This window comes from Streptomyces shaanxiensis (genome assembly GCF_039537145.1).
Classification (GTDB): Bacteria; Actinomycetota; Actinomycetes; order Streptomycetales; family Streptomycetaceae; genus Streptomyces; species Streptomyces shaanxiensis.
The window spans coordinates 35,738-92,642 of the sequence record NZ_BAAAZY010000006.1 but is presented as its reverse complement, the minus strand read 5'-3'; the positions used below and the strand labels follow the sequence as shown (position 1 = coordinate 92,642).

The 56,905-nt window shown below is 71.6% G+C and carries 50 protein-coding genes and 1 pseudogene (1 of these 51 only partly in view); 31 read left to right on the top strand and 20 right to left on the bottom strand.

Translation table 11 applies throughout. From position 1 onward, the window contains the following. The 3 genes in view from ABD932_RS07215 to ABD932_RS07205 are tightly spaced (at most 48 nt apart) and all read left to right on the top strand, a layout consistent with a single transcriptional unit that may run on beyond the window. A protein-coding gene (locus ABD932_RS07215) for an aminotransferase class V-fold PLP-dependent enzyme (protein ID WP_345009788.1) crosses the window boundary here: on the top strand, positions 1–917 show its 3' portion. It extends 136 nt beyond the left edge of the window; the window shows 917 of its 1,053 coding nt (coding positions 137–1,053); its start codon lies off the left edge, out of view; the stop codon is at positions 915–917. 45 nt (positions 918–962) lie between these two features. Then, entirely contained in the window at positions 963–1,580 is a 618-nt protein-coding gene (locus ABD932_RS07210; RefSeq protein WP_345009786.1) for an RNA polymerase sigma factor, read from the top strand. 48 nt (positions 1,581–1,628) lie between these two features. Next, entirely contained in the window at positions 1,629–2,630 is a 1,002-nt protein-coding gene (locus ABD932_RS07205; protein WP_345009785.1) for a maleylpyruvate isomerase family mycothiol-dependent enzyme, read from the top strand. 12 nt (positions 2,631–2,642) lie between these two features. Here the strand turns inward: ABD932_RS07205 and ABD932_RS07200 are convergent, their stop codons facing one another. Both ABD932_RS07200 and ABD932_RS07195 read right to left on the bottom strand, forming a co-directional pair. Beyond that, positions 2,643–3,347 (bottom strand): response regulator, encoded by a 705-nt coding sequence (locus ABD932_RS07200; RefSeq protein WP_345009783.1) that lies wholly within the window; start codon positions 3,345–3,347, stop codon positions 2,643–2,645. Then, complete coding sequence (locus tag ABD932_RS07195; protein ID WP_345009781.1) at positions 3,344–4,687, bottom strand: sensor histidine kinase; 1,344 nt, start codon at positions 4,685–4,687, stop codon at positions 3,344–3,346. The genes ABD932_RS07200 and ABD932_RS07195 overlap by 4 nt, the downstream gene beginning before the upstream one ends. A gap of 164 nt (positions 4,688–4,851) precedes the next feature. Here ABD932_RS07195 and ABD932_RS07190 point away from each other — a divergent pair, with 164 nt between their 5' ends. Genes ABD932_RS07190 through ABD932_RS07180 form a run of 3 tightly spaced genes read left to right on the top strand, consistent with a single transcriptional unit; the run spans position 4,852 to position 8,209 of the window. Further along, positions 4,852–6,198, top strand: coding sequence for a hypothetical protein (locus ABD932_RS07190; RefSeq protein ID WP_345009779.1), 1,347 nt, complete (start codon positions 4,852–4,854; stop codon positions 6,196–6,198). A 59-nt stretch (positions 6,199–6,257) separates the two neighbouring features. After that, positions 6,258–7,070, top strand: coding sequence for an FkbM family methyltransferase (locus ABD932_RS07185; RefSeq protein WP_345009777.1), 813 nt, complete (start codon positions 6,258–6,260; stop codon positions 7,068–7,070). A gap of 5 nt (positions 7,071–7,075) precedes the next feature. After that, entirely contained in the window at positions 7,076–8,209 is a 1,134-nt protein-coding gene (locus tag ABD932_RS07180; protein WP_345009776.1) for a glycosyltransferase family 4 protein, read from the top strand. A 4-nt stretch (positions 8,210–8,213) separates the two neighbouring features. Here the strand turns inward: ABD932_RS07180 and ABD932_RS07175 are convergent, their stop codons facing one another. Then, positions 8,214–8,417 (bottom strand): response regulator transcription factor, encoded by a 204-nt coding sequence (locus tag ABD932_RS07175; protein ID WP_250090040.1) that lies wholly within the window; start codon positions 8,415–8,417, stop codon positions 8,214–8,216. 368 nt (positions 8,418–8,785) lie between these two features. On the opposite strand from ABD932_RS07175, the gene ABD932_RS07170 reads away from it, so the two are divergent. After that, a complete protein-coding gene (locus ABD932_RS07170; protein ID WP_345009772.1) occupies positions 8,786–11,710 on the top strand; it encodes a helix-turn-helix transcriptional regulator in 2,925 nt (974 codons plus the stop codon). 115 nt (positions 11,711–11,825) lie between these two features. On the opposite strand, the gene ABD932_RS07165 is transcribed toward ABD932_RS07170, so the two are convergent. Genes ABD932_RS07165 through ABD932_RS07155 form a run of 3 tightly spaced genes read right to left on the bottom strand, consistent with a single transcriptional unit; the run spans position 11,826 to position 14,567 of the window. Then, the gene (locus ABD932_RS07165; RefSeq protein WP_345009770.1) at positions 11,826–12,677 is read right to left on the bottom strand and encodes an ABC transporter permease; all 852 of its coding nucleotides are present in this window, start codon (positions 12,675–12,677) and stop codon (positions 11,826–11,828) included. After that, complete coding sequence (locus ABD932_RS07160; RefSeq protein WP_345009768.1) at positions 12,674–13,690, bottom strand: ATP-binding cassette domain-containing protein; 1,017 nt, start codon at positions 13,688–13,690, stop codon at positions 12,674–12,676. The genes ABD932_RS07165 and ABD932_RS07160 overlap by 4 nt, the downstream gene beginning before the upstream one ends. Beyond that, positions 13,677–14,567 (bottom strand): phytanoyl-CoA dioxygenase family protein, encoded by an 891-nt coding sequence (locus tag ABD932_RS07155; RefSeq protein WP_345010460.1) that lies wholly within the window; start codon positions 14,565–14,567, stop codon positions 13,677–13,679. The genes ABD932_RS07160 and ABD932_RS07155 overlap by 14 nt, the downstream gene beginning before the upstream one ends. Before the next feature lie 286 nt (positions 14,568–14,853). On the opposite strand from ABD932_RS07155, the gene ABD932_RS07150 reads away from it, so the two are divergent. The 6 genes from ABD932_RS07150 (at position 14,854) to ABD932_RS07125 (ending at position 20,318) form a co-directional block, all read left to right on the top strand. Next, positions 14,854–14,976, top strand: coding sequence for a hypothetical protein (locus ABD932_RS07150; RefSeq protein WP_284059813.1), 123 nt, complete (start codon positions 14,854–14,856; stop codon positions 14,974–14,976). Between the two features lie 131 nt (positions 14,977–15,107). Continuing rightward, positions 15,108–15,719 (top strand): lasso peptide biosynthesis protein, encoded by a 612-nt coding sequence (locus ABD932_RS07145; protein ID WP_345009765.1) that lies wholly within the window; start codon positions 15,108–15,110, stop codon positions 15,717–15,719. Beyond that, the gene (locus ABD932_RS07140) at positions 15,710–17,605 is read left to right on the top strand and encodes an asparagine synthase-related protein (protein ID WP_345009763.1); all 1,896 of its coding nucleotides are present in this window, start codon (positions 15,710–15,712) and stop codon (positions 17,603–17,605) included. Before ABD932_RS07145 ends, ABD932_RS07140 begins: the two co-directional genes overlap by 10 nt. Beyond that, positions 17,599–17,925, top strand: coding sequence for an actinodefensin-associated protein B (gene adfB, locus ABD932_RS07135; RefSeq protein ID WP_345009761.1), 327 nt, complete (start codon positions 17,599–17,601; stop codon positions 17,923–17,925). Before ABD932_RS07140 ends, adfB begins: the two co-directional genes overlap by 7 nt. Then, a complete protein-coding gene (locus ABD932_RS07130; RefSeq protein ID WP_345009759.1) occupies positions 17,915–18,841 on the top strand; it encodes a DUF6895 family protein in 927 nt (308 codons plus the stop codon). The genes adfB and ABD932_RS07130 overlap by 11 nt, the downstream gene beginning before the upstream one ends. After that, positions 18,831–20,318 (top strand): FAD-dependent monooxygenase, encoded by a 1,488-nt coding sequence (locus tag ABD932_RS07125; protein WP_345009758.1) that lies wholly within the window; start codon positions 18,831–18,833, stop codon positions 20,316–20,318. Before ABD932_RS07130 ends, ABD932_RS07125 begins: the two co-directional genes overlap by 11 nt. A gap of 116 nt (positions 20,319–20,434) precedes the next feature. Here ABD932_RS07125 and thpD read toward each other — a convergent pair whose 3' ends face one another. The 4 genes from thpD to ectA are packed head-to-tail and all read right to left on the bottom strand — an operon-like array spanning position 20,435 to position 23,587. Next, positions 20,435–21,337 (bottom strand): ectoine hydroxylase, encoded by a 903-nt coding sequence (thpD, locus tag ABD932_RS07120; protein WP_126390950.1) that lies wholly within the window; start codon positions 21,335–21,337, stop codon positions 20,435–20,437. A gap of 7 nt (positions 21,338–21,344) precedes the next feature. Further along, positions 21,345–21,749, bottom strand: coding sequence for an ectoine synthase (locus tag ABD932_RS07115; RefSeq protein WP_126390948.1), 405 nt, complete (start codon positions 21,747–21,749; stop codon positions 21,345–21,347). A 28-nt stretch (positions 21,750–21,777) separates the two neighbouring features. Next, complete coding sequence (gene ectB, locus ABD932_RS07110) at positions 21,778–23,049, bottom strand: diaminobutyrate--2-oxoglutarate transaminase (protein ID WP_345009755.1); 1,272 nt, start codon at positions 23,047–23,049, stop codon at positions 21,778–21,780. A gap of 31 nt (positions 23,050–23,080) precedes the next feature. Further along, positions 23,081–23,587: a diaminobutyrate acetyltransferase gene (gene ectA, locus ABD932_RS07105; RefSeq protein WP_345009753.1), complete on the bottom strand. Its 507-nt coding sequence runs from the start codon at positions 23,585–23,587 to the stop codon at positions 23,081–23,083. A gap of 355 nt (positions 23,588–23,942) precedes the next feature. On the opposite strand from ectA, the gene ABD932_RS07100 reads away from it, so the two are divergent. The 3 genes from ABD932_RS07100 to ABD932_RS07090 are packed head-to-tail and all read left to right on the top strand — an operon-like array spanning position 23,943 to position 28,804. Next, complete coding sequence (locus ABD932_RS07100; protein ID WP_425587417.1) at positions 23,943–25,430, top strand: tetratricopeptide repeat protein; 1,488 nt, start codon at positions 23,943–23,945, stop codon at positions 25,428–25,430. After that, positions 25,427–27,136: a HoxN/HupN/NixA family nickel/cobalt transporter gene (locus tag ABD932_RS07095; RefSeq protein ID WP_345009751.1), complete on the top strand. Its 1,710-nt coding sequence runs from the start codon at positions 25,427–25,429 to the stop codon at positions 27,134–27,136. The genes ABD932_RS07100 and ABD932_RS07095 overlap by 4 nt, the downstream gene beginning before the upstream one ends. A gap of 45 nt (positions 27,137–27,181) precedes the next feature. Then, positions 27,182–28,804 (top strand): serine/threonine-protein kinase, encoded by a 1,623-nt coding sequence (locus ABD932_RS07090; RefSeq protein WP_345009749.1) that lies wholly within the window; start codon positions 27,182–27,184, stop codon positions 28,802–28,804. Between the two features lie 4 nt (positions 28,805–28,808). On the opposite strand, the gene ABD932_RS07085 is transcribed toward ABD932_RS07090, so the two are convergent. Beyond that, positions 28,809–29,618, bottom strand: coding sequence for an SGNH/GDSL hydrolase family protein (locus ABD932_RS07085; protein ID WP_345009747.1), 810 nt, complete (start codon positions 29,616–29,618; stop codon positions 28,809–28,811). Positions 29,619–29,936: 318 nt separating this feature from the next. Between ABD932_RS07085 and ABD932_RS07080 the strand changes: the two genes are divergently transcribed. From ABD932_RS07080 to ABD932_RS07050, 7 genes are all read left to right on the top strand, one after another. Further along, the gene (locus ABD932_RS07080; protein WP_345009745.1) at positions 29,937–31,142 is read left to right on the top strand and encodes a S8 family peptidase; all 1,206 of its coding nucleotides are present in this window, start codon (positions 29,937–29,939) and stop codon (positions 31,140–31,142) included. Between the two features lie 294 nt (positions 31,143–31,436). Continuing rightward, positions 31,437–31,757 (top strand): hypothetical protein, encoded by a 321-nt coding sequence (locus tag ABD932_RS07075; protein ID WP_345009743.1) that lies wholly within the window; start codon positions 31,437–31,439, stop codon positions 31,755–31,757. Position 31,758: 1 nt separating this feature from the next. After that, a complete protein-coding gene (locus ABD932_RS07070; RefSeq protein WP_345009741.1) occupies positions 31,759–32,856 on the top strand; it encodes a GNAT family N-acetyltransferase in 1,098 nt (365 codons plus the stop codon). Positions 32,857–33,275: 419 nt separating this feature from the next. Beyond that, on the top strand, positions 33,276–34,139 hold the full coding sequence (locus ABD932_RS07065) for a glycosyltransferase family 2 protein (RefSeq protein ID WP_345009739.1): 864 nt from the start codon (positions 33,276–33,278) through the stop codon (positions 34,137–34,139). Next, positions 34,136–35,158 carry a glycosyltransferase family 2 protein gene (locus ABD932_RS07060; protein WP_345009737.1) on the top strand — a complete coding sequence of 341 codons (1,023 nt, stop codon included), beginning with the start codon at positions 34,136–34,138 and terminating at the stop codon, positions 35,156–35,158. Before ABD932_RS07065 ends, ABD932_RS07060 begins: the two co-directional genes overlap by 4 nt. Next, complete coding sequence (locus tag ABD932_RS07055) at positions 35,155–35,955, top strand: polysaccharide deacetylase family protein (protein ID WP_345009735.1); 801 nt, start codon at positions 35,155–35,157, stop codon at positions 35,953–35,955. The genes ABD932_RS07060 and ABD932_RS07055 overlap by 4 nt, the downstream gene beginning before the upstream one ends. Next, positions 35,948–39,838, top strand: a complete 3,891-nt coding sequence (locus tag ABD932_RS07050; RefSeq protein WP_345009734.1) for a lipopolysaccharide biosynthesis protein — start codon at positions 35,948–35,950, stop codon at positions 39,836–39,838. The genes ABD932_RS07055 and ABD932_RS07050 overlap by 8 nt, the downstream gene beginning before the upstream one ends. A 22-nt stretch (positions 39,839–39,860) precedes the next feature. On the opposite strand, the gene ABD932_RS07045 is transcribed toward ABD932_RS07050, so the two are convergent. Further along, on the bottom strand, positions 39,861–41,273 hold the full coding sequence (locus ABD932_RS07045) for a GH39 family glycosyl hydrolase (protein WP_345009732.1): 1,413 nt from the start codon (positions 41,271–41,273) through the stop codon (positions 39,861–39,863). Between the two features lie 210 nt (positions 41,274–41,483). Between ABD932_RS07045 and ABD932_RS07040 the strand changes: the two genes are divergently transcribed. Both ABD932_RS07040 and ABD932_RS07035 read left to right on the top strand, forming a co-directional pair. Then, entirely contained in the window at positions 41,484–42,578 is a 1,095-nt protein-coding gene (locus tag ABD932_RS07040; RefSeq protein WP_345009731.1) for a DUF5925 domain-containing protein, read from the top strand. Between the two features lie 23 nt (positions 42,579–42,601). Further along, positions 42,602–43,372 (top strand): DUF72 domain-containing protein, encoded by a 771-nt coding sequence (locus ABD932_RS07035; RefSeq protein ID WP_345009730.1) that lies wholly within the window; start codon positions 42,602–42,604, stop codon positions 43,370–43,372. Here the strand turns inward: ABD932_RS07035 and ABD932_RS07030 are convergent, their stop codons facing one another. Next, a complete protein-coding gene (locus tag ABD932_RS07030; RefSeq protein WP_345009729.1) occupies positions 43,373–43,744 on the bottom strand; it encodes a GntR family transcriptional regulator in 372 nt (123 codons plus the stop codon). Between the two features lie 72 nt (positions 43,745–43,816). Here ABD932_RS07030 and ABD932_RS07025 point away from each other — a divergent pair, with 72 nt between their 5' ends. Both ABD932_RS07025 and ABD932_RS07020 read left to right on the top strand, forming a co-directional pair. After that, a complete protein-coding gene (locus ABD932_RS07025; protein WP_345009728.1) occupies positions 43,817–44,746 on the top strand; it encodes a GNAT family N-acetyltransferase in 930 nt (309 codons plus the stop codon). Beyond that, on the top strand, positions 44,727–45,230 hold the full coding sequence (locus tag ABD932_RS07020) for a ribonuclease FAU-1 family protein (protein ID WP_345009727.1): 504 nt from the start codon (positions 44,727–44,729) through the stop codon (positions 45,228–45,230). Before ABD932_RS07025 ends, ABD932_RS07020 begins: the two co-directional genes overlap by 20 nt. Here ABD932_RS07020 and ABD932_RS07015 read toward each other — a convergent pair. Further along, positions 45,227–45,841 carry a class I SAM-dependent methyltransferase gene (locus ABD932_RS07015; RefSeq protein ID WP_345010456.1) on the bottom strand — a complete coding sequence of 205 codons (615 nt, stop codon included), beginning with the start codon at positions 45,839–45,841 and terminating at the stop codon, positions 45,227–45,229. The genes ABD932_RS07020 and ABD932_RS07015 overlap by 4 nt on opposite strands. A 149-nt stretch (positions 45,842–45,990) precedes the next feature. On the opposite strand from ABD932_RS07015, the gene ABD932_RS07010 reads away from it, so the two are divergent. Then, positions 45,991–46,122: a hypothetical protein gene (locus ABD932_RS07010; protein ID WP_126390660.1), complete on the top strand. Its 132-nt coding sequence runs from the start codon at positions 45,991–45,993 to the stop codon at positions 46,120–46,122. 46 nt (positions 46,123–46,168) lie between these two features. On the opposite strand, the gene ABD932_RS07005 is transcribed toward ABD932_RS07010, so the two are convergent. Further along, complete coding sequence (locus ABD932_RS07005) at positions 46,169–46,630, bottom strand: GNAT family N-acetyltransferase (RefSeq protein ID WP_345009723.1); 462 nt, start codon at positions 46,628–46,630, stop codon at positions 46,169–46,171. Positions 46,631–46,771: 141 nt separating this feature from the next. On the opposite strand from ABD932_RS07005, the gene ABD932_RS07000 reads away from it, so the two are divergent. Next, complete coding sequence (locus ABD932_RS07000) at positions 46,772–47,785, top strand: lytic polysaccharide monooxygenase (RefSeq protein ID WP_345009721.1); 1,014 nt, start codon at positions 46,772–46,774, stop codon at positions 47,783–47,785. An 88-nt stretch (positions 47,786–47,873) separates the two neighbouring features. Here ABD932_RS07000 and ABD932_RS06995 read toward each other — a convergent pair whose 3' ends face one another. Together ABD932_RS06995 and ABD932_RS06990 are read right to left on the bottom strand one after the other, a co-directional pair. Further along, positions 47,874–48,743 (bottom strand): esterase/lipase family protein, encoded by an 870-nt coding sequence (locus ABD932_RS06995; RefSeq protein ID WP_345009719.1) that lies wholly within the window; start codon positions 48,741–48,743, stop codon positions 47,874–47,876. Between the two features lie 183 nt (positions 48,744–48,926). Beyond that, positions 48,927–49,373 (bottom strand): MarR family winged helix-turn-helix transcriptional regulator, encoded by a 447-nt coding sequence (locus tag ABD932_RS06990; protein WP_345009717.1) that lies wholly within the window; start codon positions 49,371–49,373, stop codon positions 48,927–48,929. Between the two features lie 112 nt (positions 49,374–49,485). On the opposite strand from ABD932_RS06990, the gene ABD932_RS06985 reads away from it, so the two are divergent. After that, positions 49,486–49,860, top strand: coding sequence for a cupin domain-containing protein (locus ABD932_RS06985; protein ID WP_425587416.1), 375 nt, complete (start codon positions 49,486–49,488; stop codon positions 49,858–49,860). An 18-nt stretch (positions 49,861–49,878) separates the two neighbouring features. Here the strand turns inward: ABD932_RS06985 and ABD932_RS06980 are convergent. The 3 genes and pseudogenes from ABD932_RS06980 to ABD932_RS06970 form a co-directional block, all read right to left on the bottom strand. Next, a pseudogene (locus ABD932_RS06980) lies at positions 49,879–50,757 on the bottom strand (DNA polymerase Y family protein); the annotation flags it as partial. A 168-nt stretch (positions 50,758–50,925) separates the two neighbouring features. Continuing rightward, positions 50,926–51,906, bottom strand: coding sequence for a DNA polymerase Y family protein (locus ABD932_RS06975; protein ID WP_425587415.1), 981 nt, complete (start codon positions 51,904–51,906; stop codon positions 50,926–50,928). A gap of 59 nt (positions 51,907–51,965) precedes the next feature. Then, on the bottom strand, positions 51,966–55,418 hold the full coding sequence (locus ABD932_RS06970; protein ID WP_345009711.1) for a DNA polymerase III subunit alpha: 3,453 nt from the start codon (positions 55,416–55,418) through the stop codon (positions 51,966–51,968). Between the two features lie 280 nt (positions 55,419–55,698). Between ABD932_RS06970 and ABD932_RS06965 the strand changes: the two genes are divergently transcribed. Then, on the top strand, positions 55,699–56,754 hold the full coding sequence (locus tag ABD932_RS06965; RefSeq protein ID WP_345009709.1) for a DUF3533 domain-containing protein: 1,056 nt from the start codon (positions 55,699–55,701) through the stop codon (positions 56,752–56,754). Positions 56,755–56,905 lie beyond the last annotated feature (151 nt).

The window sequence follows — 56,905 nt, the reverse complement described above, 5'->3', positions numbered from 1 at the left end:
CGCCGCTCGGCCCTCTCTACGAGGACGTGGAGGTCGTGCGCGCCTCCTTCGCCCGGCTGGCCGGCGTGCCCGTCGAGCGGGTCGCGACCGGGGCGTCGGTCGCCGAGTACGGCGGGCTGATCGCCGCCTCGCTGCCCGCCGGAGCCGAAGTCCTCACCGCCGAGGGCGACTTCTCCTCCCTCGTGAACCCCTTCCACGCGCGCGGCGACCTCAAGGTGCGCGCCGTCCCGCTGGAGCGCCTCGCCGAGTCGGTCCGCCCGGACACCGCCCTGGTCGCGGTCAGCGCCGCGCAGTCCGCCGACGGCCGGGTCGCCGACCTGTCCGCGGTGCGCGCCGCCGCCCTGGAGCACGGGGCGCGCACCTACGTCGACGCCTCCCAGTCGGCCGGATGGCTGCCGCTGGAGGCCGACCGGTACGACTTCCTCGCCGCCGTCGGCTTCAAATGGCTCCTGGGCCCGCACGGGGTCGCGTTCTGCGTCGTCCCCGAGGACTTCGGCGGGCTGACGCCGCTGCTGGCCGGCTGGGTCGCCGGCGAGATCCCCTGGGACAGCTGCTACGGCCCCGTCGAGGACCTCGCCCGCTCCGCCCGCCGCTTCGACATCAGCCCCGCCCTCTTCACGTACGCCGGACTGCGCACCTCGCTGGAGCTGGTCGAGGAACTCGGGGTAGCCGCCATCCGGGCCCACGACCTCGCCCTCGCCGACCGCTTCCGCGCGGGACTCGCCACGCTCGGTCACGAACCGGTGCCCTCACCCGGCTCGGCCATCGTCTCCGTGCCCCGCCTCGGCGAGCGCCAGCCCGCCCTGAGCGCCGCCGGAATCGAGGTCTCCAACCGCGCGGGCAACCTGCGCGCGGCCTTCCACCTCTACAACACCGTCGAGGACGTCGACCGGCTGCTGGACGCCCTGTCTGCCTGAACCACTGGCGCGGGCCCGCCGAGGACGCTAGGAAGGGCACCAGGGGTGGTGGTGCCGGTGGAGTCCACGGGCGATACGTCCGTCCAGTCGCCTGCCGACGCGGAGGTGCACCGGCGGCTGGTGTACGGCGACGAGTCCGCGCTGGCCGAGGTGTATGCGGCGTACGGCGGGCTGGTGCGGCGGGTCGCCGTGCGGGTGACCCGCTCGCCGGGCGCCGCCGAGGACGTGGCGCAGGAGGTCTTCGCCCAGCTGTGGAGCAGGCCGTACGCCTTCGACCCGCACCGCGGCTCGCTGCGCACCTGGCTGTCCGTGCTCGCCCACCGGCGGGCCGTGGACTGGGTCCGCAGCGAGGCCCGGCACCGCAAGGACGCCGGAGCCGACGACTCGGCGCTCCAGGCCATCCCCGACGCCGGTCCCGGCCCCGACGAGACGGTCGTGGACCGGGAGCGCTCCCTCCTGCTGCACTCCGCCCTCGCCGAACTCCCGCAGCCGCAACGGGAGGTCGTGCACCTCGCCTACTTCGCCGGCCGCACCTACCGGCAGGCCGCCGTGGAGCTGGGGATACCCGAGGGCACGGCCAAGACCCGGCTGCGCACCGCCCTGCGCTCCTTGGCGGAAACTTTGGCCGACCCACCGGACCCCGCGCTCGAAAGGGGCGCATGATGGCGAGAGGGGTACTCGCGGGAAAGCGGCACTGGGAGGAGGAGCCCGATGACCGACGATCACGAGGCGGTACGTGACTTGCTGGCCGCCTGGGCCTTCGGCGCCCTCGACCCGGCCGAGGAGGAGACGGTCGCGGCACACCTGGCCGCGTGCGAGCGCTGCGCGGCGGAGGCGGCACGGCTGCGGGAGACGGTACGGCTGCTGGACGGGCCGCCGCCGAAGGCTCCCGCGCGGTCGGCCGACGGCGTGCTCTCGCTCGCCCTGCGCACCCGGCCTGCCGTTGCCCGCATCGCCGGGCACGCCGCGCCCTACGCCGCCGCCGTCGCCGGGCTCGAGGCGCTGCTGCCCGAGCTGGCGGGCCGCTGGGCCACGCCGGTCGTGCACGACTGGGACGCGCACGCCACCCTCGCCCACCTCCTCGCCGCCGACGAGCACCTGGCGACCCGCCTCGGCATCGACGCACGCGTGCCGCCCTCGCGGATCGAGGAGGGCATGCCCTGGGAGGACGCCTGGGGCCGCCGTACCGCCGACGTCATCGCCCACGAGCACGGCCGTACGCCCGAGGAGACCGTGGCCGACTGGGCCGCGCAGGCGGAGCAGCTGCTCGGCACGCCCGAGGCCCGGGACGCCGAACTCGCCGCACGGGCCGTGACGTTGATGGGGATGCGGCTGCCCGTCGCCGAGCACTTCCTGGTGCGCGCCTTCGAGACGTGGATCCACACCGACGACATCGGCCGCGCCCTCGGCCTCGCCGTCCCGCCGCCCCCGCCAGAGCACCTGGGGCAACTGGTCCGCCTCGCCGTCCGCGTCCTCGGCCTGGCCCTGGGGACCGGTGCGCCCCCGGTGCTGTTCTCGGTCACCGGGGGCGAGGAGTGGGTGCTGGGCTCCGAGGACGAGCCCGTTCGGGCCGAACTCGTCCTGGAGCCGGTCGACTTCTGCCTCCTGGTCGGCGGCCGGCACACGCCGGAGACGGTGCCGAGGGGAGCCACGGGCGACGCCGCCGCCGTACGGAACGTACTGGAGCGCGCCGCGTCGCTGGCGTGGCTGTGAGGGGTTACCGCTTCACCGCGCGGACCCGCCGTTCCTCGGGGAGACCAGGCCCAGTTCATAGGCGAGGATCACCGCCTGAGCCCGATCACGCAGGTCGAGCTTGGCGAACAGCCGGTTGATATGGGTCTTGACGGTGTGGTCGCTGATCCGCAGCCGGTCCGAGATCTCCGCGTTGGTCAGCCCGCGCGCGATGAGCGTGAGCACCTCGGTCTCCCGGGCGGTGAGGTTCTCGAGTGACGGCGTCGGCCTCCTGGGGGAGCGGAGGTGGGCGAACTCCGCGATGAGGCGCTTGGTCACGGAGGGGGCCAGCAACGCCTCTCCGCGCGCCACCACATGGACGGCGTTCAGCAGCCCGGGAAACGTCGTGTCCTTCAGCAGGAAGCCACTCGCGCCGACGGACAGCGCCTCGTAGATGTACTCGTCGAGGTCGAAGGTCGTCAGCATGAGCACCTTCGGCCGGTGGACCGAGGCCGCGGCCTGCCCGCCCGTGCTCCCGTCCTCCGGGTCGAGCAGGCGGCGGGCGGCCTCTATGCCGTCCATGACCGGCATGCGTACGTCCATGAGCACCACGTCGGGATGGGTCTCGCGCGCCATGCGCACCGCTTCCAGACCGTTCTCGGCCTCTCCCACCACCTCGATGCCGTCCTGTGTGGCCAACAGGTTCGCAAAGCCGGTACGGACCACTGCCTGGTCGTCTGCGACCAGCACCCGGATCATCCGGTGGCTACCCCCTCCCAGGTCCCTGAACGATCTTCAGGGTCCCGAGTCTGCCCCATGGGCAGGACGGCGTCGACAACGAATCCGCCCGAAGGCCGGGGACCGGCCGAAAGCCGGCCGCTGAGCAGTGCCGCCCGTTCGTGCATGCCCGCCAGCCCGTGGCCGGTGCCGTCGACGGCGGACAGACCCCGCGGCGCCGGTCCACCGGGGGCGGACATCCCCGTGCCGTGTGCTCCGTCGTCCTCGACCCGTACGGTGACCCGGTCCGGGTGGCGGCCGATCTCGACGACGGCCCGCGCGCCGGGGGCATGCTTACGCGTATTGGTCAGCGCCTCCTGCACGATGCGGAACGCGGCGAGACCCACGGCGGCCGGCACCGGCATCGGCCGCGGCCCGCCGGTCCGGCGCAGTTCCACCTCGCCCCCGGCGGCCCGGTGCTGCTCGATCAGCTCGTCCAGCCGTTCCAGGGTGGGCTGCGGCGCGGTCAGTGGGCCTTCGCCGGACCGGTCGCGCAACACGTCGAGGATCTGCCGTAGTTCCCACAGCGCGGTGCGCGCCGATTCCGCGATCTGCTGGAAGTTCTCCCGGCCCTCCGGCCCGAGGTCCGCGATCGTGTAGGTCGCGGACTCCGCCTGTACGGCGATCAGCGACACCGAATGGGCGACGACGTCGTGCAACTCCCGGGTGATGCGGGCGCGTTCGGACTCCGCCGCCCGCTGTCGCTCCGTGGCGATCCGCCGGGCCTCCGCCGCCCGGCGCTCCCGGCGCATCTCCTCCCTGCTGCGCATCGCGTCCCCGATGCTGACGGCCGTCACCATCGCCACGGCCACCACGAAGGAGTCGGTCAGGTAGGGCAGCACCCCGCGTGTGTGCTCCGGCGCCAGTCCGGTCAGATCGTAGGCGCCCGCCTTGATCTGACCGATGTTCACCAGTATCGCCCCGATCGTTCCGCAGGCGACCAGCATGACCGGATGGTGCACCCGGTTACGGGAGAGCGCGTAGAACCCCAGGAGCCCCGCCAGGGCCACGGACATGAACATCTGCGGCCAGACGAGGGAGTTGAGCAGCGCGCCCCCTATCGACACCCGGGCGAGCACCGGCCGGGAGTGGCGCCATGCCGAGCACACGGTGGCGATCAGGGCCGTCAGCAGCACCAGGGGGGAGTCCGGACGCATCCGAAGCGCCTCCGCCACCGCCGTGCAGGACAGCACCGCCGCCGTGATCCATGGATAGGCGGGCGCGTCGAGAACCCGCCGGACCATCGCCCTGACACGTCCGCCGCCACCGGAGGGGACCGACCGGTCCTGCGCCGCGGGCAGTCGGGAACGCTCGTTGTCCATACCGCCGATTGTGGGGCAGCACAGGCGCCCGCTGCATCGGTGCACGGGTTGATCCGGCCCGCCGAAATCAACCCACGGGTTGACGTCAGGATTCGGATCACCGTTTGACGTAATGCGATCAACGTCTCCCTACCGTCGTAACTCAGTCCGACGGAAGGAAGACGATGACGCTCCGGCCATGGACAGCCGGCCGCGCCGGGCGCCTGCCCGTCGCCCGGCTTCGGGTCGTCGGCTGGGGCCTCTACGCGGCCTACGCGGTGCTGCTCGCCACTTTGACGACGTTGTCCACGCACCGTGTCTGGGGTGCGGCCGCGGCCGTCGGGTACGGGCTCGCCGCGCTCCTGGCCGCGGGCCGCGCGCGTCTTCCTCGGTGGGTGCCCGGTGCGGTGGCCGCCCTCGGCTCGACGGTGGTTCCGCTCGTGCTGCTCGGCACCGGCCGCGCCCAGTCCGAGGTACGCGTCGTGGAGGACGCGGCCGCGCAGCTGCTGCGCACCGGCAGCCCCTATGTCCCCGAGCCCGGCCAACTGTCCGAGTACAACCCGTACCTGCCCGGGATGACGGTCTTCGGCCTGCCCCGCGCGCTCTTCGGCGACGCGGCGTGGACGGACGCCCGCTGGTGGTTCGCCGCGGGCTTCACCGCCGCGGCGTTCGCCGCGGTCCGCGTGATGCGGACGCCCGTGCCGGGTCACCCGGGAGCGCAGGGCGAGCCTCTCGGCCGCCCGACCGGCTCGTTACCGGTCCTCCTGCACCTGCTCGCCTGTCCGGTGGTCGCCCTGCCGCTGGCCGTCGGAGGCATCGACCTTCCGGTGGTCGGGCTGATCTGCCTGGGGCTGGCCCACGCGGGGCGGGCGCAGGCCGGGCGCGCCGGGGTGTTTCTGGGGCTCGCCGCCGTGCTGAAGTGGACCGCCTGGCCCGCGGTCCCCGTGGCCGTCGCCCTGCTCGCAGCGGGTGCGGTACTCCGGCGGCGCACCGCGCTTCCCGGTGCCGACGCCCCTCCGGGCGGCCCCGGAGAACGCGACGGAACGAGCGCCGTACTGCGCTGCCTGGCGGCAACGACGGCCATCGCGGCCGCGGGGGTACTGCCCGTCGCGGTCGCCGACGGGGCGGCGCTCTTCCGGCACGCGGTGCTCTTCCCGCTCGGTATGACGGATGTCCCCTCACCCGCGACCAGCCCGCTGCCGGGCCGTCTTCTCGCCTCCGCCTCGCCCGTGGGCGCGACCGTCGCTCTGGTGGTCCTCGCGGTGGCCGCGCTCATGATGGCCGCTTCCCTGGTCGTCCGCCCGCCGCTCACCGCCTCGGCCGCGGCCGCACGGCTCGCTCTGGGGCTCTCGCTCGCCTTCTGCCTCGCCCCCGCGACCCGCTTCGGCTACTTCGTCTACCCCTGGGTGCTGCTCATGTGCTGCCGTCCCGGTCGCCGGGAGGACCGGCGCGCCTCCCTCCCCGTTCTCCGGGGACCCCGCGCCGCACGGCCGAGCCACGGCCCCGACCTGCCCGCCACCGTTCGCGTCTGACCACAGGAGATCACGTGTCCGCGGATACCTCACGAAACCTTCGGAGTGCCGGAACGCAGGTGGGCACGGTCCGGGACCGGCCGCACGGCCTTGGTACGGCCGGGAGCCGCCGTACCTCGGGGCGGCGCCCGTTCCGGCTGGCCTGCACCGCCGGGGTGCTGCGTCGTCTCGGGGGCCGGGTGTCCTTCGTGGAGGGGGAACTGGCCGGGCTGGCAGCCGTGGTGCGCGCGGGCGACATCTGTCTCGACGTGGGCGCCGAGTACGGGCTGTACACGTACCCGCTCGCCGACCTGGTCGGGCGGGGCGGCACGGTGCACAGCTTCGAACCGCTGCCAGGAGCGTTCAGGGTGCTGTCCGCGGGCAGCACGCTGCTCGGCTGCCGGGGCACGGTCCGCCGGCACCGGTTCGCTCTCGGCTCGCGTACCGAGCACGCCGAGATGAGCCTGCCCGTGCGCCGCGGTCTCCCGGTCCACGGCCGGGCGTTCGTCACCTCCGGCGCCCAAGGGCTCGGCCCCAACGACGAGTTCGCCCGGGAACGCCGGCTTCCTGTCCGGGTCACCACGGTCGACGCTCTGCGGTCCGGCGGCCGGTTGGGCCGGGTGGACTTCATCAAGGCGGATGTGGAGGGTGCCGAGCCCGCTGTGCTGCTGGGCGCGGCCCGGACGCTGCGCAGGGACCGGCCCGCCGTTCTCCTGGAGATCGAGGAACGCCATCTGGCCAAGTACGGGTGGACCGCGCAAGGCGTCGTCGACCGGATGGAGCGGGAGGGCTATCGCATGTACGCATGGCGGGACGCACGTTGGCGCCCTGCCCTCCGCGTCACCGACGAGGGGCGCAACTACCTGTTCGTCACCGGCCGGTCGGGGGAGTGAGCGCCGTGCCCCGAACTCTGGTCGTCACCAACGACTTCCCGCCCCGGCAAGGCGGCATCGAGACCTTCGTGTACCAGGTCACCCGCCGTTTCCCCGCGGACGAAGTGGTCGTGTACACCTCCGCCACCCCGGGAAGCGCGGAGTTCGACGCCGCGCAGCCCTTCCCCGTGATACGGGACTCCGCCCGCACCCTGCTTCCCACACCACGCGTCTCGGCGCGGGCGGAGGAACTGCTCCGCACCCATGGCTGCACCCGCGTCTGGTTCGGGGCCGCGGCTCCGCTCGGTCTGATGGCGCCGCGACTGCGCCGCGCCGGGGCGGAGCGCATCGTCGCCACCACGCACGGCCACGAACTGTGGTGGGCGAAGGTGCCGATCGCCCGCGGGCTGCTGCGCCGCATCGCCGAAGGCTCCGACACGATGACGTGCCTGGGCGAGTACACCCGGACGAGGATCGCCCGAGCCGTCGGGCCCCGGGGCGCGGGCAGACTGGCCCGGCTGACTCCGGGAGTGGACCACGAGAGGTTCCGGCCCGGCTCCGACGGTGGGGCGGTGCGCCGGGAGTTCGGTCTGGGCGACGACCCCGTCGTGGTGTGCGTAGCACGGCTGAAGCCGAGGAAGGGACAGGACACGCTGATCCGCGCCCTGCCGGCGGTGCGCCGCGCGGTGCCCGGAACGCGCCTGCTCGTCGTCGGTTCCGGATCCGACGCCCGCCGACTGCGGGCCCTGGCCCGCCGGGAAGGTGTCGAGGATGCCGTCGTCTTCACCGGCGGACGGCCTCACGACCTGATTCCGCCGTTGTACGCGGCGGCCGATGTCTTCGCCATGCCCTGCCGTACCCGGCGGCTCGGCCTCGAGGTCGAAGGACTGGGCATCGTCTTCCTCGAGGCGGCTGCCGCCGGGCTCCCCGTGGTCGTCGGGGATTCGGGAGGTGCTCCGGACACGGTCCGGGACGGTGAGACGGGGCATGTGGTCGACGGCACGAGCACCGAGGACGTGGCCGCTCGTCTGACCGGTTTACTCCTCGACCGGGAGGAGGCACGCGCGTTGGGCGAGAAAGGGCGTGCCTGGGTGCACCGGGAATGGAGTTGGGACCGTTCCTACAAGACGCTGGCCGGCCTTCTGTCGCAGGACCGGTGAACGGTCATCTGTCGCGTCTCGCCTGGCTGTCGGAGAGCCATTTCGCCACGATCCCGGCGCGGCTGCGCACACCGTACTTGTCGAACATCCTCTGTATGTGCGCCTCCACCGTCTTCGGCGACATGCGGAGCGTGCGGGCGATCTCTTTCCCTGACAGCCCTTCGGCGACGAGCGAGACTATCTCCGTCTGCCGCGGGCTCAGCCGCATCTGGTCGCTCCGGGCCGGCCGAACGGCGCCCGGGTGTGGATGGTCTTCTGCGCGGTTCGTCTCCTGTCGGCACGTGCTGGTGTGGCTACGAATCACCTAACGGCTCGCTTTCGTGGGGGAAGCTGTCGCTGGTGCCCGAATCGGGCACCAGCGTCGTGCAGTGGTTCGCCATCAAGATCATGCATCAAGCCGGCGGCCCGCCACCCCCGGACTTACCCCCAGTATTACCCCAGTAGCGGGGTGTTTTGTCCGCTTTCCAGAGTGGTCATTGCGGCCCTTGACGGCCCTTAATATCGATTGCGCCATATGTTCGGATATGTTGGGATAGGAGTGGTTAATTTCATTACGCACTGACTGTTATCGGTTCCTTGTCGCCGACAGGTGGCAAGAGGGGGAGGTACGGATTGATTCTGGGCACGGGGGTAACGGGGCGTGCGGACGAGCAGCGACTGGTGCGTACGGCAATCCAGCAGGTTCACGAGGGTCAGGGAAGAGCCCTGGTTTTCGAAGGCCCCATGGGAGTGGGCAGAACCGTCCTGCTCGGTCTGGTGAGGAAGGAGGCCGCCGACGCGGGGATGCGCGTGCTGGACGCCCGGGGCACGGCCATGGAGAGCGACTTCTGCTTCGGCGTCGTCCGTCAGCTCTTCGAACCCTGGTACGCGTCCGTCGACGGCCCCGAGCGCGCCCGGGCGCTGGCCGGCCCCGCGGGGTACGCCTGTTCCCTGTTCGACTTCGCCGGGCCCAGAACCGCCGAGCCGGGCACCGGCCCGGACGCACAGCCGCGGACCATACGCGCGCTGCACTGGCTGTCCGTCCAACTCGCCGCGGACCGCCCCCTCGTCCTGCTGGTCGACGACCTCCACTGGTCCGACGAGCAGTCCCTGCGGTTCTTCTCCTACCTCACCAACCGGATGGACCAGCACCGCATCCTGCTGGTGGCGTCCGCCCGAGCGGGACACGGACCCCACGCTCCCGCCCTTCTGCCGACCCTGTCCGCATCGCCGCTCACCACCACGGTGGTCCTCAACCCCCTCGGCACGGACCAGGTCCGCACCATGGCCACGAACGCCCTGGGGGAGGCCCCGGACGACGACTTCGTCGCGGCGTGTCTGCACCTCACCGGCGGCCTCCCCCTGTTGCTCCGCGAGCTGCTGACCGAGGCCGAGGCCCAGGGCATACGGCCGCGCGCTGCCGACGTTCCCGCCCTCCGCGCCCTCGAACCACCGGGCGTCTCCCGCCTGGTCGGGGCGGAGCTGGCGACACTGCCCCACACGGCGGTCCGATTAGCCCACGCCATGTCGGTGCTCACCGAGGCGGTCCGCGCCGATGCCGGTGCGGTCTGCGGCCTCGACACGGCGGGTACGGATGCCGCGGTCGAGGCGCTGGAGTCGGCCGGCATCCTGGTCTCCCGCACCTCGCTGGCCTTCACCGCACCACTGATCCGCGCGGCCGTCTACCGGCACATGCCGGATTCCGACCGGCGGAGGGCACACGGCAGCGCCGCGCGGATCCTCGCCGAACGCACCGGGGACCTCGGCACCGTCGTCGAGCACCTCCTGCACACACGTCCCGCCGCCGACCCCTGGGTGGCGACGGCACTGTGGGGAGCCGGCCGGGACGCGTTCCGGGCCGGGGACGTGCACGGTGCGGTGCCGCTGCTGCGGCGCGCACTCGCCGAGCCGGTCCCGCAGGAGTCACGAGGACTGCTGCTGGCCGAACTCGGAGCGGCGGAGCTGCGGGCCCGCGAGACCCCGGCACCCGCCACTCTGGCGCGGGCCCTCGCCGTGGCGCCTCCTGAACACCGGTTCCGGGTCGGTCTCGACGCGGCCAACGCGCTGGCACTGTCCGGCCGGCACGCCCATGCGCTGTCCGTGCTGGACGCGCTGCGCAAGGACGGCCGGGCCGCGGGGACACCGCGCGCCTGGGACGCCCCGGGAACCGCCGTCAACGCGGAGGAGGCCCAGGCCGTCGTGGACGCGGCCCTGGTGACGGTCACCGGAGCGGCGTCCTGGACCCGGCCCCTCTCGCACGTCTACGCCGCGGAGTTCTCCCGCGCCGCGTCCGACTCCCGCCCCGGGGCGAGCCGGCAGATCCTGCGCGTGCAGCTGGCGCTGGACGAGCTCGCCCAAGGCGTGCCCGCGAACCGGGTCGCCGAACGGATCCTGCGGGACACCGACCCCCTGGCGCTGGTCGGCGACCACGACAGCGAGGCACAGCCAGGCACCCTGGCGGCATGGGTCCTGGCCCTGTGCGACCGGCTCGTGGAGGCGGACGACCTTCTGGTCGACACCGCCCGTCAAGCCAGAGGAAACACCCTGATCCTCGCCGGGCACGCGACCACCGCACTGCGTTCCCTCGTCCTCTACGGACGGGGCGAGCTGGAGCAGGCCGAGCGCTCGGCGGAGGCCGCGCTGGAGGCCACCGGGCCCGGCCTGCTGGGCGGCGCGACCCGCCCCCTCGCCCTCGCCACCCTGCTGCACTGCCTGCTGGACCGCGGCGACGCCGACGCGGCCGAGGACGCGCTCACCACGTTCGGATACGCCTCGTCGGTCCAGGACACCCCCGTCTTCGACGCGCTGCTCGACGCCCGAGGACGGCTGCACCTCGCCCGCGGCCGGTCCTGGGAAGGGCTGTACGACTTACTGGACGGCCGCCGCGGCACTCGAGAGAACAGCCGACTGGGACGAGCGGCCCTCCCGTGCTGGCCGCTCGGGGCCCTGGAACTCGCCAGACTGGGCAGATCCGAGACCGCCCGCAATCTCGCGGAACGGGAGGTCGAGCGGGCGGAGGCCTTCGGGGCCGACCGGCCCACCGCGGTCGCCCTGCGCACGCTCGGGCTGCTGGAGGAGGGCGACACCGGGCTCGCGCACCTCTTCCGCGCGGCCGAGTTGCTGGAGGACTCGCCGGCGCGGCTGGAGCGGGCGATCACACACGTGGAGTTGGGTGCGGCCCTGTGCCGCACGGGTCAACGCGCCGCAGCCCGGCGGCATCTGTCCCTGGGACGGGAACTCGCCGAGGAGTGCGGTGCCTTGCAGCTGTCCCGGCGGGCGGAGGCCGAGAGCCGTGCCGCCGGCCTGCAGGCCCGGACGACCAGGCGGAGCAAGGGGGACCTGACACCGAGCGAGATCAGGGTGGCGCGGATGGCGGCCGACGGCATGCGCAATCAGGAGATAGCCCAGCACTTCTTCATCACCGTCAAGACGGTCGAATGGCACCTGACCCAGGTCTACCGCAAGCTCGGCATCACCTCGCGCGCCGGTCTGAGCGCGGCCCTGCCCCCGACGGGCACCTGAAGGGTGTCCGCCTCGGGACAGGGCAGTCGGGACGGGCAGTCGGGAAGAGCCGTCGGGACCGGGCAATCGGGGCGGGAACCGGCGGCGTGACCGCGCCGCGGCGCGCAGCCCGGGGTCAGCGCACCGGGGGTCGGCGGAATCCCCGCACCGCCGCGCAGGCCGCCAGCACCGTCACGGCCAGGCTCGTCGCCAGGGCGGCCGCGACCTCCCGGCCCGCCGGCAGTCCCAGCGCCAGCGCGCGCGAGGCGTCCACGGCGTACGTCAACGGGTTGACGGCCGCCACCGCGCGCAGCCACGCGGGCAGACCATCAAGTGGGGCGAAGGCGCTGGAGGCGAACATCAGCGGGAAGGTGACCATGGCGCTGATGCCCTGCACCGCCTCCATGCTGCGCAGCCAGGCGGCAAGCGCGAGGAACACCCAGATCAGGGACCAGGTCACCAGGGCCGCCAGCCCCACGGCGCAGGCCACCCCGAGCGCGCCCCCGGCCGGTGCGAACCCGGAGAAGGCGACGGACGCCCCGACCAGCACGACGAGTTGGGCCGCGGTACGCGCCAGGTCGGCGAGACCGCGTGCCACCAGCAGGCTGGACATGCTGATGGGCAGCGAACGCAGCCGGGTCATCATGCCGTTCTCCATGTCCCGGCTGAACACCGCCCCCGCACCGGCGGCGGAGCTGACACCGCTGGTCACCAGGATCGCCGGCAGCAGGTAGTCCAGGTAGGAGACGCCGGCGGGCAGGATCGAGCGGTCCACCATGCTCCCGAAGACCTGGCTGAGCACCAGCAGGAACACGATGGGCTGCAGCATGCGGATCACCACCACGCGCCGGTCCGACAACTCGGCCCGGATCGCACGTGACGTCAGCACCCGGACCTGCGTGGGAAAGCGGCTGCCCAGCCAGCCGGCGGGGGCCAGCCTGCCGGTGTCGGCGACGTCGCGGTGCGTGGACGTACTGGCTAGGGTCACTTCGCCGCCCTCCCGTCGGCCCGCTCCCGCGGAACCTCGCGGGCGAACGCCAGATAGACATCGTCGAGCGTCGGCTCGTTCACGGTCAGACGGGCACAGGACACCCCCGCGGTGTCCAGCGTCCGTACCACCAGGGCGACCTCGGCCGGGGACGCGATCGGAGTGCTCAGCAGGGCGTCTCCGGGTTCCCAGTGAGGGGACAGCCCGCTCTCCCGCAGGGCACGCAGCGCCTGTGCGTGCCGTGTCGGATCGGTCAGAGCGACCTGGACGGCATGGGTGCCGATCTGCGCCTTCAGGGCGGCCGCGGTACCCGAGGCCACGATGCGCCCGCCGGAGAGCACGGTGATCCGGTCGGCGAGACGGTCGGCCTCCTCCAGGTACTGCGTGGTGAGCAGGAAGGCGGTTCCCTCCCGGGCCAGCCTGCGGACGATCTCCCACAGCATCAGCCGGCTCGACGGGTCGAGCCCCGTGGTCGGCTCGTCCAGGAAGACCACCTGCGGGTGGCCGATGAGACAGGCGGCCAGGTCGAGACGCCGGCGCATACCGCCGGAGTACGTGCGGGCCGGCCGCCCGGCCGCTTCGGACAGGCCGAACATCTCCAGCAGCTCCCGGGCCCGGTCCCGGGCCGCCCGGCGTCCCGCGCCGAGCAACCGGGCGATCAGCACCAGGTTCGCCGTCCCGGACAGCCGGCCGTCCAGCGCGGTGAACTGGCCGGTGACCCCGATCCTGCGCCGCACCTCGGCACCCTGTCGGCCCACGTCGTAGCCCGCCACCGTCGCCGCGCCCTGCGAGGCGGGGAGAACCGTGGTCAGGATGTCCACCAGCGTCGTCTTGCCCGCGCCGTTGTGCCCGAGCAGCGCCATGATCTCGCCCCGGTCGACCCGCAGGCTCACTTCCCGCAGGGCGTCGACGCGGCCGAACGAGCGGCTGATGGACCGGGCCGTGATCGCTGCCGTGTCCGGGACATCACCACGGACCCTGCCGCGCTCGCGGGTCGCTTCACGCCCCGGCATACGGCGCGAGATCCATTCCCGGGTACAGCTCGGCGGTGCGACCGAGGATGTCCTCGGTCCAGTACGGATCGCCGGGGGCGGGAAAGCCGAGCAGGGAGCGCTGCCGGGGCGTCGCCGACTCCATGAACTCCCGCACCGCCGGCCCGTTGGGAGAGGCGGGCGAACCGGACCAGGTCTGCGTGTCGAGCCAGCCCGAGGCGGTGCTGTGGTAGTTCACGAAGTGCGCGAAACGGTGGGCCCCGGGAGCATGAAGGGCGCTGCCGCGGTGGACCGTCCGCCCGGTGAAGAGCAGCAGCGATCCGGCTGCCGCGGTGACCGGCTCCTGCGCGGCGTAGAGCTGCGGGAACTCGGCGGGGTCGTAGGCGGAGTAGCCGGTCGTCGACAGCAGAGGGACGTCCTCGCTGTGCTTGCGGTGCACGACGTGGGTCGGCGCGTGGTCGGCGTGGACGTCGGTGTAGTACACGATTCCCACGACGCGGCCGAACGCCCCGTCGGACCGGGGCGGCACCAGGGTGTTGCGGCCCCAGGCGTCGTTGTGCAGCCGCTGGTCCTTCGACGGGGAGAGATCGGGACCGTACTTCGCCTGGAGAATGGAGTCGCCGAGCCGGATGTCCGGTGTCCCGAGCACGCGCTCCACGAAGTCGATGATGTCGGGATGCGTGGCCACGTGATTCAGCGTCGGCCCGGCGAAGGGGAAGCCCGCGGATTTGCGCAGTGTGGTGAAACGCTCCGGCTGCGCGGACATCTCTTCACCCGTCGGGAAATACCGTAGAACTTCCTGGCGGCAGCGTTCGAGTTCTTCCTTCTGCAGGAAATCCGGCACCAGGACATACCCGTCGGTAAAGAAGCGGTCGAAATACTCGTCGCCGATTCGCATGTTCACCTTCCGAGTGCGCGGCCCGCCGGACGTGAAGGAGCCGCCAGGCTTGGAGTTGACAATTCGCCACGTTAACACCGGGACCACGGCGGATGAGTGTAGGTAATTTTCCTTAGGTGATACCCCGTAGGGCAAATAAACGAATGGTGGCCGGGCTCGACATCCGGCATCGTTCTTCTCGGCACCACGGAGGGCACCGCAACGGGACGAGAGTTACTCGCATTCCGCACCCGGATTTTCTCCGTCATGCCATTTCCGGTAACTCGAAGAGAAGGAGGTGTCAACCATGCAGCAGCACGAGGAGAACCTGACCGACTCGGACATCGAGTTCGTCGGCGCCCTTGAGGACGTCACGGCTGGCTGGTCCGGTCCGACCGACGACTTCATCGACGGTGACTGGAACCCGTGATCGACCCTGTCCGCCGGGTCCGAGGGCCTGAGGGCCTGAGGGTCTGACCGGCGGACAACCAGAACAGATGTGGCCGCCCCTTTCCAGAGGCGGCCACATCTGCTTGACGCCCACGCGGTAGCCCGGGGCTCATGGCACGCCAAGCCCGGTTCCGCCCCACAAGATCCGAGGTGACCATGTCGTCGCTGGCCCCGCCACTCGTCCGACCCGTCAGGCCCGGTCACCGCACCGAGAGCCGCCGGGACCTGAGGGACAGGCTGCGCCGCTCCGTACTCGGCGACGTCCCCGTCCATCCGTCGATCCCCGTTCGGGACGCGGAGCTTCCCGCGGCGACGCTCGCCTGTCTGCGGATGGGCCGTACCTTCCGCACCCGTGGACTCGCCGCCGCCCTGCCTCTGCTGCCCGCGACCGTCAACGGCCCGCAGGAGCGCAACCGGTGCGACGAGATCACCGCGTTCTACGCGCGCGAGGCCGCCTGGCGCGTGCTCGGGCTGGCCCGGACTCTCGGCCGACGAGGGCTGTGCCTGCACGAATCGCTCGGCGTCTGCGCCGCACTGCGCCGGCTCGGCTTCCCCGCCGAGGTGGTCATCGGCTACCCGGTCATCGAAGTGGCCGACGGAACCGACGAACTGCACGCCTGGCCGGTGCTCGGCTCACTGCCCCTCACCGGCCGACCGGGCGGCCGGCCGCTCAACTACGTGGAACTGCAGCGCTACCCCGAGGAGGCCGCACCGTGCTGCTGACCGCCTTCGGTATGGAGGGCGCCATACGATTCCCCCGCTCGCGCGGAGTTCCCGTCGCGAGGACGAGCGGGACCGAGACGGCCGACGACCGGCCGGGAGCCGCCGGCCCCGACCGGCTCCACCAGGGACCCGTCGAGGAGGCCGGGGCCCCGCTGGACGCGGCAGCCCAGGAGGACGCCGCCCGCACCGTGATCACGGGCTGGATCGATCTGACATCGCTGCCGGGGCAGCCTGTCGAGGGGCCCGGCGGCGGGCTCGCCGCGATCCAGCGACTCCTCGACGAGCGAGGTGCGGCCGCGGTCCGCTCCCTGCGCGGGGACTTCGTCATCGCACACGTCTCACCCGATGCCACCACGCTGCGTCTCTACCGTGCCGTCAACGCGCTGATCCCGGTGTTCTGGCAGCACCGGGAGGGCAGCTTCCGCTGGGCCGTGGACCCGCGCCGGCTGCTGGACGGCCCGCCCCGCCTCTCCGACGTGGACACCGATGTGCTGCCCATGGTGATCGCGGAGCGGGGCATGCCCCACGACCGGTCGTGGTTCTCCGGCGTGCACCGGGTGTCCACCGGTCACTGCGTCACCGTGGCGGGCGCGGCGGCACCCCGGGTCGAGCGCTTCGACGAGTTCCGTCCGTCCGCCGACGTCCCCCGCACGGTCGACGAGGCTGCCGAGGGGGTGCGTACGCGGCTGTCCGCCGCCTGTGCCCGCATGCTCTCCGGTGAGCGGTCGGCGGTCGTCATGCTCAGCGGTGGGATCGACTCCGCCGCCGTGGCGTACGAGGCCGGGCTGCTGGCCGACACGGTCGGCCTGCACTACACACTCGAAGGTTTCCCCGGGTTCGCGGACGACCGGGACAGCGCCGAGGCCGTGGCCCGCGCCTGCGGGCTGACCTGGATGCCCCGCGACATGTCCAAGCACACCGCGCCCGGCGGTGACTACATCCGACCCGCACAGGGCGGAGCCCTGCCCCAGACGCACGTACCGCTTCAGGGCGTCACCGCGGCCGTCGAGCAGGCCGAGGCCAACGGCGCCCGGTTCGTGCTCTCGGGTCTGCTGGCCGACCAGACCTTCGCCCACGACCTCAATCGCGGCCTGTTCGAAGTGGGCGGCCTGGCCCTGCTCGACCCGCGCGTCGCCGGGGAACCCATCTGGCAGACCCTCGCGACCGCCGCCGCGTCCACGTTCTCCGGAAACGGCAAGGGGCCGGGCTTTCTGGGCACCGCCCGGCACCTGTACCGGGTCGCGACCGGAGACCCCACGACAGCCCTCCCGGACCGCGACACCATCGTGCATCCCGTCGGCTTCACCGACGCGGCCGGCGACCGGGTGACCCAGGCGATACGGCACGCCGCCGACCGCGCGCGGGACAGCCTGCAGGGCACGATACGGCGCAACGGCTGGTCCCGGCGCTCCCTGCCCCAGGGGATCACCTCGCTGTTCATGCTCTCCGAGTCCTTCAACACCACCAACCTCCAAGCGGCCTGGCTCAACCACTGCCTGCCCAAACGCCGCTTCTTCAGCACCCCCTTCGCCGACCGGGACCTCATCGAGTACGCGCTCAGCCTGCCCGCCCGGCACCGGCTCGGGTTCGGGCACGGCATGACCGTCGACAAGTTCGCCCTGCGGCTGGCCTACGCGGATCGCGGTGCGCCCACGGCCAGGGGCCACCGGATGCAGCAGGCCCGCATCGACTCCATTCCGGCGCTCTACGTGAACCAGAACTTCGAGACGGTGACCTCGCTGCTCAACCGCGACGCGCTCCTCGTCGAACTCGGCGTGCTCAGCCCCGGTTTCGTCGACGCCCTCAGCCGCGGTCGGCTGCATCGCAACGGTGAGGAACTGGCGCGGCTGTGCGTGATCGAACAATGGCTGGAGGGACTGTGCTGACAACCCAGGGATACGTCCGCCTGGCCGATCACGTGGTCTTCCGCGAACTCCCCTTCTGCGGCGTGCTGTTGGACAGGCGCAGATGCGAGGTCTACCGGCTCTCCCAGCGCGCCGCGGCGGCCCTGCGCATGGCTTTGGAGGGCGGGCACGCCCAGAGCCCGTACGCGTCGCTGCTCGGCGCCCCGGAGCCGGAGCACCACGGAGCACTCCAGCGGAAGCTCGTCCAGGGACTCCAGCAGCGCGGCATGCTCACCCGAATCTCTCCCGGGCGGGGAGCCGACGAGCACAGCCCGTCCGAGGAAGATCCGGATGGCGGGTGAACCGGGTGGTGCGGCACCGCAGCGGCTGCATCAGAACCTCGCATGGCTCGGCCACCACCTGCCCCGGTTCACCCCCGACCCCGGGCAGGAGGAGCGCTCCCGCTTCAAGCCGCTCACCGAACTCGCCGTCATCCACGCCTCTCTGACAGCGTGGGGGGCGGCCGCCGGTGACGACACGGTCGGCGCCGCTCTCGACCGCTGGCGCGAGCTGCTCACCGAGGCGTGTACCGACGGGGTGGTGCCCCGCGCGGCCCGCGACAGGCCTGCCGACGGGCTGTACGTGATGCAGCCCTACCTGTGGCTGCGCAGCACCGGATACCGTTCCGACGCCTGTGAGGACGTCCTTCGCTTTCTGCAGCGGGACGGGCACCGGCCGCAGTCGGCGGGTGTGCTCTACTCCCTGCGGAAGGCGGGATACATCCGGCGGGAGATCGACTGGGCCCGACTGTGCCGGGAGGTCCTGGGCCGGTCCTACACCCCGGCCGCACTCGACCACGACGCCTACCGGATCACCCACGCCGTCTTCTACGCCACCGACATGGGCGGCGCGCGGCCGGCCCTCGGCGACGAGGAGACCCACCGTCTTGCCGCACTGCTGCGACGCGTCGCCGAGCGGGCGGACACCGGCGGCCGCTGGGACCTGCTGACCGAAGCCCTGGTGGCGCTGTCCTTCCTGGGCGCCGCGCCGACGACCGGCGACGAGTCCGCCCTCCAGCGGCTGGCGGCCGCCCACAGGCCCGACGGCGCCGTGCCGCTGGACGCGCGGGCGGCGCGGGAGCTGCCGACGGAGCCCGACGAGGACTCACGTCGTGCCGTCTTCGGCCGCTGCTATCACAGCACCCTCGTCCACGTGCTGCTGGGCGCCCATCGCGCCTCGTCGCTCCCCGAAGGAAAGGTGATGCCGAGTGTCCGTTGAAGCGCAGACCGGCGCGGGCCGCCCGGACGCGGACGTCGTCGTGGTGGGCGGCGGCCCGGTGGGCCTGATGCTCGCCTGTGAACTGCTGACGGCCGGGGCCACGGTCGAGGTGCTCGAGCGCGCGCCCGACTTCGACTCCCGGTTACGGGCCCCTGGGATCACGGTCCGCACCATCGAGGCCCTGGACCGGCGCGGACTGCTCGACCCGCTCATGGAGGCCATGGCCGAGGCCGAACCCGCCTTCCGCCCGGCCCGGGGCCCCGACGGCGCAGCGCCCGCGTCCCTGCCGATCCGTCCCGGGGTGCTGGAGGCCGTCCTCCACGACCGGGCGGTCGCTCTCGGGGCGCGGATCCGCCGCCGGCACTCCGTGACCGGCGTCGCACAGGACACGACAGGCGCCGAGGTCACGGTCAGTACCCCCGATGAAGGGACCGTCCGCGTTCGCGGGCGGTACGTCGTCGGCTGCGACGGCGGCCGCAGCACCGTACGCAAGGCGCTGGACATCCCGTTTCCCGGAGAGGGCCCCAGCCTCACCGGTCACCAAGCCGTCGTCACCGTCGGCCCGCCAGGCCTGCTCGAACGCGGCTGGCACCGTACCGAACGAGGCGTCGCCGCCTACGCCATGGCCCCCAGCCGTATCGTCAGCATCGAGTTCGACGCCCCTCCACCCGCCGCGGACGCCCCGGTCACCCTGGCCGAGGTCCAAGCAGGCCTCCGCCGGGTCAGCGGCACCGAGGTCACCCTGTCCGACCCCCGTTCGCTGACCCGGTTCTCCGGGAGTTGCCGCGTGGCGGAGCGGTACCGGGTGGGCCGGGTCCTGCTGGCCGGGGACGCCGCCCACGTCCACCCGCCCTTCGGCGGACAGGGGCTCAACCTGGGGCTCCAGGACGCGGTGAACCTCGGGTGGAAGCTCGCGGCCACCGCGCTGGGCACCGCCCCGCCCGGTCTGCTCGACACGTACCACGACGAACGCCACCCGGTCGGTGTCCGCGTCGTCCGCAACGCCCGGGCCGCCACCGAACTGCTGCGTCCGGGAGAGCGGCAGACCCCGCTGTTCGAGCTGTTCTTCGACGAACTCCTCGTTGACGCGTCCGTCAAACGCCGTCTGCACGAGGTCTATTCGATGGCCGATGTGCGCTATCGCCCCGAGGACGACGAGGACGTGCACCCGCTGGTGGGCACCGCGGCCCCGGACCTTCCGCTGGAGATCGGCGGCCGGCGTGCGCGGCAGGCAGCCCTGCACCGCAGCGGTCGAGCCGTCCTGGTCCTCCTGTCCGACCGGCCGGCCCTGCGCCGCGCCGCCGAGCCGTGGAAGGCCGCCGTGGACGTCGTCACCGCCCACAGCGACGAGTCCCCCGACGGCCTGGACGCCCTCCTGATCCGGCCCGACGGCTACATCGCCTGGGCCTGTGGCCCCGAAGAACCGGACAGCCCCGAGCAGTTCCGCACCGCCCTCGAACGCTGGTTCGGCAGGTGAGGTCTCCCCGGGACAGGGGGAGCGGTGAGATCACGTGAAGCAGCCGGACCCGCACGCCTTCGGGCGGAGGCGGGTCCGGCTGCTTCACGGGCGCCGGAACACCGGGCCGTGTGGTCTCACCGCACGGGAGTGAAGTCCCGTGCCCCGATGAACGGCGGACGCCGTACCGGAGCCGCGAAGGGCTCGACGGCCGCGTTCTCCACGCTGTTGAACACGATGAAGACGTTGCTGCGCGGGAAGGGCGTGATGTTGTCCCCGGACCCGTGCATGCAGTTGCAGTCGAACCAGGTCGCCGAACCGGCCTTGCCCGTGAAGAGCTTGATGCCGTACTCGGATGCCATCTTGGTCAGCGCCTCGTCCGACGGCGTGCCCGCGTCCTGCATCTGCAGGGACTTCTTGTAGTTGTCCTTGGGCGTGGCACCCGCACAGCCGAGGAACGTACGGTGCGAGCCGGGCATGATCATGAGCCCGCCGTTGGTGTCGTAGTTCTCGGTCAGCGCGATCGAGACGGACACCGTCCGCATGTTCGGCAGACCGTCCTCGGCGTGCCAGGTCTCGAAGTCGGAGTGCCAGTAGAAGCCGCTGGCCCCGAAGCCCGGCTTGACGTTGATCCGCGACTGGTGGACGTACACGTCCGAGCCGAGGATCTGCCGCGCCCGCCCGACGACCCGCTCGTCGCGCACCAGGGAGGCGAACACCTCACTGATCTTGTGCACCTCGAAGACGGACCGGATCTCCTTGGACTTCGGCTCGATGATCGACCGCTCGTCCGCACGGATCCCCGGGTCGGTGATCAGCCGCTCCAGCTCCTGGTGGTAGACGGCGACCTCGTCCTCGGTGATGAGCTGGTCGATCGCGAGGAAGCCGTCGCGCTCGAACGACTGGAGGTCGGCGTTCGCGATCGGGCCCGGTGTGTCGGGGGAGCCCCACACGACGGGGTCCTGGCGCGGGGTCGACACCTCGGTGGCGCCGCGGCTGGGGTAGAGATCGGTGACGTTTCCGGTGATGGCGGTGGTCATGGGTTTCTCACACCTCCTCGGGCTCGGTGAGCAGCGGGTACACGCCGTTCTCGTCGTGGTCCTCCCGGCCGGTCACGGGCGGGTTGAAGACACAGATGCAGCGGAAGTCCTCCTTGATCCGCAGCGTGTGCCTCTCGTGCCCGTCCAGGAGGTACATGGTCCCGGGCGTGATGGTGTGCGTCCGCCCGGTCTCGTGGTCGGTCAGCTCGGCCTCGCCCTCGACGCAGACGACGGCCTCGATGTGGTTCGCGTACCACATCGACGTCTCCGTACCCGCGTACAGGATCGTCTCGTGCAGGGAGAAGCCGACCTTCTCCTTGGCGAGGACGATGCGCTTGCTCTCCCAGGTGCCGGACGCCGATTTCACATGGCGGTCGGTTCCTTCGATGTCCTTGAACGAACGGACGATCACGGTGCTGCGATGCCTCCTAGGTGGTGTTTCAGATGGTTTCCCGGACGGAGCGGGCGAGGACGCTGAGCCCCTCGTCCAGTTCCTCCGGGGTGATCGTGAGTGCCGGAAGCAGCTTCACGACCTCGCTCTCGGGGCCCGACGTCTCGATGAGCAGCCCGAGTTCGAACGCTCGGTGGGCGACGCGTCCGGCGCGCTCCTTGTCGTGGAACTCCAGGCCCCACACGAGCCCGCGCCCGCGGTACTCCTTCACGTCGGCGAGGTTCTCCTCGGTGATGGAGATGAGCGCCTGCTCGATCTGCTCGCCGCGCTTGCGGGTCTGCTTCTCCATCGCGGACCCGTCCGCCCAGTACGCCTCCAGGGCGGCGGTCGCGGTGACGAAGGCGGGGTTGTTGCCGCGGAACGTGCCGTTGTGCTCGCCCGGCTCCCAGATGTCCAGCTCGGGCTTGAACAGGCACAGCGACATGGGCAGTCCGTAGCCGCTGATGGACTTGGACACGGTGACGATGTCCGGGGTGATGCCCGCCTCCTCGAACGAGAAGAAGGCCCCGGTCCGCCCGCACCCCATCTGGATGTCGTCGACGATGAGCAGCATGTCCTGCCGCTCGCACAGCTCCGCGAGCGCCCGCAGCCACTCCGGGCGGGCCACGTTGATGCCGCCCTCGCCCTGCACGGTCTCGACGATCACGGCGGCGGGCTTGTTCAGTCCGGAGCCCTGGTCCTCCAGGAGCCGCTCGAACCACAGGAAGTCCGGGACGGTGCCGTCGAAGTAGTTGTCGAACGGCATGGGCGTGCCGTGCACGAGCGGGATCCCGGCGCCGGCCCGCTTGAAGGCGTTGCCGGTCACGGCCAGCGACCCCAGGGACATCCCGTGGAAGGCGTTGGTGAACGACACGATGGCCTCGCGGCCCTTCACCTTCCGGGCCAGCTTCAGCGCCGCCTCGACGGCGTTCGTCCCCGTGGGGCCCGGGAACATGACCTTGTACGGCAGGTCGCGCGGCCGCAGCACCAGGTTCTGGAAGGACTCCAGGAACGCACGCTTGGCGCTGGTGGACATGTCGAGCCCGTGCGTGACGCCGTCGCGCTCCAGGTAGTCGATCAACGCCCGTTTCAGGACCGGGTTGTTGTGCCCGTAGTTCAGCGAGCCGGCCCCGGCGAAGAAGTCCAGATACTCGTGGCCGTCCTCGTCGTACATGCGGCTGCCCCGCGCACGGTCGAAGACGGTGGGCCAGCCGCGGCAGTAGCTGCGCACCTCGGACTCCAGGGTCTCGAAGACGCTGAGGTCGGGCTGGGTGATGGTCACGACGAATCGCTCCTCGTTGCGTGGGGGGAAGTCAGAGGGAGAGGGGACCGATGCGGTACAGGACCTCGGGGTCGTGCGGTCCGTCCGGGAACACGCTCGTGGGGAAGAGCACCTCGCGCTCCAGGGCGGCACCGTGCCGCTCCGCGAAGGAGACGAACAGACGTTCGGAGGCGGTGTTGCCGGGCGTGATGGTGGTCTCGACGCTTGTGATGCCGTACTCGCCGCCGGCCCGTGCGACGAGCCCGTCGAGCAGCGCGGCGGCGATGCCGCGGCCGCGATGGGCGTCGTCCACGGCCACCTGCCAGACGAGCAGGGTGTGCGGGCGCTCCGGCCGTACGTATCCGGTGACGAAGCCGACCGGCTCCCCGCGCTCGTCGCGCGCGACGGCCGACGTGCCGGCGAAGTCCCGACACCACAGCAGATAGCTGTACGACGAGTTGAGGTCGAGGGCCTTGGAGTCTCTGGCAATCCGCCACAGCGCGGCCCCGTCGGCCACCGCCGGACGGTCGATTTGCAGGTCTGCTTGTGCGGCAGTCATGCGAATTGAATTTACCGAGGGAAATTCGAAATTGCATGGCCGTGAGGGGTTACGTGTGCGAGCTGCCTGTGTTATCACGCGGGCGTGAGGACCCCTGCGATACGGCTGTGATATGCACCGTCTGTCCGGTTAATACCCTACAAAAAGGACGCGATGTGTAACGCGTCACAGCCATGTAACCCTCACGAGACCTGCCCGAATTACGTCGGTTGGTGTTCGCGGAATCTTTGCGTTTAGGTCTGGCGGAAGCGGGCAGAAGAGAATGGGAAGCTGCCCTGGAAGGGAATTCCAAAATTACGCCGAATTCAGGCTCCGATAATGCCGTCGATGCGGGCAATGTCAGCCCGTCCGGCGTTTGAGGGCGAGGCCGTTCAGGCCGACGGGGGTCCAGGGGGCGGAGCCCCCTGGCGGGGCCGAAAGGGCAGAGCCCCTGGAGGATGGGACGGGTAGGGGCGGCGGGGGCGAGCAGACCAAGGACCAGCGCATCGCCGCCGTACGCCGCACCGCCGCAGCCGCCCGCCGCCGCCGCGCCCTGCACCTCACCGGCTGCGCGGCCCTGCTGGCCATCGCCTTCACCGCCGGCTCCATCGCTATCGACGCCGTACACGACAACACGGCCACCGGCATCGCCCCCGCCTCCGCCGCCGTCGCACCCGGCCTCCTCGCCACCGGCGACCTGGACACCGGCATCTCCTCCCTCCAGGCCCACCTCCGCGACCAACCGAGGGACTTCAGCGGCTGGTCGACCCTCGGCCTCGCCTACGTCGAACAGGCCCGCACGAAGGGCGACCCCTCCCGCTACCCGCAGGCCGAGCAGGCCTTCAAGCGCTCCCTCGCGCTGAAGTCCGACAACGACCAGGCCCTGGCCGGCCGCGCCGCCCTCGCCGCCGCCCGCCACGACTTCGAGGACGCCCTGAAGTACGCCGACCAGGCCCTGAAGGTGAACCCGTACAGCGAACGCGCCCTGTGCAGCCGCGTCGACGCCCTGGTCGAACTCGGCCGCTACACCGACGCGTCGAAGGCCGCCGACACGGCCGACGACCGCCGCCCGGGCATCCCGGTCTTCACGCGCTACGCATACGTCCACGAGCTGCGCGGCGACGTCCGCACGGCCCGACGCGTGCTGGACCAGGCGCTCTCCTCCGCGGTCACTCCCGGCGACATCGCGTACGTCGCCACCCAGCTCGGCCAGCTCGCCTGGAACCAGGGCGACTACGACAAGGCCCTCACCCACTACGCGCGCGCCCTCGCCGCCGACGAGAACTACGTCCCCGCTCTCGAAGGCCGCGCCCGCGCGCAGGCGGCGAGCGGCGACAGGACCGGCGCGCTCAAGGGCCTGCAGGACGTCGTCTCCCGCTACCCCCTCCCCGGCCCGCTCGTCGAACTCGGCGAGCTGTACGAGGCGGCCGGCGACCAGGTCAGGGCCGACGACCAGTACGCCCTCGTCGACGCCTGGACGGCCCTCGCCCGCGCCAACGGCGTCAACGCCGACCTCGACACCGCCCTCGCGGCCGCCGACCACGGCGACAAGGCGTCCGCCCTGCGCGCCGCCCGCGCCGAGTGGAACCGCCGGCAGACCGTGCACACCGCGGACGCCCTCGCCTGGGCGCTGCACGTCAACGGCAAGGACGAGGAAGCCCTGCCCTACGCCCGCAAGGCCACGGCCACCGGCTACCGCAGCGCCGCGTTCCTCTTCCACCGCGGCGTCATCGAGCGCGCCACGGGCCACGCCGAGGACGCCCGCGAGCACCTGCGAGCCGCGCTGAAGCTGAACCCCGGCTTCTCGCCGCTGGGCGCCCGGGAAGCACGTACGGCACTCAAGGACCTGGAGGCGGGCAAGTGACCCCCCGTCGGCTGTTCGCCTCCGGCGCCGCCGTCCTCACGGCGGCCTGCGCGCTCGCGCTGTTCTCCTCCCCTCCCGCGAGCGCGCACCCCCTCGGCAACTTCACCGTCAACCGCTACGACGGCCTCGTCACCGCCCCCGGCGAACTGCGCGTCCACCATGTCGAGGACCTCGCCGAGATCCCGGCGACGCAGGCGAAGCCGGACATCGAGAAGGCGGGCATGACGGCGTGGGCCCGGCAGCGCTGCGCGAACGCCGCGCAGGGCAGCGAGGTCACCGTGGACGGCCGTACGGTCGAGCTGACGCTGAACAGCAGCCACGCGCGCGTGCGGCCCGGTCAGGCGGGTCTGGACACCCTCCGCGTGGAGTGCCGGCTGACGGCGCCGCTCCCCGAGGACGCCACGGTCGCCCTAGGCTTCCGGGGCGCGGGCGCGGAGGCCGGCCCCGGCTGGCGGGAGATCACGGCACGCGGCGACCGTATGACGCTCACCGCCTCGGACGTGCCGAAGGAGTCGGTCTCCCGCGAACTGACCGAGTACCCCGAGGAGTTGCTCTCCTCCCCGGCCGACACCAAGGCCGCGTCCCTGCGCGTGCGCCCCGGCGGACCGGCCCTCGCCGAGTCCGCACCGGACGCCCCCGCCTCCTCGGTCCTGCCGCGCGGCGCCGACCGCTGGACGCGCGCCCTGGACGGACTGGTCGCCCGCCACGACCTCACCGTCGGCTTCGCCGCCCTCGCCCTGGTGATCGCGGTCTTCCTCGGCGCGATGCACGCGCTCGCCCCCGGCCACGGCAAGACGATCATGGCCGCGGTCGCCACGGCACGGGGCGGCAACGCACGCCTCAAAGACGTGATGCCCCTGGCCGCCTCGGTGACGGTCACCCACACCCTGGGCGTGGTCGCCCTCGGCCTCCTGATCACTGCGGGCTCGGCGGCGGCACCGTCGGTCATCACATGGCTGGGCATGGCGAGCGGTGTCCTGGTCACGCTGGCGGGGGTGACGTTGGTACGCCGGGCCTGGCACATCCGCAAGCACACCCACCCGCACCCGCACGGGCACGACCACTCGCACGACCACGAGCACGAGCACGACCACGAGCACTCACACCAGCACGAGACCGAGCCCGACCAGGCCCGCGAGCGCCAACCGGTCCTGGTCGCCGCCCACACCCACGCCACGGCGGAGACCCACGCACCCACGCAGGGCCACGTCCACGCGCACGAGGACCATCACCACCACGACCACACGCACGATCACCCCCACGAGCACGACCACACGCACGATCACCCCCACCCCCACAGCCACACCCACGGCCTGCTCACCCACACCCACGGCGGCTTCACCCACACCCACCCCACCGCCCCCACCCTGCGCGGCACGATCCTCCTCGGCTTCGCCGGCGGCCTCGTGCCCAGCCCCTCCGCGGTCGTCGTCCTCGTGGGCGCCGCGGCGCTGGGCAAGGCGTGGTTCGGGCTGCTGCTCGTCGTCGCGTACGGGGTCGGGCTGGCCCTCACCCTCACCGCGGCCGGGTTCGCGGTCGTCAAGCTGGGTACCGGGGTCACACGGGTACTGGACAAACGCCCCCGCTGGACCACACACCCGGTCACGACCTTCCTGCGCAGGACCGCTCCGCTGGGCTCGGCGTTCCTCGTCGTGCTGCTCGGGGCCGGATTGGTGTTCCAGGGGGCGGCATCCGCACTCGGCTGAGCTACTTTTGTGGAGAATGCGCACGGATGCGAATGGGGGACGCCCGTGTCCGAAGAACACGGCAGTGAACGTGTCATCGCGGGCCGCTACCGCCTCCTGTCCCCGCTCGGCGAGGGCGGCATGGGCACCGTGTGGCGGGCCCGTGACGAGGTGCTGCACCGCGAGGTCGCCGTCAAGGAGGTGCGTGCGCCGCACGGGCTGCCGGCCCCGGAAGTCGAGCGGATGTACGCCCGGCTGGAGCGCGAGGCGTGGGCGGCGGCGCGGGTCGCCAACCGCAATGTCGTCACGGTGTACGACGTGGCCGCGCAGGACGGCCGGCCCTGGATCGTGATGGAGCTGGTCCGCGGCATCTCGCTGGCCGAGCTGCTGGACGCCGAGGGCCCGCTGAGCCCGCAGCGCGCCGCGCACATCGGCGCCGAGGTGCTGTCCGCGCTGCGGGCCGCGCACGAGGCCGGGGTGCTGCACCGGGACGTGAAACCGGCCAACGTGCTGATGTCGAACGACGGCCGGGTCGTGCTCACGGACTTCGGCATCGCCATGGTCGAGGGCAGTTCCGCGCTGACGATGACCGGCGAGGTCATCGGCTCCCCCGAGTTCCTGGCGCCGGAGCGGGCGCTGGGCCGCAGGCCCGGCCCGGAGTCGGACCTGTGGTCGCTCGGCGTGCTGCTCTACGCGGCCGTGGAGGGCAACTCCCCCTTCCGCCAGAACACCCCGCTCAGCACCCTGCGCGCGATCGTCGACGACGAGCTGCCCCCGCCGCACCGGGCCGGTCCGCTCACCCCCGTCATCGAGGGGCTGCTGCGCAAGGACCCTGCCGAGCGGCTGCCCGCCGACCGGGCCGAGCAGGACCTGCGGATCATCGGCGCGGGCGGCACGCCGCGCGCGGACGCCGTGCAGGCGAGCCCGTACACCCCGACCGTCGCGGCGTTCCCGGCACCGTCGCAGACCGCCCCGACGGCCCCGGTCCCACCGCCCGCGTCGACCCGGCCCGTCACCGGCACCCCCGCCGCCACCACGGCTCCCGTCCGCCCCGACCGCAACCGCCGCGCCGCCGTCGTCCTGATCGCCGGCGTCGCCGCACTCGCCCTTGCCGTGGCAGGGCTGACGTACGCCCTGCTCAACCGCGGGGGTGACGGGGACAAGGCGCGCGGCGAGGAGACCACCAGCCAGACCGGCGGCGGGACTTCACCGACCGAGAGCGAGGACGAGAACGCCTCCGGCGGGGGCCAGAGCCCGACACCGAGCCCGAGCGCCAGTGACACGCCCTCCGCTGCCCCGCAGTCCGTGAAGGTGACGTTGGCGGGCTCGAACCTCGAGTACTCCGGGTCCTGTCCGCCGCCGAACGGCGAGGCGCCCGCCTTCACGGCGACGTTCACGGTGGGGCGGCTGCCGGCAGAGGTCACCTATCGCTGGGTGTCGCAGGACGGCGATGTCATGGACCAGGGCTGGAAGACCCTGTCGTTCCCCGAGGGGGGCGAACGGACCAAGCAGGACAAGGCGTTCGTGACGACGTACGACGACAGCGGGACGTTCGAGAACGAGATCGGCGTCGAGGTGCGCGACCCGGTGGAGACGAAGTCCAACTCGGTGCCGTTCTCGGTGACCTGTGTGACGGAGACCCCGACGGGCGGGGTCTCGCCATCGCCCAGCGAGTCGCCGGGCTCGTAGGGGGTCAGACCGCGCTGTCCAGCACCGGCAGATAACCACCCGACTGGCCCGCGGCCGTCGGGTGGTACGACTCCGGGATGTTGAGCCAGTTCACGGCGTGCATCCACGAGCTGCCGGAGCAGATCTCGTGCCCGGTGAAGGAGGGACGCACGTCGGCGAAGGTGAACCCGTGGTCGAGGGCGCGCTTCTCGGTCGCGGCGTCGATGTAGTCGGCCGCGTCGTTGAGCGCCCTGCGCTTGGTCTCGGACAGACCGAGGCACCCCGACACGCCCAGCTTGTAGAAGCGGGGGTAGCCGAGCACGACCACATGGGCCGACGGGGCTTTGGTGCGAATGGCCGAGTAGACGGTGTCGAGCCGGCCGGGCAGCGTCGAGTCGACGTACGCCTTCGCGGTGTTGATGCGGGAGACGCAGGCGCTGTCGGACTGGAGCACACAGGTCGTCATGATGTCCGAGAACCCGGCGTCGTTGCCGCCGATCGAGATGGACACGAGGGCGGTGGCGGGGCTGAGCGGGCCGAGCTGACTGGCCGTGACATCACTCGTACGAGCGCCCGCGCAGGCGGTGAAGTCGAACGACGAGGGTGAGTTCGCCGCGGCCCACAGATACGGGTACGCCTTCGTGCTGCGTGCGCAGTCGCCGCTGGAGGCGAGGTAGCTGCCCGCACCGAGGCCGGAGGAGTAGGAGTCGCCGAGGGCCACGTAGCCGCCGATGGCGGCGGTTTCGGAGGCCTGCGCGGCGCCGGTCCCGGTGAGGGCGGCGCCGACGGCGAGGAGGAGCGAGGCGACGTATGCGGAAAGTCGGGAACGTCTCATGGAACCTCCCTATAGCAGGATCTCTGCCCTAACCGTCGTACCAACTACGCGTGTTGACAGGAAGTGTCCATGCCAAGAATTTTCAGGGCATCCCGACTCCCACCCTGTCGGTTCCCTGTGGGTCTTGTTGCGTGTTCATGACAGCCTCGTTGACAGGTCGTCAACTCCCTTGTCGGTCACACCGGGACCACAGATCCTTTACTTCGGCTTGGGAACGGGAACGCGACGTTCCGAGGTCGTGCCCGCGATCACGCGCGCACCCCCCACAGACGTGCGCCCCACCCGGGCGCGCGCCGCCAAGAGGAGGACTCCCTCGTAATGGCACAACTGCGTAGCAAGAAGGTCCGGTTCGCCGCGATAACCAGCCTGGCGACCGCCGCCCTCGTGGGCGGCCTCACCTCCCTCCCCGCCCAGGCCGCCCCGGCCGAGGGCACCGTCCTGGCCGCCGGCTCCCCCACGGCGATCAAGGACAGCTACATCGTCACCCTCAAGAAGAGCGCGGGCGTCAAAGCCGCCTCGGCCGCGGGCAAGGACCTGGTCGAGGAGTACGGCGGCACGGTGAAGAAGACGTTCACCAAGGCGCTGAACGGCTACACCGCCAACCTCTCCGCGGCCGAGGCCAGAAGACTCGCGGCCGACCCGGCGGTCGCCTCCGTCGAGCAGAACCAGCGCGTCCGGATGGACGCCACGCAGTCCAACGCCCCCTGGGGCCTGGACCGCATCGACCAGACCTCGCTTCCGCTCTCCGGCACCTACACCTACCCGGACAGCGCGGGCGGCGGTGTGACGGTGTACGTCATCGACACCGGCGTCCGCATCACGCACAGCGACTTCGGCGGCCGTGCCTCGTACGGCTACGACGCCGTCGACGGCGACACCACCGCCCAGGACGGCAACGGCCACGGCACCCATGTGGCGTCCACCATCGCGGGCTCCACCTACGGCGTCGCCAAGAAGGCGAACATCGTCGGCGTCCGGGTGCTGAACAACAGCGGCTCCGGCACCACGGCCGGCGTGGTCGCGGGCATCGACTGGGTGACCGCGAACCACTCGGGTCCCTCGGTCGCCAACATGTCGCTCGGCGGCGGCGCCTCGACCGCGCTGGACACGGCCGTGCGCAACTCCATCGCCAGCGGCGTGACCTACGCCGTCGCGGCCGGCAACAGCAGCGCCAACGCCTCCTCGTACTCCCCGGCCCGGGTCACCGAGGCCATCACGGTCGGCGCGACCACCAGCTCCGACGCCCGGGCCAGCTACTCCAACTACGGCTCGGTCCTGGACATCTTCGCGCCGGGCTCCTCGATCACGGCGGGCTGGTACACCAGCGACACCGCGACGAACACCATCTCCGGTACGTCGATGGCCACCCCGCACGTCGCGGGCGCGGCCGCGGTCTACCTGGCGAGCCACACCTCGGCCACCCCGGCCGCGGTCGCCTCGGCCCTGACCTCCGGCGCCACCACCAACGTGGTCACCAGCCCCGGCAGCGGCTCCCCGAACCGCCTGCTGAAGCTCGTGCCGTGACGCACCCCCGCGCCATCTGAACCACCGGTCCCCGGAGGCCCCGCGCCTCCGGGGACCGTCCGCGCTCCCGCGCGCTACGAACAGATGTCAAGAGGCCCCGACCGCATCTTGACGGCCGACGCGGCGCTGAGCCACATTGAAGCCCGGCATCCGGCGCTTCGGGGGGCAAAGTCGCCAATGCAGACCTTACGTATCAAGACAGCTTCATCCAGAGCCGAGGCTCAGGACACCGAGCGAGCGCGACCAGGACCGGGGAGGGACCTGACGCCGCTGCTCGCGGGTGCCGCGACGGCTGTGGGGGGAATCGGCGCGGTCCTCGCGCTCGTCGACTCGGGCTCGCCGCTGCGCGGCCCCTTCACTCTGTTCTTCCTGTTCGCGGCACCGGCCGGGGCGATCGCCGCCGCGCTGCGCGGGCTGGAACCCTTCGGCCGTGCCATCGCCTCGGTTGCGGGCGCGGTCGTCGTCAACATGCTGGTGACCCAGGGCATGCTGGCCGTGCACCGGTGGTCGGTACGCGGCGGGATCGTGGCCGTGACCGCGATCAGCGCCCTCATTCTCCTGCTGGTTCTGCTGCGGCGGCTGCGCGGCCGTACGACGCGAAGGCGGACTGACTGACGTGGACATCAGCGTGTACCGCCCCGGCGAGCTCAGCTCCGCCGACCGGGCGGCGTGGACATCGATGCAGTCCAAGGCCCATCTCCAGGGTTCGCCCGAACTGGGCAACCCCTTCCTCTCCCCCGAGTTCGCCCTCGCGATCGGCCGCTGCCGGCGCGGGGTGCGGATCGCGGTCGTACGGGAGGGCGGCGAGCCGACCGCGTTCTTCCCGTTCCAGCGGACGGCGGCCGGCGTCGGCCGGGCCATCGGCCTCGGCGTCTCGGACGCCCAGGGCGTGGTGCACCGGCCCGGGTTCACCTGGGACGCCAGGGAGCTGCTGAAGGCCTGCGGGCTCGCCGTCTGGGAGTTCGACCACCTGGTGGAGGGCCAGGCGGCGTTCGGGGCGGAGGCGTCCGGCAGGTATCCGTCCCCGGTCATGGACGTCGACCAGGGATACGACGCCTATCTGGCCCAACTGCGCGCACAGTCACCGAAGTTCACGAAGTCGACGCTCGCCAAGGAGCGCAAGCTGGGCCGGGACCACGACGGCGTGCGGTATGTGCACGACGAGCGTGATCCGGCCGCTCTGCGCGCGCTGATGGCGTGGAAGTCCGCGCAGTACCGCAGGACGGGGCGCAGCGACCGGTTCGCGCACGAGTGGATCACCCGGCTCGTGGACCAGCTGTTCCACACCCGCTCCGAGCCGTTCGCGGGGATCCTGTCGGTGCTGTACGCGAACGACAAGCCGATCGCCGCGCACTTCGGGCTGCGCTCCGAGCGGGTGCTGGCCTGCTGGTTCCCGGCCTACGACCCGGCGTTCTCGAAGTACTCGCCGGGCCTGGTCCTGCATCTGCGCATGGCCGAGGCGGCCGCCGCCGACGGCATCGCCTACCTGGATCTCGGCCGGGGCCAGAAGGAATACAAGGACTCCCTGAAGACACGCGAGCTGATGGTGTCGGAGGGGTGGGTGACTCGGCGTCACCCGGTCGCGTTCGGACACCGGGCACGCCGTGCCCCGGTCCGGGCGCTGCGCAACACCGTGCAGACCCGGCCGGAACTGTTCGAACCGGCGGACCGGCTCCTCAAACGCATGGGGAAGATCCGCTCGGGGCGGCGGTAAACGGCTGGATCGGCAGGGCCGGTTGCCACTACGGCAATCGGGCCGGTTACGGTCAAACCAACAAAAACGTGAGAGCTCGTTCCAGCTCTTGCCATACAGGCTCAATCGTCAATACCGTCGTACATCTCACCCGCATCGGACTGTCGGCTAACGGCTCTAGGGGAGGGCTCAAGTGCCGCGACGGTCCCGGCGCGGGGCGCGGTAGGGGGGTGCTCGGTGAAGGTGTCCGCACTTGTCGCCGAGTCGTGCCGCGCGACCGGCTGCCGATCTTCTGGTGGTCGGCCAGATATGCCAGCTCACCACACGCGTACGGAGATCCGCTCTTCCGTGCCGTGAGATGAGAAACCCCCCTTTCGAACCGGACACATAACCGGGCCGCCCAGGGGCGGGCGGTCCACCGGACGAGAGGGACCTGACTCATGAGTTCTGTTCTGCGCCCGGCGGTCGCGGACCAAGATCCGTCACCGGTCGGCAAGTACCGGCCCGTCTCCACTCACCTGGCCATCGCGCCACCGGTGAGCGTGGTGATACCGGCCATGAACGAGGCGGAGAACCTTCCGTACGTCTTCAAGACCCTGCCGGACTGGATACACGAAGTGGTCCTGGTGGACGGCAACTCCACCGACGACACCGTCGAAGTGGCCCGTGAGCTGTGGCCCGACGTGAAGGTCGTGCGCCAGCGCGGCAAGGGCAAAGGGGATGCCCTGATCACCGGGTTCGAGGCGGCCACCGGCGACATCATCGTCATGGTCGACGCGGACGGCTCGGCCGACGGCAACGAGATCCTGTCGTATGTCTCCGCCCTGGTCTCGGGCGCGGACTTCGCCAAGGGGTCCCGCTTCGCCAACGGCGGCGGCACCGACGACATGACGCCGATCCGCAAGCTGGGCAACTGGGCGCTGTGCACGGCCGTCAACCGCAAGTTCGGCGCCCGCTACACCGATCTCTGCTATGGATACAACGCGTTCTGGCGGCACTGCCTGGACAAGATCGACCTCGACTGCACCGGCTTCGAGGTGGAGACCCTGATGAACATCCGGGTCGTCAAGGCGGGGCTGAAGGTGCAGGAGATACCCAGCCACGAGTACCTCCGCATCCACGGCACGAGCAATCTGCGCGCCGTGCGGGACGGGCTGAGGGTGCTCAAGGTGATCCTCAAGGAGCGCTCCAACCGGCGTGCCCTGCGCCGCCGCAGTGCCGCGGCGCACTCCCCGACGCTCGACTCGGTTCGCCCGGTTCACTCGGGTCGCTCGAGTCACTCGGTTCGGGGAGAGGCGTCTTGAGCGGTCCCGACATCTCCGTCGTGATCTGCGTGTACACCGAGGACCGCTGGGAGGACATCCTCGCGGCGGTCTCCTCGGTGCGGGCGCAGGCGTATCCGGCCCTGGAGACGCTGCTGGTCGTCGACCACAACGAGGCGCTCCTGGACCGGCTGACCAAGGAGTACAAGGAAGCGACCGATGTGCGGGTGCTCGCCAACGCGGGTCCCCGCGGCCTGTCCGCCGGCCGCAACACCGGTATCGCCGCCTCGTACGGCGAGGTCATCGCGTTCCTCGACGACGACGCCGTGGCCGAGCGGGACTGGCTGCGGCACTTCGCCGCGGGGTACGCCGACCCGCGCGTGATGGCCGTCGGCGGGCGCACCGAGCCGATCTGGGCGTCGGGGCGCCGGCCGGCCTGGTTCCCGGAGGAGTTCGACTGGGTGGTCGGCTGCACCTACCGCGGGCTGCCGCGCGGCCGGGTGAAGGTGCGCAACGTCCTCGGCGGCAACGCCTCCTTCCGGCGTACGGCGTTCGACTTCGCGGGCGGCTTCGCCAGCGGCATCGGGCGGGACGGCGACCGGCTGCCGCTGGGCTGCGAGGAGACGGAGCTGTGCATCCGGCTGACGCGGGCCAGGCCGGACGCCGTGCTGCTGATCGACGACCGGGCGGTGATCCATCACCGGGTGCCCGGACCGCGCGAGCACTTCCGGTACTTCCGGACGCGCACCTACGCCGAGGGCCTGTCGAAGGCGCTGGTGGCCCGAAGTGTCGGCGCCGACAAGGGACTTGAGTCGGAGCGCCGGTACACCACCCGGGTCCTGCCGGCCGGGGTGGCGCGCGGGCTGCGGGACGTCCTGCTGGCCCGGCCGGGCGGTGCGGGGCGGGCGGGCGCGATCGTCGCCGGGGTGTTCACCGCGGCCGGTGGGTACGTGGTGGGGAGTGTCCGGGCGCGCCGGGGCGGCGTTGCGTACTCGGTGGCGGGGGTCGAAGGGCAACCCGGCACCGAGGGGAAACGGGGCATCGAGGGGGGCAGCAGATGACCGACGCGCGGGTGCCGATTCTCATGTACCACGCCGTCTCCACCTCGCCGAACGACGCCACCCGCGACCTGTCGGTGGCGCCGGAGGCGTTCGCGGAGCAGATGGCGCTGATCGGCGATCTGGGCCTGACTCCGGTCCGGACGGCGGACCTCGCGGCTCGCTGGCGCTCCGGCAGGCCGCTGCCGGAGCGGCCCGTGCTGATCACCTTCGACGACGGCTACGAGGGCGTGCACCGGCACGCCCTGCCCGTGCTCGCCAAGCACGGCTTCGCGGCCACGGTGTTCGTCTCCACGGGCTGGCTGAAGGGCCCGCACGACATGGGCGGCGGCCTGGACACCATGCTCGACTGGGACCAGGTCCGCGAACTCGCCGAGACGGACGTCGAGATCGGCGGCCACAGCCACACCCACCCGCAGCTCGACCAGCTCCCGGACGACAGGCTGCGCTCCGAGCTGATCCTGTGCAAGGAGATCATCTCGGATCGGCTCGGCACCGTCCCGGCCTCGTTCGCCTACCCGTACGGCTACTCCAGCCGCCGGGTGCGCGAGGCCGTGCGGGAGACCGGGTACGCCCAGGCGCTCGCCGTCAACAACGGCCTCGCGCGGCGCCGGCAGGGGCCGTACGCCCTCACCCGGCTGACCGTGCGCCGTACCACCGGCATCGAGGAGTTCGGGCGGATGGTCGAAGGCCGTGCCATCGCCCGCACCTTCGCCGGGGACCGTGCCCTCACCAAGGGGTACGCCCTGGTCCGCAGAGCCCGACAGGTCCGCCGGAAGGCCATCCGTTCCCGTGTCTGACACGACGACCACGACCGAGCCCGCATCGACCGACGCGACGGCGCCCGAGCAGTCGGGGCGCCGCCTTCGCCTGCCCGGCTTGGGCGGGTCCTCCGGGGGCAGTCAGCTGTTCCGCAACGCCTACGCCCTGATGATCAACACGGGCATCTCCGCCGTGCTGGGGCTCGGTTTCTGGCTGGCCGCGGCCCGCTACTACTCCGAGTCCGCGGTCGGCCAGGGCTCCGCCGCGATCGCCGCGATGAAGTTCCTCGCGGGGCTCACCGCGGTGACGCTGACGGGCGCGCTGGCCCGGTTCATCCCGGTGGCGGGGCGCAGGAGCGGCCGGCTGATCTTCCGGACGTACGCGGGCAGTTGCGTGGTGGTGGCGCTGGCCGCGGGTGTCTTCCTGCTGACGCTGGACCTGTGGGGGCCGTCGTACCGGTTCCTGAACGGGGCGGCGGGCGGGCTCTTCTTCGTCGTGGCCGTCATCGCCTGGAACCTGCTCACCCTCCAGGACGGCGTGCTGACCGGGCTGCGCAGCGCGGTGTGGGTGCCGGTCGGCAACACCGTGTTCTCCGCGGTGAAGCTGGGTCTGCTGGTGGCCTTCGCGGTGGCGATCCCCACCGCCGGGGTCTTCGTGTCCTGGGTCGCGGCGATCGCGGTGTCGGTGCTGCCGCTGGGCTGGCTGGTGTTCCGGCGCCTGGTGCCGCGCCATGTGGAGGCGACCAAGGACAACGGCCGGCCGCCGTCCCTGAAGGAGGTCGGGAAGTTCCTCGCGGGCGACTACACCGGCTCCCTGTTCTCGCTCGCCGTGGTCTATCTGATCCCCGTGATCGTGGCGGCGCAGGTCTCCTCCGAGGACAACGCGTACTTCTACATCACGGCCACGATCGGCGGCACCGTCAATCTGCTCGCCATCAACATGGGCGCCTCCCTCACGGTCGAGGGCTCGCACGACCCCGGCCGGCTGGCCGCCAACACCCGGGCGGCGCTGCGGCGCATGGCGCGGATCATGGTGCCGGTCGCCGCGATCCTGTTCTTCGGCGCGCCCTGGATCCTGGGCGTCTTCGGCCAGGGCTACGCGGACGCGGCGACTGAGCTGCTGCGCTGGTTCGCGGTCGGCGCGCTGCTGCGGGTCGTCATGGAGACGTACTTCGCGGTGCTGCGCGCACAGAGCCGTACGGCCGGACTGGCATGGCTGCAGGGCCTGTTGTGCGCCCTGGTGCTCGGCCTGACGCTGCTGCTGCTCCCCCGCATGGGCCTGACCGGCGCGGGCGTCGCCGAGATCGTCTCCCTCGCGGTGATCGTCACGATCGCCGCGCCCAAGCTGTACCGGACGGCACGGGCCACCTCGGCCGACGTCCCCGAGGACGCGGCTCCCGACGGTGACCTCGCCGACCTGGGGGCGCGCGAGGTGCCCGAGGGGGCGCGCAAGCGCATGCCCGGCTGGGCGCTCGACTCCGACACCCTCGCCCTCGGCATCCACGTCGACTTCGACCACCTGGAACGCCGGCCGGACGTCCGCCCCGGCCCGGGCACGCCGCCCACCGGCACGCCCCCGGTCACCCCTGAGCACCGGCCGACCTGGGCACGCAAGCCGGAGTTCGGGCTGCCGGTGGAGAGGGGGGTCGCCCCGCTCGAGCGAATTCGAGAGTGGGGAAGCGAGCCCGGTTCGGAGGCCTCGCAGGGACCCGCCGAGGTGGACGCGCCGTTCGAGGCGGACTTCGACGCGGGCGAGGGCGAGGAGGCCGCACCGGAGGAGCGCGAGGAGGCTGCCGTACGGGAGGAGGCCGTCGTACGGCAGGAGACCGCCGTACGGGAAGAGCCGCCCATGCCCGAAGATCCCGTACGACAGCCGCAGGCGCCCGCGCCGACCTGGCGTGAGCGGCTGCTGCCCACGCGGCTCGGGGTGGTCCTCGGCTGTCTGCTGATCGCCGCGCTGCTGCTCTACTGGGTGCCCGCGCTGCGGCTCGGCGAGGCGGACCTGGACGGCATGGGCGGGCTCGGGCTGATCTCCGTGCTGCCGATGCCGACGCTGGTCGGCGCCGCGCTGCTGGCCGTGGTGTTCGCCTCGCTGCTGTGGCTGGGGCGCGAGCACAAGGCGCTGCTGCTGGTCACCCTGCTCGCGACGGTCGTGTCACTGCACGCCCTGCCCGCGCTGATCGAGACCGAGCCGAGGTTCGCGACGGCCTGGCAGCACCTCGGCTTCCTCGACTACATCGACCGCACCGGGTCGGCCGTGCCCGACCTGGACGCGCGCTGGAGCTGGCCGGGCTTCTTCGCGGCTGCCGCGTTCGTCGCGAAGGCCTGCGGGGTCGGCGACTTCACCGAGGTCATCCGCTGGTGGCCGCTCACCATGCAACTCCTCTACCTGGTCCCGATGTTCCTGCTGGTGCGCTCGATGCGGGCGAGCTGGCGGGCCAAGTGGACCGGCATCTGGGTCTTCGTGCTCAGCGGCTGGGTGGGCCAGGACTACTTCTCACCGCAGGGCTTCACCTATCTGCTGTACCTGGTCTTCGCGGCGATCCTGCTGGTCTGGTTCCGCGCGCCGCACGTGATCTGGACGAAGCGGCGGCCGGGCGAGGTCGAGGTCGAGCCGGCGAACCGGCGGCAGCAGGCCGTGCTGCTGATGGTCGTCATCGGGCTGTTCGCCGCGAGCGTCCCGGCCCACCAGCTCACGCCGTTCGTGATGCTGGGCGTGCTGACCGCGCTGGTCCTGATCGGCAAGTCCGAACTGCGCGGCCTGCCGATCCTGTTCGGCGTCATGGTGACGGTCTGGATCGGTTTCCTGGCCGAGCCGTACTGGTCCGGGCACTTCGACGAACTCTTCGGCGGGGTCGGCGGCGTCGGCAGCAACGTGTCGTCGTCCGTCTCCGGCCGCATCGAGGGCGGCAGTTCGACCCACAAGCTCGTCCTCTACGCGCGCGTGCTGCTGGCCGGCGGGGTGATGGCCTTCGCCTGCTGGGGCTGGTGGCGCCGGCGCTTCCACCACTACCGGGAGCGCTCGCTGCTCGTCCTTACCTTCGTGCCGTTCCTGGGCTTCGGCATGCAGTCGTACGGCGGTGAGATGGCGCTGCGCGTCTTCATGTTCGCCCTGCCCGGCGCGGCCCTGCTCAGCGGGCTCGCCTTCTTCCCGCGCACCGGCGTCACGGCGAAGGAGCGCGACAAGGACCGGGTGAGCCTCGCCCCGCTGGCCGCGCTCATGGCGGGCCTGGTGCTCATGGGCGGCTTCCTGGTGGCCCGCTGGGGCAACGAGCCGTTCGAGCGGGTGCGGCCCGGCGAGGTCGCCGCCATGGAGTACGTGTACGCCCATGACGATCCGAGCCTCAGGCTGCTGTGGCTGAGCGACGACCCGGTCAACGTCGTGACGCCGTCGATGCCGTGGGGCTCGCAGGACATGGAGAAGGTGGAGTACCTGCCGACGCTCGCGCCGGCCGACCCGGTGCTGGTGTCGGGGTTGGTGAAGGCGCTCAAGGACGCCGGCCCGAACTCGTACCTGATGATCAACCGCGGCCAGGTGACCTATCTCCGGCTGGACGTCGGCTACTCGGCGACCTGGGAGTCGCGGCTGATCCAGAACCTGGACAAGCGGCAGGAGCTGAAGAAGGTCTTCGTCAACGCCGACGTGACGATGTACGCGCTGCGCAAGCAGCCGGCGGGCGAGGTCCCGAAGGCCGATCCCGGTCCGATCGGGCCGCAGGTGACCTGGACGCCGTGGTCGGTGGTCGGCGGGCTGGCGGCGGTCGCGCTGATCCTGCTGCTGATGGCACGCGAGATCGTGCGGGTGGCGATGGCGCCGAGCGTGCGGCAACTGCGCTGGCTGCAGAGCAGCTTCTGGTTCTCGCTGCCGCTGCTGGCGGTGCTGCTGGCCTCGTTGGTGCAGCGGTTCCTGACGATCAAGTAGAGGGCTGGGGAGGTGAAGCGGCTCAGCGCCCCAGCCACTTCACCTCGTACGCCTGCAGCTCGACCTTCTTGCCGTCGATCTTCGCGCTGGTCTGCCGGTCGAGGGTGTTCACGGCCAGGACCACCTTGTCCGTGGCCAGGACCCGCACCTCGGGCTTGTCCACGGAGACCTTCGTGTACTCGGTCCCCGGCCGGAACTCCTTGCTGAACCGGGCGAGCAGGTCGTACATGGGCAGCTTCTCGCCGCCGCCCGAGCTGTCGGTCGGCGTCCACAGGCAGCCGGCGCATTCGGTGCCCTTCTCCTCCTGCGGGTTCCAGTAGAAGGCGGAGGTGGCACCTCCCTTGGCCAGCGCGATCATTCCGGCGGCCTGGACGGCGCCGCGGCGGGCCTCGGACCAGCCCTTGCGGTCGTCGTTGCCATCGGCGGGCTCGACGTAGTACTCGGCCCACCACAGCGGCAGGTCACCGGTCTGCCCGCGCACCCACCGGCTCACGGCCGTGAACTTGTCGGTGGCCGTGAACTCGTCGGGCAGCAGCTCGTCGTCGCGGGTGTAGCTGGAGCCGTCCACGACGACGAAGTCGGCGCCGACCTTGTGCTCGTTCCAGTACTCGAAGGCGTCGATCGTGCGCCGGTCCATGGCGCCCCAGGAACCCTTCAGCGCCGTCGAGGCCTCTTCCGCGCGCGGGTCGACGCTGTCCATCACGAGGTACGGCCCGCCGACCATGATCTCCGGGTTGACCTTCTTGAGCGCCTTGTGGACGAGATTGTAGAGCTGCGTGTAGCCCTCGTGGTCCCAGCGGGCCTCGGCGTCGTTCCAGAAGCCCTTGAACTCGTTCCAGACGATGAAGTGGCGTACGTCCGGGTAGCGCTTGGCGACGGTGACGGCGAGCGCGGCGAAGTCGTCGAAGTGCTCGGGCTCGGGTGCCGTCTCCAGGGCTGCCTGGCTCCAGTTCGTGTTGTCGACGCCGGCCTTGCCGCCCTTCATCCAGTCGGGGGCGCAGCACAGGGTGACGACCGGTGTGCTGCCGGAGGCGCGGACGAAGTCGATCCGGCGGTCCATCGCCTCGAAGTCGTAACGCCCCTCGACCGGCTCGGGGTTGTCGGCGCCCCAGCCCATGATGTGCTGGATCTGCGGCAGCCCCCCGGCGTCCGCGAGCCGACCCTCGACGCGTTTCACGGCCGCCGCGGCGCCCTCGTCGGCGCTGTGCTGGGTGTGGGTGAACCCCCAGCCCACCTCCGGATTCGTCGCGTCCGGCGTGGCCGTCGGACTGCCGTGCACCTTGTCGCCGTCGCGTGTGGTGCCCTCGGTGCTCGCGCCGTTGCCGGGAAGCGTGTTGAGCAGGGTCACCACCAGGGCCAGAGCGGCCGCGCCCACACCTAGCAGCGCGGTGAGCCGCCACCGCCCTGCCCCCGAATTCCACCCATGACGTCCCATCAAGGACAACGGTAACGGGGGTGACCGCCGCTCGGGCAGGTTTCGCACCTACACAGTCCTGCAACAGGACGGAGCCGATACAGCGAGGACATGACGGACGCCCGGGCACGGCGCACGACGGCCCCGCACCGGTCCTCGGGCGTGCACCTTTGGCGGGACGTGCCAGGGAAACCGGGTGCAGAGGGGCGCCACGTGCCGGATCATGGCCGCATGTCTGCGAACCCACACGACGCTCTGCCGATCCGGCTCAACGTCGACGACAGCGACTCGCCGTCCGACGTCGTCGACGCGCTGTTCCTCGGCCGCTTCGCGACGGGCGAGCAGCCGTACTCGCACGCGGTGAACATCGACCGCGTACGGTCCGGGGCGACACTCCTGCCGCCGGGGGCCCGTGTGCTGCGCGCCGCCCGCGACGACGACCGCAGCGCGACGCTGGCGGAGGGCGACGGCTGGACCCTGCTGATCTCCCGCTGGAACCGGGGCGCCGACGTCACGGTGACGGCGACCAGCGAGGAACTGGCGGCGCGGGTGCTGGGCGAGGCGACGGACGGCGCGGCGGACGAGCCCGAACCGCAGCCGGAGAACGTGACCATGGGCTTCTGGTACGTCTCCCCCCGGCGCGGCCCGCACCGCACCACCCGGCAGATCTCGGCGGGCACCTGGGACGAGGTGCGGGCCAACTACACCGCGCCGGTCGCGGACGCGATGGACCGCCTGATGAAGACGACCCCGGAGGACATCGCGGGCCGGCTGCTCCTGCTGCACGGCCCGCCGGGCACCGGCAAGACCTCCGCGCTGCGCACCCTGGCCCGCTCCTGGCGGGACTGGTGCCAGGTGGACTGCGTCCTGGACCCGGAGCGGCTCTTCAGCGACGTCGGCTATTTGATGGACATCGCGATCGGCGAGGAGGACTCGACGGGCAAGGGCCGCTGGCGGCTGCTGCTCCTGGAGGACTGCGACGAGCTGATCCGGGGCGAGGCGAAGCACACGGCGGGCCAGGCGCTGTCGAGGCTGCTGAACCTGACGGACGGCCTGCTGGGCCAGGGCCGCAACGTCCTGGTCGGTGTGACGACCAACGAGGACCTGGAGCGCCTGCACCCGGCCGTCGTCCGTCCCGGCCGCTGTCTGGCCCGCATCGAGGTGGGGGCGCTGACGCGCCGGGAGGCGGTGACCTGGCTGGGCACCGAGGAGGGCGTCGGCCGCGAGGGGGCCACCCTGGCGGAGTTGTACGCACTGCAGCGGGGCACGTCCCCGACGTCGCTGCCGGAGCCGCGGGAAGGGGCGGACTCGGGGCTGTACCTGTAGCCATCCGGTGCTTTCATGGCTGTATGACCCTGTTCGTCGGGACGTCGGGGTGGCAGTACAGGGACTGGCGGGGCGCCCTCTACCCCACCGACGTGCCCATGCGACTGTGGCTGGAGGAGTACGCGGAGTACTTCGCCACAGTGGAGATCAACAACGCGTTCTACCGGTTGCCGACGCGGGAGAACTTCGAGGCCTGGCGCGACCGGGTGCCGGGTGACTTCGTGGTCGCGGTGAAGGCGAGCCGCTATCTGACCCACATCAAGCGCCTCAAGGATCCCGAGGAGCCGGTCCACCGTCTGATGTCCCACGCGGCGGGCCTGGGCGACCGCCTGGGACCGGTCCTCCTCCAACTCCCGCCGACCCTGCGCGCCGACCCCGACCTCCTCGACGCCTGCCTGGCCCGCTTCCCGTCCGGGACGCGGATCGCGGTCGAGCCCCGCCACGAGTCCTGGTGGGTGTCCGGTACCCGCAAGGTGCTGGAGTCCCGGGGTGCCGCCCTGTGCTGGGCCGATGTCCGGGCCCGCCCGGTGACTCCCCTGTGGCGCACCACGGACTGGGGCTACGTCCGCTTCCACGAGGGCCGCGCCCACCCCTGGCCCCGCTACGGCCGACGCTCCCTGGAGACCTGGGTCGACCGCATCGCGACCACCTGGTCCGACGCCGAGGACACGTACGCGTACTTCAACAACGACCCCGGCGGGGCAGCGGTGGAGGACGCGGGGGTCTTCGGGAGGGCGGCGACGCGAGCGGGCCTTGCGGTGACGCGCACGCCGGGTTTCGCCGCACGCCGCTGACTACTCGCCGTAAGCCGCCCGCAGGGCGTCCCGCACGGCCGCCAACGCGTCGGTCTCCGGGAGTCCGAGCCTGCGAGCCCGCTCCACGTACGCCTGCGCGGCCGACGCCAGCTCCCGCTCCGCGGCCGAGCCGGCGGCGGCGGCCACGAACGTGCCGTTGCGGCCCCGCGTCTCGATCACCCCGTCGCTCTCCAGCGCCCGGTACGCCTTGGCGACGGTGTTGGCCGCCAGCCCCAGCGACTCCGCCAGCCCTCGCACGGTCGGCAGCCGGTACCCGACCGGCAGCACCCCCGACCGCGCCTGCTCGGAGATCTGCGCCCGCACCTGCTCGTAGGGCGCCGCACTGTCGTCGATGTGGATCTTCAAGGTCACAGGGCCGATTGTCCCGTAACCCCTCGGAAAATGAGAGGCACCCCGGCGCCGGTCCCCGTAGCGTGCGCCGTGATGACTGTAATCGTGCGCCCCCTGCGTCCCGAGGTACGAGCCGACGTCGAGGGCTTCTCCCGCGTCCGCCATCTCGCCCTCCCCTTCTTCGTGGTGACCCCGGACTCCATCACCTACGACGTCACCCACATGCACCCCGACGCCCACTACCGGCCGCTCGTCGCCGAGGAGGACGGCGAGGTGATCGGCACGGCACAGGTCGGGCTGGTGCACGACAGCCCGGATCCCGGCCAGGGCTACGTCAACGTGTACGTCGACCCGGCGCGCACCCGCCGCGGCGCGGGCACGCTGCTGGTCCGCACCGCCGAGGAGTACCTGGCCGAGCGAGGGGCGACCAGGCTGTTCGCATGGATCCTCGACGCACCGGGCAACCGCGCCTTCGCCGAACGGCACGGCTACCGCGAGGGCCGCTCGGCGCACTTCCTCCGCCTGGACCTGGCGAACGGCACGCTGCCCGCGCTCCAGGCCCCGCCCCCGGGCGTCGAGCTGCGCACGGCGGCCGACTTCGCGGACGATCCCCGCCCGCTTTTCGAGCTGGACGCGGAGACGGCGTCGGACGAACCGAGCGACGTCGCCTACGAGTTCACGGACTACGAGGCCTGGCTGGAGGAGACCTGGAACCACCCGCTCCTCAGCCACGAGCTGACCTCCGTCGCCGTCGTCGACGGCCGTCCCGCCGCCTTCAGCCTGGCCCGTACCGACGGCGGCACCCGGTACACCTCCGGCATGACCGGCACCGCCCGCGCCTTCCGCGGCCGCGGCCTGGCCAAGCTGGCCAAGAACGACTCCCTGCACCGCGCCCGTGCCGCCGGTCTCACGGAGGCGTTCACGGGCAACGACACCGGCAACGGCCCGATGCTCGCCATCAACAAGTGGTTCGGGTACGAGATCTGCGCGACGGAGGTCCGCCATGTCCGCGAACTCGGCTGACCAGGGTCGCCTTGTGGACGTGGTCCTCGTCAAGTCCGGCCGTACCAAGATCCGTTACGCGGCGGAACTGCTCACCGACGACGGCACCCGTATCGCCGTCCGAGCCCCCTGGTCCGGCGACGGCGTCCGTGACTTCGGGTTCGTCCGCTTCGAGCCGGGCGACGTCTTCACCGAGTACTACTGGCGTGACCGCTGGTACGCCGTGAAGGAGGTCCGCGACGCCGCGGGCGCCCTCAAGGGCTGGTACTGCGACATCACCCGCCCGGCCACGCTGTCCGGCGCCGAGCTGGTCGTCGAGGACCTCGACCTGGACCTGTGGCGCTCCGCCGACGGCACGGACGTACGGCGCCTGGACGAGGACGAGTTCACCGAGAGCGGCCTGGCGGAGGCGGATCCCGAAGCGGCCGCGGCGGCGGTGGCGGCCCTGGACGAGCTGGAGGCGTACGCGCTCGTGGCGGGCGGCCTGGAGTCACTGCTGGCCTAGATCCTCGCCACCACGGCGTACCGCTCGTCGTCCACGGACTTCCCCCACAGCAGCTCGTCGTCCGACAGCCGCTCCACGCGCACGTGCCCGGCGATCGGGGCGAGGAGGCCGGTGAGCCGGTCCGCCGGTATGCCGACGGTGCTGACCGTCCCCCACACGCCCTCGACCAGCACCAGCCGCCCGCCGGGTCGCAGCAGCCCCGCCCAGTGCCGCAGCACGCGCGCGGGGTCGGGCAACGTCCACAGCACATGCCGTACGAGCACGACGTCGAACCGCTCCTCCCCCACCGGCGGCGCCGCCGCGTCACCGACGAGGAACACCGCGTCACGCCCGGCGAGCTTGGCGCGGGCGAGGTCCACCATCGCCGGGGACAGATCCACTCCGGTGACCCGGTGCCCCTGCTCGGCCGCGAGGAGCGACAGGCTGCCGGTGCCGCAGCCGAGGTCGAGTACGTCGGAGGCGCGCTCGGGCAGCCAGGAGCGCAGCCGGGAGGCCCAGGCCCCGCGCACCTCGGGGTCGCGCAGGCCGTGGTCCGGTTCGTCGTCGAAGGAGGCGGCCGCCGTGTCCCAGTCCGTGCGCGCCCCGGTGACGGCGCGTTCACCGTTCGTCATGTCGGTCATGGGACCAAGAGTGACACCCGCCACTGACAGTCGAATGGTGACAGCCGCCACTGACAGGACCAGCGGCGATGAGCAACTCTCCCCGCAAGGGTCTACCTCCATATGAACGAGGAACTCGGTGGACCCTGAAGGAGGCAGCCATGCGCCGTATGCAGAAGCCCCTGAAGAGGAAGTCGGATACCCGTCGGGTCCGTGAGGAGGCCGACGAGCGCCCCTCGGGACGACCCGAGGTCCGCAAGGACATCGCCCGGACCTGGTGGCCGGACGGCTGAGACGCCCTGCCGGTCGCAGTAGACACAGACGAAAGACACAGACGCGTCAGGCAAGCCGCTTGCGGTAGTGGATGCGGTCGTACGGGCCGTCCACGCGACGCTCGACGACCTCGTAGCCGTACTTCGGGTAGATCTTCTGGTTCTCCCACATCAGCGCGTTCGTGTAGAGCCTGACCTCGGCCAGGCCCAGCGCACGAGCGCGTGCGTCCACGAAACGCAGCAGCCGTCGCCCTACGCCCTGCCCCTGGGCGTCGGGGTGGACGGCGATGTTGTCGACGTACAGATGGTCCTCGTACGCCTCGACCACGACGAGCCCGACCACGCGCCCCGTGCCGGGTTCCTCCGTGACGAACACCTTTCCCTCGGCCACGTACGCCGCGTGGTCCCTCTCCATGGGCTGCGGCACTGTGCCGATCCGCTCGATGTAGTGGTGGTAGGCGGCATCGGTGACGGCTTTGACGGCCGGTACGTCGGCGGTGACGGCGGGCCGGATCCCCTCATCGGTCATGCCAGGAACCGTACCTACCTGATCTCCGCCTGAGCACTCCCTTAAGGCGACCCTAAAGATCGCCTGGAACCCCCTGCGACAGGCGAATTCACGGTTTCTTGGATCCGGCACTCATCAGTTCCGGTTCCGAGGAGATCCCCCATGCCCGCATGCCGCAAGGCCGCCACCGTCGCCGCCCTCGGCCTGACCCCGCTGGCCCTGACCGCCCTCGCCACCGCCCCCGCGTCGGCGCACGGTTCGATGGGCGACCCGGTCAGCCGTGTGTCGCAGTGCTACGCGGAGGGCCCGGAGAGCCCCGGGTCCGACGCGTGCAGGGCGGCGGTCGCGGCGGGCGGCACCCAGGCCCTCTACGACTGGAACGGCATACGCATCGGCAACGCGGCAGGCCGGCACCAGGAGCTGATCCCGGACGGCAAGCTGTGCAGCGCCAACAGCGAGGAGTTCAAGGGCCTCGACCTGGCCCGCGCCGACTGGCCGGCGACGAGCGTGAGCAGTGGGTCGTACACCTTCAAGTACCGCGTGACCGCCCCGCACAAGGGCACCTTCAAGGTCTACGTCACCAAGCCGGGCTACGACCCGACGAAGCCGCTGGCCTGGTCCGACCTGGACCTGGCGAACCCGGTGGCGACGGCCACCGACCCGGCGGCGTCGGGCGGCTTCTACACGTTCTCCGGCACCCTGCCCGAGCGCTCCGGCAAGCAGCTGCTGTACGCGGTCTGGCAGCGCTCGGACAGCCCGGAGGCGTTCTACTCCTGCTCGGACGTGACCTTCGGCGGCGGCGACGAGGGCAATGGTGACTCCGACGGCGGTGGCAGCGGGGGCGAGGCCACTGCGGCCCCGAGCGCTTCCGCGCCCTCGGAGGAGCAGATCGAGGACGGTGCCGACCAGTCGACGGTCGAGCACAACGGCCACGGCGACCAGGACGCCAGTACGTCGGCGGAGCCGGCCGCGGCGGCCGAGGAGGAGCCGTCCACCGCACCGGCCAACCGGCCGAAGGCCGCCGGTGCCACCGAGAACCTCGCCGAGACCGGCGGGGACGGCAGCACGGCGTATCTCGCGATGGGCGGTGCGGCGACCCTGGCTCTCGGTTCGGCGGTCCTGTTCGCGTCGGTGCGCAGGCGGGCGGCGGCCGGTGGCGGCCGGCACGGCCGCTGAGCCGAGGCTCGACCGCCCCGGTACTCCGGGGCCTGACCGGCGGCTCAGGTCGGTCAGGCCCCGGCGGTGTGTTCCGTGCCTACCGCTCTCAACCGATCGCCGACGCGCAGGTGGTGGGAGTGGCGCGGGCCGGGTCGAGCGCGTTGGCCACCTCGTGGAAGGCGATCCGGTCGGTCAGGCCGACGAGCGCGTGCTCGGACAGGTCGACCGCGCACAGGTCCTGGATCAGGACGTTCTTCACGTCGGGCCCGTTCAGGAACTGAGTCCGATACGGCGTGACCACCTCGTCGTACTTGGTGGCGATGACCGTGTAGCGGACGCCGGGGACGGTGTCGCCGCCGGCGTTGAGCTTGGTCATGAACTCGGAGCCGACGACCTGCTGGGCGAGGGCGGGGGTGGCGGTGGAGAGCAGGTCCTCGGCGCCGGGGAAGTACGGCAGCAGGTTGGCCAGCCCGGACAGCGTGGTGCCGTGGTTGTTGGGCGCGATGCCGACCAGGGCGTTCACCTTGGCGGCGCCGCCGAGGAACTTGACGTAGTAGCGGGGCATCATGCCGCCCTGCGAGTGGCCGACGAGGTCGGCCTCGGCGGCGCCGGTCGCGGCGAGCACCTTGTCGACGTAGGCGGAGAGTTGCTCCGCCGACTTGTCGATGGGGCCGAGGGCATGGAAGAACGGCACGCCCGGCAGCTGACCGTAGTCGAGGGAGAAGACGCAGTAGCCCCGATGCTTCAGGTAGGGGGCGAGTGCCAGCCAGTTGTCGACGGAGTTCGCGAAGGTGCCGTGCACGAGGACGACGGGGCGGGGATGGGCGGCGGACGGTTTGCAGGAGTAGTCGTTCCAGCCGCTGCTCGAGGTCGCCGTCGCCTCGGCCGCCCTGGCGGTGGTGGCGGGGACGACGGCGACCGCGGCGGTCAGCAGCAGCGCGGCCAGGGGTCTGAGCGCTCGTTTCCAGGGCAGCATCGTGTGATCTCCTTGCGGCTCAAGGGAGGTGCGACGGCCTTACGCCCTGTGATCCGGATCACGAGGATGCTGTTCACTCGTCAAGTTACGGGTGAGTAGGTGAAGTGTGAAGTTACGCGTCAGTAAAAACTTCCAGTGATAGTCGGTGACGGCCGGAGACAGGTCACCGCCACTGACGAACCATCACCAGGCGGGCCTGATGGGCCCATTGGGTGCGATACGCACCAACTGCGCGAGCAGCGCCCGCACTTCCCTCTCCCCCAGCACATCGCCCCACGCCCGCACGGCATCCGCAGCCGCTTCCTCCGCCGCACGGGTACAGGCCCATCCCCGCCCGGTCAGCACGACCAACCGGGCACGCGCGTCCCCGGGATGGGGCCGCCGCTCGGCGTACCCCCTGCGCACGATCTCGTCGACGAGCTGACTCGCCGCCTGCTTGGTCACGCCGAGATGGACGGCGAGGTCGGTGACCGTCGCACCGCCAGGGGCGAGTCGCGCGAACGCGAACCCGTGCACGGGCCGCACCCCTTCGAAGCCCCGGGCGACCACGCCGTCGTGAATGCGTTGGGTGAGCTCACCGGCGACGGCGAGCAGGGCGGCGGACAGGGCCATGGCTTCGGAGTTCTGCACGCAGGCATTGAAACACCCTTGACGAATTGGTCAAGCTGCTTGACCATCGAGGGAGCACATAGTCAAGCAGCTTGACCATTCCCGGCCGACAAGCGATCACCAGGAGGCACCGATGCCCGTAGTCCGCGCGTCCGAAGCCGTCACCCACGAAATCCACGGCGCCCGCTTCGTCTCGTACGCCACCCCCGGCACCGGCAGCAAGGAGCTCTGCGCCTGGCGCGGCGAGATCCCGGCCGGGACCAAGGCTCCCGCGCACACCGTCAGCCGCGAGGAGATCCTCCATCTGCTCGACGGCGAGCTGCTGGTCACGCTGGACGGCCGCACCGAGGAGATCCGCTCAGGCGACACTCTGATCATCAACCCCGGCGCGACCCTGACCGTCGAGAACCCGGCCGACCGGACCGCCGTCACCTGGGTCACCACGTCCATAGGCCTGACGGCGGAGCTGGCCGACGGCACGCGCATCACGCCGCCGTGGGCCAACTGAGCCCTGCGCGGCGAGCAGGTCGAACGCGGGCCGGTACGGGGCCCGCTCGACGGGGCCGAGACCCTCGGCGCGCAGGGCGAGGGCGCGGACGCGGGCGGGCCGGAGGTCGAGGGCGTCGTACATGGCGTACGCCGCACCGGTCAGCGCCGCCGAGTGGGCCGTCGGTGCCGTCAGGGTATGGCTGTGGGCCGTCGAGGCGCTGTCGGTGCGGCGGACGGTGAGGGTCAGGGTGCGGCAGACCTTGTCCAGGGCGCGCAGCCGGGCGCCCAGTTCCTCGGCGGCCGAGAGCAGGGCGCGGCGATGCCGCTCGGGGTCCGACTCGTCGCGGGCGAGGGGGCGTTCGGTGACCAGCGAGCGCGATACGGCGTTCGGGACGACCCGGCCCCGGTCGATCCCGCTCGCCTTCTCGCGCAGCTCACGCCCGGCCCTCGCGCCGACCAGGCGCTGGAGCACGGAAAGGGGCGCGGCGGCGACCAGGCCGAGGGTGTCCATGCCGTACTCGCACAGCGTGCGGGCGGTCGCGGCGCCCACGCCGGGCAGTGCGTCGACGGGCTTCCCGGCGAGGAACTCCGCGACGGCGTCCGGCTGCTCGGGCACGGTACACGTCACCCCGGGCCGCGCGTTCCGCAGCGCAACGCGGGCCAGCGTCGGCCCCGGCCCGGCGCCGATCGCGCAGTCGACCCCGTGGTGGGCGAGGGCCCGCACCCGGATCGCCGACGCCAGCTCGACCGCGCCGCGCCCGAAGTACCGCTCGGCGCACCGCAGATCGGCCAGCGCCCCGTCCGGCGGCAGCGCCTCCACGACCGGCGTGAAATCCTCGAGTAACCCGAGCAGCCCCGGCAGGACCGCCGCCTCGTCCGTCGGCGGCAGCTGGAAACGTATGCAGAGGATGGTCATCCCGCACTCCCGGGCTCTGGTGCCACGACTTCCACAACTTCCGTACCTGTGAAGGCACTTGACCCGCGGTCGCGGATCGGCCCACGGGTTCGGTTCGTATCCCGCGGGCATTTGGATTCACCCGACCTCGCACGCGGCGTCGATGGACGGCGTTCCCGGCGCACGTGATCAGTCCGCCAGCGTCGCGGGCCGTACGGCCTGCGGCCCGAAGCGTCGGCGGGCGCGGTCCGCGGCGACTTCGGCCGCGCGGGCCCGGGCATCGGCGGGATCCAGGGAGAGCTGCCAGTAGGCGCTCTCGGCCGGCAGCAGGCCGTCGGCGCGGATCGCGTAGGCGCGGACCCTCGCCCGCTGCAGGCCGAGGCCGGCCAGCAGTCCCAGGGCGGTCGCGGCGAGGGCGGGTGAGTGGTCGGTGGGTTCCGGCAGCGCACGCGTGCGCGTGCTGGAGCTTCGGTCGGCGTACCGCACCGTCAGACTGAGCCGGCTCGCGATCTGCCTTTCCCCGCGCAGACGTTGGCCCAGCTGTTCGGCAAGTCCCAGCACCGCGCGGTGGTGCCCTGCGGGGTCGAGGCAGTCCCGCTCCAGCACCAGGTCGGCGGTCAGGTGCTCGGCCGGTTCCGCGGGGGTGACCGGGCGGGGGTCGTGGCCACGGGCGCGTTCGGCCAGCAGCCGTGCCTGGCCGGCGCCGAGGAGCCGTTGCAGGGTCGCCGAGGGCAGGTCGCCGAGCTGGCCGATGGTGTGCAGGCCGTATCTGCCGAGCGTCGACGCCGTGGCGCGGCCGATGCCGGGCAGCGCGGTGACCGGGCGGGGGTGGAGCCAGTCGGCGGCCCGCTCGGCGGGAACCCAGGTGGTCTCACCCGGCGCGGAGGCGTCGGCCGCCATCGCCGCCAGCATCCGGTTGTTCGCGAGGCCGGCGCTGCAGTCGATGCCGTAGAGGAGCTTCAGTCTCATCATCGTCGTCTGGACCATGTCGTAGGGAGAGAGGTCGAAGTACCTGAGCGCCGAAGTCAGGTCGAGCTGGACGGCGTCGGGCGGGACGGCCTGCACATGAGGCGTGACACCGCACATCAGTTCGATTATGTCACCGTACTGATCCTCGGTCAGCGCGGCATGCAGATGGAGATGGGCAATGTGCCGCTGCCGCGCACTCATCCCACTCATACCTCTCGTTCCGCCCATTCCACTCATCTCACTCACACCTCTTGTCCCGCTCATCCCGCACTCCCGGAGCTTCGGTGGCCGAACTTCTTCAGGTCGGCGGAACGCGTGCCGGCGGGCTGGAGATCGGCGTACGGGTGCAGCCGGGCGCCCGCGGTGCCGTCGGCCAGGGTGCGCTGCGGCTGGGCGGGGGTCGGGTGCGGGCGGCTCTCGCCGAGGAGGGCGAGCGCGGCCTCGGGACCGTTGTCCCGGCGGGCGGCGGCGATCTCGTCCAGGTCCCAGGCCATGGTGCCCACGACGGTACGACGGGTACCGCGCACCTGGACCGTGCCGCGCACCAGCAGCAGCCCGCTGTGGAAGACGGTGTGCGCGCAGGCCGGGTGGGAGTCCTCGAAGAAGGCCAGGTCGACCAGCCCGGACCCGTCCTCCAGCGTGACGAAGATGATCCGCTTGCCGCTCGCGATCGGCGGCGTCTGAGTCGATGCCCGCACCCCGGCCACGAGCACCTGCTGACCGGCACGCATTCCGGCCAGATGCGCCGCGTCGGTCGCGCCGATCTCGCGCAGCAGCCGGTGATGGTGCTCCATCAGATGCTTGGAGACATCGATGCCGAGGGTGCTCAGCTCGGCGCTCAGCGCCTCCCGCCCGGTCATCTCCGGCAGCCCGCTCGGCTCCGCCCCGCCGACCGCGCCCGCCACGATGGGCAGTTGGCCCTCGTGCGCGGACCGGTTCCGGGACTGGCGATGCAGCTCCGCGATCTGGAGCAACAGGTCACGCCGGGTGAGCCGGCCGTCGTGCAGACAGTTCAGGGCACCGATCTCCGCCAGACGCTCGGCGACCGGCCTGCTGGGACGGCCCCGCTGCCAGAAGTCCGACAGCGATCCGTACGGCTGGCTCTCCTCGATCCGCGCGCACTCGTCCTCACTGATGCCGTGCACCGCGGCCAACGCGAGCCGCACCCCCCACTGATCCCCGTCGGCCTTCTCCACGGTGTGCCGCACCCGGGAACGGTTGATGTCGACGGGCAGGACCTGTACGCCGCCCCGCCGGGCGTCGGCGACGAGCACACGCTTCGGCCACATCCCGGGATCGTGTTCGAGCAGACCCGCCAGCAGGAACGCCGGATAGTGCGCCTTGAGCCAGGCACTCTGCAGCGCCGGTACGGCGAAGGCGACCGCGTGAGCCCGGCAGAAGCCGTACGCCCCGAAGGCCTCGACGGTCTTCCAGACCTCGTCCCGCACGGCCGCGCTGTAGCCACGCGCGCGTGCCCGCTCGTGGAACCAGTCCCGGATCCTGGGCAGTTGCTCCTTCTCACCGAGGGCCCGCCGGGTGATCTCCGCGAAGGCCCGGTCGCAGCCGGTCATCACCGACAGCGTCTCGATGATCTGCTCGTGCCAGATCGTCACGCCGTAGGTGTCGGCGAGCACCGGCTCCAGATCCGGATGGGCGTACGCCGGTCTGCCGCCGTGGCGGGCCGCGATGTACCGCTCGGGCATGCCGCCGGCGACCGGCCCGGGCCGGAAGAGACTGATGTCGGCGATGACGTCCTGCACGTCGCGCGGCTGCAACCGGGACAGCAGATCCTGCTGACCGGGCGACTCCAGCTGGAACAGACCCAGGGTCTGGCTCTCCTGGATGAGCTTGAAGGCGAAGACGTCGTCGAGCGGCACCTGCTCGGGGTCGTCCAGGTCGATGCGATCGCCCGTGGTCCGTTCGATCTCGGCGACGGCATGGGCCATGGCGGACTGCATCCGCACCCCCAGCACATCGAGCTTGATGTTGCCCAGCGCCTCGATCTCCTCCTTCGCGGCCATGGCCATGGGGTAGTCGCCCTGCGGGGTGGGCTGCACCGGCAGCCGGTCCAGGAGGGTGGCGTCGCTGATGACCACGCCGCAGGGGTGCATGGCCATGCCGTGGACCAGGGAGTCGAGGCCCTCGGCGAGCTCCCACAGCGGCCCGTACCGGCCCGCCTCGCCCGCCAGCTGCCGCAGCTCGGGCAGCTCGGCGAGGGCGCCGGTGATGTCGGCGGCCCGCAGATGCGGGAAGCTCTTGGCGATCCGGTCGACCTCCGCGGGCGCGATCCCCAGCGCAAGGCCGGTGTCCCTCAGTGCCCGGCGCGCCCGGTAGGTCTCGGGCATCGCGGTGACCGCCACCCGCTCCTTCCCGAACCGTTCGAAGATCGTGTCGTAGCACTCCAGCCGACGAGCGGACTCCACGTCGATGTCGATGTCGGGCAACGACTCCCGGCGCTTGCTCAGGAACCGTTCGAACAGAAGACGGTGGTCGAGCGGGTTGGCGGTGGCGATGTCCAGGGCGTGACAGACCATCGATCCGGCGCCGGAGCCGCGGGCCGCGACCCGGATGCCCTTGGCCCGGATGTCGGCCACGACCTGGCCGATGGCGAGGAAGTACGCGTCGTAGTTCCAGTGGGAGATGACGGCGAGTTCCTCGTCCAGCCGGTCGAGCGCCGCCCGGTCACGGTCGAGGCCACGTCGGACCATGCCCTCTTCGCACCTCAGACGCAGCAGTCGGGCCGCACCACCCGCTCCCGGCCCGGCGCCGAAGAGTGACGGTTCCGGGAGGTGCGGTGTGCCGAGGCCGAGGTCCGCTCGGGGGTCGACGGTGCACGCCGCCGCCGTGTCCACGGTGTCCGCCATGAGGCGGCGGGCCCGGCGGACATCCGCTCCGGCGCACTCGGCGACCATCCGCGCGACGACCGCCATCCCCCGCTCGCCCTTGAGCCAGCGCTGGCCACTGTCCAGGTGACGCCGGTCGATGGGGCGCAGCAGCCGGGCGGCGTCCAGGACATCAGCGAGTCGATGCTGTCCGGGATCGGCGTAGCGGACGGCGTTGGAGAGCACCGCGGTGGTGCGGGTGCGATCGGCCAGGGCCAGCGTCCGGGCGGCCAGCCGAAGCGATCCCGCCCCCATGCCAAAACGTTTCTGCGCCACAGCCTCCAGCCGGACCCCCCTCCCGAAGACCTCCCGCCACGGCGCCAGCAGCTTCACCGCGACGTCCTCCCGCCCCACCGACAACGCCCGCACCGGCTCCGAGAGCGGCCCGAGCAACACCATCAGCCCCGGACCGCCGTACTCGCGCAGCGCCTCCCACGGCACCACCGGCGGCGTACCGGACAGAGCACCGACATGGGCGGCCGACGTGATGCGACACAGCCGCGCCCAGCCCGCCCGGTCCTGGGCGAGCAGCACGAACCGCAACGGCGGCTCGACGACATGCGCACCGCCACGCGCCGGAGTGCGGCGCCGCCGGGCGGGTGGCGGAGGCGCAAGAGCCTCCACCGCCAGATCGATCCCGAAGATCGGCCGGATCCCCTCCTTCGCACAGGCCTGCGCGAACCGCACAGCCCCGGTGACCGTGTCCCGGTCGGTGAGCGCGAGCGCGGCCATACCCCGCTCGGCCGCCCGCCGGGCGAGCTGCTCGGGATGGGAGGCCCCGTAGCGGGCGGAGTAACCGGACGCGACGTGCACGTGGGCGAAACCCGCCATGCCGCACCTCCATCACTCCACCCCTTTTTCGGCCATACGCCCGATATGTTCATCGTACTCGCGTTCGATTACTCTAACCCCATCAGCCCCGGTCAGCGACCAACATTCGAACACGTCATCGATTCCCCAAGAGGCGAACATCGATCAAAACAAGCCCCACCCCGCCAGCTCCCCAGCCGGCGAGAGCAGTTGAGGAAGTGCACGGAACAGAACATCCGCACGACATCCATTCGGCCGCCCCCCACCTGCACAACCCCCACAGGCCCCAGACCGTGGGGGCATGACGCAGACCACCGGCGCCGACACCCCCGGCAGCCCCTTCCTCGCCGAAGTGAAGGACGCAGTCACTCCACGAGCCACCCTGCTCGTGACCGGCGTGGTGATCCTCCATCTGCTCTTCATCGCCTCCTATGTGGGCGCACTCCACGACCCGAAGCCCAAGGACGTGCCCTTCGGGGTCGTGGCACCCCAGGTCGCCGCCCAGCAGACGGTGACCCGGCTCGAGAACCTCCCCGGCGACCCGCTGAACCCACGCGCACTGCCCGACGCGGCGACAGCCCGCGCACAGATCCTGAACCGCGACATCGACGGCGCCCTGCTGATCAACCCGAACGGCACCACCGACACCCTCCTGGTCGCCACCGGCGGCGGAAGGGTGCTGGCCACCACCCTGGAGAACCTCGTATCCGCTCTGGAGAAGTCCGAGGCACGCACCCTCCGCACCGTCGACGCGGCACCCGCCGACCAACAGGACGCCAACGGACTCTCGTCCTTCTACCTGACCGTCGGCTGGTGCGTGGGCGGCTACCTGTGCGCGTCGATCATGACGATCAGCTCCGGTGCCGGCCGCCCCACTCCCAGACGCTCGGTGATCCGGCTCATCGCCATGGCCCTGGTCGCGATCGTCGGCGGCCTCGGCGGCGCACTGATCGTGGGCCCCATCCTCAACGCCCTCCCCGGCAGCATCGCCGCCCTCTGGGGCCTCGGCGCCCTGATCATCTTCGCGGTGGGCGCGGCCACACTCGCCTTCCAGGCCATCTTCGGCATGGCCGGTATCGGCCTGGTCATCCTGATCATCGTCATCCTGGGCAACCCGAGCGCCGGCGGTGCCCTCCCACCCCCACTGCTCCCACCGTTCTGGAGAGACATCGGCCCAGCCCTGCCACCCGGCGCGGGAACATGGGCAACACGCTCGATCGCCTACTTCAACGGCAACGACATGACCGGCGCACTGCTGGTGCTGTCGGCGTGGGCGGCCGCGGGGATCGTAGTCACGCTTCTGGCGGCGACCCTGCGAGCGGGCGGCCGCACGACAAAGGTGCAGACGGCCACGTAAAGGCGCACCCCCACGGCGCGGCACCCGCGTACGACGGCAAGGGGACGCGTCGGGGGGTGTCCGCCCGCAGTGGCCGGCGTCAACACGCAGCACCTCCCGGCCTAAGGTGACCGCCGGTCCGAGGACGGACACCCCCCCCGGCACGGCCCCG

Excerpts from the sequence above, each read along its gene's own strand:
- ABD932_RS07205 (WP_345009785.1), top strand. The coding sequence starts at position 1,629 with ATGACCGACGATCACGAGGCGGTACGTGACTTGCTGGCCGCCTGGGCC.
- ABD932_RS07200 (WP_345009783.1), bottom strand. The coding sequence starts at position 3,347 with ATGATCCGGGTGCTGGTCGCAGACGACCAGGCAGTGGTCCGTACCGGC.
- ABD932_RS07195 (WP_345009781.1), bottom strand. The coding sequence starts at position 4,687 with ATGGACAACGAGCGTTCCCGACTGCCCGCGGCGCAGGACCGGTCGGTC.
- ABD932_RS07190 (WP_345009779.1), top strand. The coding sequence starts at position 4,852 with ATGACGCTCCGGCCATGGACAGCCGGCCGCGCCGGGCGCCTGCCCGTC.
- ABD932_RS07175 (WP_250090040.1), bottom strand. The coding sequence starts at position 8,417 with ATGCGGCTGAGCCCGCGGCAGACGGAGATAGTCTCGCTCGTCGCCGAA.
- ABD932_RS07160 (WP_345009768.1), bottom strand. The coding sequence starts at position 13,690 with ATGCCGGGGCGTGAAGCGACCCGCGAGCGCGGCAGGGTCCGTGGTGAT.
- ABD932_RS07155 (WP_345010460.1), bottom strand. The coding sequence starts at position 14,567 with ATGCGAATCGGCGACGAGTATTTCGACCGCTTCTTTACCGACGGGTAT.
- ABD932_RS07150 (WP_284059813.1), top strand. The coding sequence starts at position 14,854 with ATGCAGCAGCACGAGGAGAACCTGACCGACTCGGACATCGAGTTCGTC.
- ABD932_RS07145 (WP_345009765.1), top strand. The coding sequence starts at position 15,108 with ATGGCACGCCAAGCCCGGTTCCGCCCCACAAGATCCGAGGTGACCATG.
- ABD932_RS07130 (WP_345009759.1), top strand. The coding sequence starts at position 17,915 with ATGGCGGGTGAACCGGGTGGTGCGGCACCGCAGCGGCTGCATCAGAAC.
- thpD (WP_126390950.1), bottom strand. The coding sequence starts at position 21,337 with ATGACCACCGCCATCACCGGAAACGTCACCGATCTCTACCCCAGCCGC.
- ectA (WP_345009753.1), bottom strand. The coding sequence starts at position 23,587 with ATGACTGCCGCACAAGCAGACCTGCAAATCGACCGTCCGGCGGTGGCC.
- ABD932_RS07085 (WP_345009747.1), bottom strand. The coding sequence starts at position 29,618 with ATGAGACGTTCCCGACTTTCCGCATACGTCGCCTCGCTCCTCCTCGCC.
- ABD932_RS07080 (WP_345009745.1), top strand. The coding sequence starts at position 29,937 with ATGGCACAACTGCGTAGCAAGAAGGTCCGGTTCGCCGCGATAACCAGC.
- ABD932_RS07065 (WP_345009739.1), top strand. The coding sequence starts at position 33,276 with ATGAGTTCTGTTCTGCGCCCGGCGGTCGCGGACCAAGATCCGTCACCG.
- ABD932_RS07055 (WP_345009735.1), top strand. The coding sequence starts at position 35,155 with ATGACCGACGCGCGGGTGCCGATTCTCATGTACCACGCCGTCTCCACC.
- ABD932_RS07045 (WP_345009732.1), bottom strand. The coding sequence starts at position 41,273 with ATGGGACGTCATGGGTGGAATTCGGGGGCAGGGCGGTGGCGGCTCACC.
- ABD932_RS07040 (WP_345009731.1), top strand. The coding sequence starts at position 41,484 with ATGTCTGCGAACCCACACGACGCTCTGCCGATCCGGCTCAACGTCGAC.
- ABD932_RS07035 (WP_345009730.1), top strand. The coding sequence starts at position 42,602 with ATGACCCTGTTCGTCGGGACGTCGGGGTGGCAGTACAGGGACTGGCGG.
- ABD932_RS07025 (WP_345009728.1), top strand. The coding sequence starts at position 43,817 with ATGACTGTAATCGTGCGCCCCCTGCGTCCCGAGGTACGAGCCGACGTC.
- ABD932_RS07020 (WP_345009727.1), top strand. The coding sequence starts at position 44,727 with ATGTCCGCGAACTCGGCTGACCAGGGTCGCCTTGTGGACGTGGTCCTC.
- ABD932_RS07015 (WP_345010456.1), bottom strand. The coding sequence starts at position 45,841 with ATGACGAACGGTGAACGCGCCGTCACCGGGGCGCGCACGGACTGGGAC.
- ABD932_RS07010 (WP_126390660.1), top strand. The coding sequence starts at position 45,991 with ATGCGCCGTATGCAGAAGCCCCTGAAGAGGAAGTCGGATACCCGTCGG.
- ABD932_RS07005 (WP_345009723.1), bottom strand. The coding sequence starts at position 46,630 with ATGACCGATGAGGGGATCCGGCCCGCCGTCACCGCCGACGTACCGGCC.
- ABD932_RS07000 (WP_345009721.1), top strand. The coding sequence starts at position 46,772 with ATGCCCGCATGCCGCAAGGCCGCCACCGTCGCCGCCCTCGGCCTGACC.
- ABD932_RS06995 (WP_345009719.1), bottom strand. The coding sequence starts at position 48,743 with ATGCTGCCCTGGAAACGAGCGCTCAGACCCCTGGCCGCGCTGCTGCTG.
- ABD932_RS06985 (WP_425587416.1), top strand. The coding sequence starts at position 49,486 with ATGCCCGTAGTCCGCGCGTCCGAAGCCGTCACCCACGAAATCCACGGC.
- ABD932_RS06975 (WP_425587415.1), bottom strand. The coding sequence starts at position 51,906 with ATGAGTGCGCGGCAGCGGCACATTGCCCATCTCCATCTGCATGCCGCG.
- ABD932_RS06970 (WP_345009711.1), bottom strand. The coding sequence starts at position 55,418 with ATGGCGGGTTTCGCCCACGTGCACGTCGCGTCCGGTTACTCCGCCCGC.
- ABD932_RS06965 (WP_345009709.1), top strand. The coding sequence starts at position 55,699 with ATGACGCAGACCACCGGCGCCGACACCCCCGGCAGCCCCTTCCTCGCC.